The following is a 57,671-nucleotide window of genomic DNA, read 5'->3' as shown; positions in this document are numbered from 1 at the left end:
CAGAAGAAACCGACGATACGGTGCGCTTCTGGATGCTGGCCGAACTCTACACCGTGCGGTCTTCTTACTTGATGGAAGTCCAGCGTAAATGCCTAAAAGATCCGGTTGCCCAAGTTTCGCGGTTGGCTATGGTCCTCGGCCTTGAACAAAACCCCGGTGACCTGCGCCGGCTGCAAAACGAGCTTAGTAACAGGGGGCTGGCCTGGCCCGTGCTTCGCGCACTGCGCGTGGTGGCGGTTCCCCAATTAGTGGAGCCGGTGTGTCAGCTGTTCGCCGAGACTTCCCCCGACCAAGCACTTGCCTACGACGCGATCTACGCGCTGGCCCACCCGAAAATGATTCCAGCGGCAGTGGCGCCCTTAATCCGGCTGCTGGGCCTCGAAAAACTGGTTGGGTACGTGCTGCGCGTAGCACGCAAGGCCACCCCCTCCGCCGTACGCGCCTTCACCCGCCTGCTGGCTGCTTTTGATGCCGCGGGCGTCGCGACGGCCCTCGCCGAGGCCGAGAACGACCCCCAAATTGGCAGGATTGCGCAGGAAATAAACCGCGTCCTGCCCGCCGGGCCTGAGCCGTTGCCAGACGCTTCCTTCCTGCCCGGCTACCGCCCCGATACGGCCACGCAGGGGCAGGACTTTCTCGGCATTCAAGAAGACGTCCGCACGTTGACGGCCGTGATGCTGGCGCGGGAGGTGACGCCTCCTTTGGCCATCGGGCTGTTCGGGGACTGGGGCACGGGCAAGAGCTACTTCATGAAGTCCATGCAGCGCGAGACGCAAGCCCTCACCCAAGCCGAGGACGCAGCAACTCGAACGGCCTACTGCGCCAACGTGCTGGAAATTGAATTCAATGCCTGGCACTACGTCGACACGAACCTGTGGGCCAGCCTGGCCAGTGTCATCTTCAGCAAGCTGGCCCACCATTCGCAGCAGCGCCTGCAGCCGGAAACGGAGCAGCAGCAACTGGACGCGCGCCTGAGCCGCGCTCAGCAGACCATTGCCGAACACCAGCAAGCCAAACAGCAGACCGAAGAAAAATTACTAACCCTGCAGAATCAGTTGGCCGTGCTGGAACGGGACCGCACGCAGAAAAAAACTTCGCTCTGGGAGCTGTCGCCCGCCGCGCTCGCCAGCCTGTTTACCGATGACCCAGAGCTGAAAGCCCGGCTCGACCAGACGGCCGCGCGGCTGGGCCTGCCGGCGGCCTACAACAGCGTGGCGGACTTGTCACAGGCCGCGGCCGACGTGCGCACCAGCTGGGGTCGCTTTTCGGCCCTGGTGTACGCCATTGGGCATTCGCGCAACCGTTACTTGTTGCTGGCAATCATTGCGTTTATCCTAGTCGGCATCCCGGTTATCAGCGGCGTGCTGGAGCAACACTTCCCGGACCAAATGTTCGTCAAGCTCGCCGCCTGGATTGGCCAGTTCGGCGCGGCCGCCGCGGCCCTGGCCACCGTGATTGGCCAGGCCCTCACCAAGGTGAACGCCGGGATTGCCACCGTGACGGAAGCGAAGCAGAAAGCGGAAAAAATTCTCGCCCAGTCCCAGCGGGAGCAATCTCCGGAAGAAATTGCCATCGCGACCGAGATAGAAAAGCTTGAGCTAGAGCGCGGGCAGGAAGAGAGGCGGCTGGAGGCGGCGCAGCAGGAGGCGGCCGCCGCCGCCAACGAACTGCTGCTGCTGAAGGAGAAACTGAGCTTGGCTTACTTTCTAAAAGAGCGCAACCGCTCGGAAGACTTCACCAAGCATTTGGGCCTGATCACGGTCATCCGGCGGGATTTTGAGGAGTTGGCCAAACGCCTCCAGCAGGCCCGTGACGACGAGGCTCAAAAGGCGGGGGCGGTCGACCGCATCGTGCTCTACATTGACGACCTGGACCGTTGCCCCACCAAAACGGTGATGGACGTGCTCGAGGCAATCCATCTACTCTTGGCGTACGAACTGTTTGTGGTGGTGGTCGGCGTAGACCCGGCGTGGCTGCAAAACTCGCTGCACGCCACGCATTCTATCTTTCAGGCTGGTCCCGATAGGCCAGAGTTGGAGGCCGGCTTGCAGCAGCCCACGCCGCAGAAATTCCTGGAGAAAATCTTCCAGATTCCGTTTTGCTTGCGCCCCATGACCGCCAGGGGCTACGGCCGGCTGATGGGCAATCTGCTGGCCCCTCATCTGGCTGCCGCTGCTTCGGCCAAGCCCCCGGTTGCCCCCGCGGAAGAGCCCGCGGTCCTGGCCGCTGCGGAGCCCGCTTCCGCCACGCCGACCGGGCTTACCGCGCCCTTGGCTGCGCCAGTTCGCGAACTCGCCCCGTCGCCTAGTCCTGAACCGGTGACGGAGCGCCCGGCCGTTCCCACTTTTGCCGTGGCGGTTGAAGCGCTTACCATGCAGCCCTGGGAAGCGCAGTTTGCCGAAAGCCTCTACGAATTCATTCCCAGCCCGCGCGCCGCCAAGCGTTTTGCCAACATTTACCGCTTGCTCAAAGCGGCCCTGCGGCGGGAAGACCTGCAGCAGTTCGAGGGCACCGCCGCCGCGCCCGGGACGTTTCGCGTGCCCATGGCCTTGCTGGCTTTTTTGGTGGGTTGTCCCGAGGAAGCCACCGCGCTCTTTCCGCGTCTGCAGGACCATGCCGCCGCCGGCCGCGACATGCGCAAAGCCTGGGTGGACGACCCGACCCCGGAGCCTTCTCTCGACGAATCAACCGTTGGCGATAAAGTAGCGCGGCTCGTCAACCGGATTGATTTTCCCTTGGTCCCCGAGCTCTACCAGGAATGGCTACCCCGGGTGGCCCGCTTTTCTTTTGCCCTTGGCCGTACCGTCAAGCCCGCCGGGGAAACAGTCCCGGGCTGACCAACTGCATCACAAAGGAATCAGGGCCGGAATCATGGTGGCGGTTCAAGTAACGACTGACGCATTTTTCCCTGCCACATGCACCTTACAACCTGCTTTCAACTCGGGGGAGGCTATCTCCAGAAACGGCCGTAAGCAGTTGGCCTATTGCTGGCGCAACTGTATCTCTTTCCGGCCAATACAAGGTTCGTAGCAAGCGTGAGCACTCATAAGCAAAAAAGCTTGCGCGGGCTGTTCGGTAACGGCATCACCCAAGTGCGCTACCATTTAAAGAGCGTAATTGGCGGAGAATTTTAAAATGCCTGTCTGGAATGAAAATAACTGCCCGGGAGATACTATGGCTGGTTGCTGCATTACTTGTCTCCATTCCCTTGGCGTGGGGACTGAACGAGTTTTTAGAGTCAGATTATACCATTCCCGATGTCACCAATATTCTACACAGCTCGTCGGAAGGTTCATCGGGTACTGCTGTCCTGACGGCAGACGAAGCAGGCAGCTCAGCACCGGCAATCAACTTTAACCAGCTAATCCTGCTCTACTGCCTTTCGGTTGTGGGGTGCTACGTGGCCCGATTCTCCTCCGCGGGAGCACGCCTGCTCGTGGACAAATTGCCAGAAGACCTTTGAAACGGCAGTCCCATGCCCCTCGGGTTAGGGCTGCGCGCGGGGAGGGCGTAAATTGCTGTAGACAAGCACGACGACGAGCATGCACACGAGGGGAAATCCCCGGGCCAAGAGCTTGTTTTTATCGGGTTCTACCAACAGCAGCACATAGGTGCTGAAAATCACTAGCCCGAGGGCAAGTAGCAGGCCAGTCCTCACGAGTCGGGTGCGAAAGGGAAGGATGTGGCGAAGGTTGCGCGCAATGCCGAACCCAAAGCCCAGAAGGGCGAATCCAAGCATTAAAGCCAGAATGAAAAGTATGATGTTGGCCTGCTCATGCCCTTCCAGGAGACCGTGCAATATGGAAGCTTTCTTTTCCACTTGAGGTGCGGGCTGAGCCCGCTTAGCGGCAACCCCAGCCCTCTGCGGAGCTAGAACCAAGCCCGCCCGAACAAGGGGCTCGGCCGTGGTCGAATCGGCCTCGTAGCCCAGGGCCCAGATGCCGACCCCGCCGAAGCCCTGCTGCCGCAGCCACTGGTACTTGGCCGCCAGGGCCAGGGCGTCGTCCACCCGGCCCTCCAGGTGAACTGGCGCCAGGCCAGCGGCGGCCGAATCCGGATTGGTCCTGAACCGCACGTACACGCTGCCGCTGGCCGCGTCAAGGGTTTTGCTTTGCACTGGCCATGTTTGCCACACGTGGTTGGCCACGTACCGGAAAGGGGCGGGCGGCAGCTTGCGAAGCGATGGCTTGCGGCTGGCTGGGGAGGCCGGGCTGGACGGCACTTCCCGCCAGACTTTGCCGACCTGGGCAAACGTCACTAACAACTGGGCTGGCGGTATTCCGCCCCTTTGGTAGTAGCGCAGGGAGGTTTCTATCGAGGACTGGCCCCACACGTTTTGGGTGCGCAGGGGGGCAATGGGCCCCGGGGCCACCGGCCGCGGGGAGGTGTAGTCATACGCTTCCAGCACGAAGAGCTGCACCAGCGGAGCCAAATCGGCGAGGCGGGTGTAGGCGGCCGCGCTGTCCACGGCCGGCACGGTGAGGGTGAGGACGTAGGCGGGGTTCTGCTGACGCAGCACCTGCACCAGGTCTTCCACGAAGTCTTGCAGCACAGCCCGCGGGGGCGCCATGCGCTGCTCGAAGGCCGCCAGCTCGCCGTGGTAGCGGGCGAGGTTTTTTTGGTGGGCCTTAGCTCGTTTTCCCAGGGCGGCTTCCTGCGGTTTCAGGTTTTTGTCGGGGGCCTTGTTTTTTGGGTCCGCGCTGGGCGGCGCGAGCTGGGCAAGCTCCTGCTGCTGCTGCACATTGAAAAAACGAATGCTATCGGCCCGAATCTGCTCGCGGGCCTGCACCAGGGCCACGAGCTTCTTTTGCAGGCTCGCTTGCAGACGAGCTGCTTCGGCCGGGCCATAGCGCTTGGGCGCGGCGGCGCGGCGCGTAAACGAAAAATCCAGGTTGACCCCGTCGGCTTTGGCCTTGCCCACCTGCGCCACGATGCCCTGGACCAGGGCCTGCCGCTGGGCCGTGTGGGTGGTGTCGAAGAGGCTGGCGCCCGCCGCCGGCTCTTGGTAGCTGATGCTGAGCAGCACCTTGCAGCTTGCCTTGCTCTGGTGGGCCGCCTGCACCAGGGCGGCGGGGTTGCCGGTGGGCAGCAGCAGCTCGCCCTTGGAGTTGGCTTGGTAGCCATGGTAGGCCACGTGCGAGAGCAGCGAGTAATTGTAGTGCCCGTAGGTGCTGTCGGGCAGCCAGTAGGGCAGCCAGCCGAACACCGACACCCCAGGGCTGAGCTTGTAGGCCACTGGCCGCGCCTCCTTGGCCGCTGGCCAAGCCGGTTGCGGGGCGGCGGTATACAAGGCTGGGTCTTGCAGGGAGGGCCTCTGGCCAGTAACTGGGCCCACGAAAAGCAGGCTGACAAAAACGAGCAGAAACCAGGCCTTGAGCATCAGACGGTAGAATAGAGCTTGGCCCACGCGGCCAAAGTCGCCGTGTAGGCAGCAAGCCAGGCAAGAACAGAAAACCAGGATTTGCCCGGAGGAAATAGCACTCCGAACCGCCGCAGTGGCAGCAAACCTAAACCACAATTAGGCAACTTGTTGCAAGTTTGCCAGGTTGAGAACGATTTGGAGAGCAATACGGGCCGCGCAATGTACCTTGCCCGCCCCTAACCAGCCGCTTGGGCGGCCCCGCGCTCATGAAATCTGCCGCCCCCCGTGCTACCGTTGACAAAGTAGATGCACCTGCTACCAGCAAAGGCGCGGCCATGGTGGACAACCGCGCCGTGGCCGTGGCCCAGCGGCAGGCGCAGGAAGCTATTGACGCCAGCCCCCGGCAAGTGGCCCAGCGCCAGCAAGCCGAAGCGCTAGCGCCGCGCAAGAACATGACCGGCTTGCCCGACAACCTGAAAGCGGGGGTGGAAAACCTGTCCGGCTACTCGCTCGATGACGTGCAGGTGCACTACAACTCGGCCAAGCCGGCGCAGCTACAAGCCCATGCCTACGCGCAGGGCACGGACATTCACGTGGCCCCGGGGCAGGAGAAGCACTTGCCGCACGAGGCGTGGCATGTGGTGCAGCAGAAGCAGGGACGGGTAAAGACTACGATACAGATGAAGGGCGGGGTAAACGTGAATGATGATGCAGGGTTGGAAAAGGAGGCAGATGGGATAGGAGGGGATGCCCTTGCTTTTGTTAGTAACGCGGACGGAAACATTTCAGAAGAAACTCTGAAGAAAAAAGGACCTACACAGAAACTTATCCAAAAAATGAGCAAACCAATTTTTGGTGGTTTTAATGGTATGGACGCGATTAATGATGAGTCTGAATCAGATGATGAATCTGATGCAGAAATTGATTGGGCTGGCTTTTCAGCTGATGAGCTTTTGGATGACCTGTTTGTTCAAAATCATTTTGCTGCTGATTTAGATGAGGCGAATCAGATAAATTTAAGAAGGGCAGTACCGGTCTGTACAGTAATAAATGCCGCTAATAAAGATGCTTTTGCCGAGGAGATCAGGCAAAGAAATGAATTAAATTATTTCCTTGATAATAATCAAGGAAATATTCACGATAGTGAAATAGAACTATCTGGGTGGGAATTTACTGACGGTAATGCACAGCCTGTAATATTCTTTGGCCGTATAACATACGCTGTACGCTCTGTGAGGATGATGGATTCAAACTATACTGCTGTATCAGTTTATTCAGTTTCCCATCTTGAAGGCCGTGTTTAGTAACTAACCCAGTAATGAGTAACAGCAAATTATTTATTATTACTATACAAAGTTTTGCCATCCTTTGCTAATTCTCGCTCGCTGCCTCGCCTTATGTCAGCAAGACTCATAGCACGCCCTTCTTGTAAGCTGGCTAGTACGCAGTAGCGCAATACGTTGATAATAGCCCCGCCAGCCAGCTTGTACTGCTCGGCTAAGTCGGAAAACTTCACGTCTTGAGCTACTCTGACTGCCCCGCCAAAGGCTTGCTGCCACAGCCGCTCGCGCTCCTCAGGGCCGGGCAGCGGGAAGTGCACCATGGCCTGGAAGCGGCGGCTGAAGGCGGCGTCCAGGTTGCCTTTTAGGTTGGAGGCCAGCAGGACCACGCCGGGAAAATCCTCGATGCGCTGGAGCAGGTAGGCTGTTTCTTGGTTGGCATGGCGGTCGTTGGAGGAGCTGGCTTCCGTGCGTTTGCCAAACAGGGCATCGGCCTCGTCGAAGAACAGAATCCAGCGGCGGCGAGCGGCAGTGTCGAATACGCGGGCCAGGTTCTTTTCCGTCTCGCCGATGTACTTGGACACTATCATGGAGAGGTCGACGCGGTAGACGCGGTGGCCGGTGGCCTGGCCCAGCAGGCAGGCGGTGAGGGTTTTGCCGGTGCCGGGCGGGCCGTAGAACAGGGCCCGGAAGCCGGGCTTGAGGTGGCGGCGCAGGTGCGGGTCCTGCATGATGTCCTTCTGGTGCACGAGCCAGGTTTTGATTTCCTCCAGCTGGTCAAGCACCGTGTCGTCGAGCACGAGGTCGGCCCAGGTGAGGGGCGTAGTCACGCGCTGGGCGGGGAAGTCGGGGCCGTACTGCGGGCTGGTGCGCCGGCCGGTGGTGAGGCGGGCCAGGGCATCGGGCGGCACGGTGAGGGCCCCGCCCAGGGCGGGCTCGCCGGGCTCAGTGGGGGCGAGGTGCACGAGGCCGGCCGTGGCCAGGGGCGAGGTGCTCCAGAGGCGGGCCTGGTGGGGCAGGCGGGCGGTCAGGTCGTCGCCGGCCAGCAGGAAGAGTGCGGTTTCGCCGGTGGGCAGGAAGCCGGGGTGGTGCTTGCCCCGCAGGCCGCCAAACTCGGTGAAGGCGCGGTCGTAAGTGGCGTTGCGGGCGAAGAGCGGGTCGAGCAGCTGCGGGCGCAGGTGCGGGGCCAGCGCCAGGGCCAGCACTAGGCGCTCGGCCCAGCCCAGCTTTTTGCGGGCCACCACCTGGCCGTAGACATCGGTCGGGGCAGGTGGCAGCTCGGGGGCGGGCAGGTCTTCCACGGCGGCCACCGGGGAGCCGTGCTCGAAGTAGAGCTTGAGGCGGGCATCAAGCACGGCCGCCAGCCAGTCGAGCTCGCGGGCCAGGGTCGCGCCGAGGGCGGCGGGGGAAGCAGGTTTTAGCGCCATGTTACGTAGAGGGGCAGGGGCATCCAGGGCAATTTGATGAGGGCAATGGACCAGGGGCGCTGGTCGAGCAGGATGTCCACGGTTTTGGTTTCGAGGATGAGCGTGACCCGGTCATCGGCCCACACCAGCTTGCCGCCGCGCTGCAAGAAAGTTTCGCGCAGGCCCGCGAGGCTGGTGTTTTTGAAGGCGCTGCCCCACTGGGCCATCAAGGCTCCGAGCAGGCTTTCGCCGGTGGCTTTTTCGTCGTCGGTCAGGGGCAGCTCGCGCACCAGCGGCAGGGTGCGGCCCACGCCGCACAGCAGCTTGTTGAGGGTGAGCAGGTGTTCGGGCGGCTGGTCTTCGCCGGTGGCCAGAAATTGCAGCAGGTAGGCGGCGCGGGTGGTTTGCTCGATGCTTATGAATTGCTTTTCTGCCACGTAGCCCAGCCGCTCAAACAGCGTGGTGAGGAAGGGCCACACCAGCACCAACCCGGCATTGGCGATGTATGTGGCGGCTTCGGGCTGCAATTCGGGTGGCAGGGGCTTGGGGCGCATAAGGGGGCGTGGGCGCGCCAATGGTGGGGTAGCGGCAGCCGGTGCCGCCGGCGTAATCGGTGCCGCTTTTTCGGTCGGCTTCAGCAGGGCGGCCAGCAGAGCGGCAAGGTAGCTGAATAGCCGCAGGTGGCTGCGCTGAATCAGGCGCAACAGGCGCAGGGCCTCGGGCACCGACTGGCCATTGGGGGCGAAGGCCAGCCCGGCGGCCGTCCGGAGATGGCCTGCTGCCCCCAAGCCGGGCTTGCCAGCGGGCGGGCGGCCCGTCAGGGCGCTTTCGCCGCGCACCAGCGCTTCTACCAACGCGGCGGCTCGGGCGTGGGCTGGCAAGGACGCTTTGGCCGATGTCAGGGCCAGGACGGCCACCCACAAATCGGCCGGCGATTTGCCAAACTGAACCAGGCCGACGGTTTGCAGCCGCAGCCAATCGCGCACGATGCCGGCCAGGGCCTGGTACGCCGCCGGTGCTAGCCACCGCAGCAAGGACAAAAACTCCGTGGTCGACGGCACCACGGCGGCCAGCCGGTGCCGGGCCGTAGTGCCGTCCAGATAGGGCCGCAGGCGCGCTCGCAGGCCGGCATCAGGGGCCCGCAGCAAGGCCCTTATCAACTCCCCGGACTGAGCACCGGAGTGGGCGGCGGGTAGCTGGCCCGTGCGCAAGTAGTGCTCCAGAATGTCGGCCGCAAGCACTGCCGCTGAACTCACCTGCCAGCTGGCGGGCAAGTGTATTGGCCGTGCGGACCACAAAGTTGCTTTGTCTGAGCTAGTCGGGTCGGTGGCAACAGCCGGAGCAAGCCGGGGCGTAGGCCGGGGACCAGGGGCGTTCAGGTAGTGCCGGAGCAACAACGCAAAGAAAGGGTCAGCGGCCAGGGAAGGTATCTGACGCAGCAAGTGGCCCACGCGGTGTAGACTACTTCGCCACGACAGCCCCGCGGCCGTGGCCGCTTTGCGAATGAGGCCCAGCTGGGTGCCCGCTGCTGGGCTGGCTAGGGTAGCGGCTAGGTAAGCTTCGCGCAGAAACACGTGAAACCGCGACTGGCTGCCGCCCGGCAGGGCCCGCAGCAACTGGTCGAGGCGAGCGAAGGCGGGGCGTAGCAGCTGGCGCTGCTGGCGGCCCGGCCCGGTAGCTGCCGTCAGGGTGTGAAGCAAGCTAAAATCAGCCAGTTGGGCTAGCCGGCGCCGCACGGAGCTTTGGAGCGCGTGGCGCTTCAAGAAGGCTTGCGTGAGCGGCTGACGAGCCGTGTGGGCCAACGTGCGGCGCAGTGCCGCCGGGGCCGGGGCCGCGCCCTCCCACCACGGAGATTGGCCGTGCAACAGGTAATAAAACAGCCCTTCCTGCGCCGCTTCCACAGGTGGCCCCGCGGCGGAAGCCTGAGTCGTTCGTAGTGGGCTGGCTGGCCCGGCGGCCTGAACAGGTGCTCCTGGAGCCTCTGTAAAAACGCCACCCGTCGCAAGCTGTTCGCCCGGAAAAGTGCCCGAAAACGCAGCCGTACCAAAGTGCCCGGCTAGCGGCTGGCCAGGGGTAAAGGCCCACAGCCGGGCGAAAAAAGACGTGGCGGCCAAGGCCGGTACCCGCCGCCGAAGCCGGGCGATTTGCTCCAACAGCGCCCGCCAGGGCAAGCGCTGCCTGGCCGCCTGGCCCTGGGCATCGCGCCGGGAAAAGGACCCGCCAGAAGCGGGCGTATGAAACGAGAGAAAAGCCACCTTCAGAAACAGTAGTCCCGCGGGTACCTGGGTGGTGTCGGCGCCCGCCAGCGCGTCGAGCGCCGCGAGGGCCCGCCGCCCCACCGGCAGCTGGCCAGATGCTCCGGCCGGCGTCGGAACGAGCTGCGCCAGTTCCACAAACGTGGCCAGGCGGGCCAGCCGCCCGCCCATGGCTCCCGCGGCCGGGCCGTGGCGGCGCAGCACGGCTCGCAGCGCTCCCGGCTGCTCGGCGAGTACCAGCTTGAACATGGTCCGCCTCCTGGCGCTGCTGCCAATGGCGGCTCCGCTCAGCAAATGGGCCAGCAGCAATTCAAAGGCTTCTGCCGGCCGGGTGCCGGCCGGGCGCCACGATGCAGATGCCTGAAAGGAAGCGAGCGACACTGCTGTAATCGGCAACAGGCAGAAAGCAGGAATTGTGGACCGGCTTTGCAGGCCGCTTGAATGGGGCTTTGAATGACTAGCGGACTCGTATCCGGTCGCAGCGGAAAATGGGGTTGTGCTTTCCGTTTGGCGGGGGCCAAAGCCGAGGGTTGAGGGCGTCAGCCCACGCACGTGGTTGCGCTGCCCAAGGTCTTGCCCGCTGCTGAACTCGCCCCCAGAGGCAGCAATTTGTTGCAAGGCCGGTCGCTCGGTCCGGGAAGCCAGGTCTTCGCTGTTTTTCCCGGTTGCGAGGCCCAACGGCTGCCCCGTAGACGCCAGCCGCCGGCTGGCAGCATTGAGCAACCAGGCAAAAAAGGGGACTTGTGCCACCCCGGGGTGCCGCGCCAGCCGCCGCAAAAGCCACACCCGCACGGCGCGGGCCGGCAGCTTATGGCTCTGTAGCATTGGCCAGGCCTCAACCGCAGCCAGGGCAAGGGGCTGCCCGTTGCCCTGCAAGTGAAAATACAAGAAGGCCGCGCGCAACCACCCTTGCGGCGGATGGGCCGTCGTGGAGGTGTCGTTGGCCAGCAGGCCCGCCAGCGCCTGGGCTGTCGGGCCTGCCAGGTACCACGGCCGAGCGGTTCGTGCTTTCGTCACGAGTGCCACCAAGCTATCGAAGTCCAGGAGCATTCCGATATGGCGCAGCACGGGAGCACTGGCCCGATGCTGCCGCAGAAAGGCTAGTAAGGGCTGCGCGTCTTGCTGGAGCAGCCGATGCAGGGTTTGGCGCATCGCCTGCAGTTGCCCGGCTTGCAACGCTTCGCGGCTGGAAGCTCCGTGTAACAAGTAGGTGAAAAAAGCAGCGCCGCTGCTGACTGGGTCAGCTTCGCCCGCGCCGTTTAGCGGACCCACCGCCCAGTCACTTGCCGCTGCTGAAGTTGCGTTGTCAGTGGATGAGGCGGTCAAGGCCAATAATTCCGGGTGCTGAGGCAGCCACCGCTGCACGGGTCCGGGGGGGCGGGCCATCCGCTCGGTGTTTAGCAAATGCCGTAACCCTTCCTGCCACAACTTCTTCTCGTACACGGATTGGCTGTTGGGGGGCCAGCGGGCCTGCGTCGTCAGTTGGGACAGCAGCGTCAGAAAGGCGCGGGTTTGGCCCGGCGCCAGCAGGTGCACGAACTGCTGGCTAATGGCCAATGGAAACCGGTGAGCCAAGGAATATGCCGCAGCGTCATATCCAACTGGTTGCATCAGCCGGTGCAGAGCGCCGCGCCCCTGCCGCAACACGCCGGTTAGCTCGGTGCTCAGCTCGTCCAGCGAGAAGTGCGGGTCCCACGTGTGCGGCAAGTAGCCCAAGCGCAAATAGTGCGTGAGGGCCGAATGGGCCGTGGTCCCCTGTTGTTCGAGTTTTCCCTTGGAAGCCGCCGGGGTTGACTCTACCCTGGCCGCTGCATTGGCTGGATGGGCCTCTCGCTGCAGCGCTTGCAAAGTGGTGGTCAGCGTGGTGGGCGCTAATTGACCCACCAGCGTTGCGGCGAGCCGCTGCAAAAGCTCGTCGTAGACCAGGTTATAATGTGCGGCCATTCCGCGGAGTTGCTTTTCCAAAAAAGTTTGGCGAGCAAATGAAGTGTGCCACCGCAAGAGCAGGTCGGCCAGCACCAACTCGTACACGACTACCCGCAAATCGGCTTCCGGAATGGGAAGCAAGGCATGGCGTTGGTGCGTGGCCAGGGTCTGCGCAATGTAGTCCTTGATAAAAGGCGCGTGAACGGGTTCCAGTAGCCCAATGAGCAGCCCCAGCGTAGCATCGCTGAGCTGGCGGGCCAGGCGCTGGCGCACGGCCTCGGCGGCGCCCACGCGGCGCAGCAGCTCCCGCAATGCGCCCGGCCGGTACCGCAGGGCCTCGCGCAGGGCCTCGTTGGCGTCAAAGTGCGGGGCCGAGGCGCTCCAGGGTAGGGCGCCGTGCAGCAGAAAATAGGCCAGCGGGTCCAGCGGTTCCCCGGGCGGCACAGGTGACTGAGCCGAACCAGCCGGCAGGGCGGCCAGGGCCGAGCGCAGGGCTCCGCGCAGCGCCTCGGGCAAGTCTTTCTCCAGCCGGTCGGGGGCCAGGGGCGGCACCACCACTACCAATTGGGCGAGTCGCACCGCCGGGCCGCCGGGGGGGTAGTGCCCAAGTTCTTCAGCCAGCACGGCGGCTAGCTGGTCGTGGTGAAGGCGGCTCAGGCGCTCGGGCAGCTGGCGGGCCGGCGGCGTATTGGGCGCGTGCAGCTCGAAGCGCACTTGCTGGATGGTGGCGGTGGGTCGCATCAAGGCGCTAGAAAGTAGCCTTGGCCAGGTGCAGCTCCACAAAGGCGCGCACTTCGTCCTGAATGACCCGCAACGTGGGGTCGGATTTGCCCGTGGCGTTGAGCAAGCCACTGGCGGGCACGAGCAAAGTGTACAAGGCTTCCCACTCGCGCATCTCCGGGTAAGTTAGCCACACCAGGTTCAGCAGGACGTGCGCCGGAGTGTACTGCTGGATGAGGTATTCCAAGTAAGCCCGGGCCTCGGCGTAGTCACCGGTAGTGCCGGTGGCGCGCTGGTCGTAGGCGGGAGCGTAAGCCGGCAGAAACGCCGTGATCTGGCAGTGGAAGAAGTCGAAATCTCCCGCTTGCGCTTCGCCCACGGCATCAGACTTGGGCCAGGGTTTGAGCACCAAGTGGTCCAGCAGACTCACGCGCACCAATTGGGCACCCAGTTCCTGCACATAGTGGCTCAACTGAGAAAACAGGTCGGCCGAAGCCTGGGGCTGAGGGCCACTGGGGGCTTTGGGTTCGCACAGCCATTCGGCTTCGGTAACCGCGGAATGGGCCGGCAGGGAGGTGGTGGCTTCAGCAGCGGCTGGCGGCCCGGGACGAAGCAGCCCGCTGGGGGAAGCGTGCCAGCCGGGCAACTGTAATTGGGTCCGGAAGGCGGCCAACACTTCCGGAAACGGCACGGAGGGAGGCCGGTCCAACTGCAGTCGCAGCCGGGGACGGTCGGCGGAAAGAGCTTCTTCGGATTCTTGCCACTGCACCTGACTTTCGAGTTGGGCCAGTGCTTGCTGGCGAGCCCAGCGGCGGGGGATGGATTCGAGGCCGGTGAGCAGGAACAGGAAAAACTCCACCCCGGATTCGGCCTCGGCCGTGGGGGTGGGAGCGGCCAGCAGGGGCAGCCGGGCCCGGGTGCGGTTGTAGGTAGCGGGGTGCAGGTGGGTCAGCAGCCGTTCGTAGGCGGTGATCAGGTATTCCTGGACGTGTTCGTCTGCAATTTCGGGAGGCGCCTGTAGCTGCACAGTATAGCCAAACCGGGCCAGCAGATGCGTAAGCAGTACATAACGCCGGTGCAGACGGCCGGGTCGTTGCTCCGCCGTCGGCCGCAGGGCCCGCGCGTAGGCATTGAAGCCATCGGCCTGGTAGGCCTGCCACCGAGCGACCGCCGCGGAGTCCTGGCCCCAGGCCTCCTCAGGCGACACCGTTGTGCCGCTCAGCAGCGGCGCCACAAACGGGACGTCGTAAAGTAGGGTGTGGTCGGTGGCTTTGGCCGGGGAGATGGAGAAAAACTGCCCTGCATTTTCCAGCCGGGAGCAGAAGTCGGCCATGACCTGCTCAAAGTGCAGCAGATACCCTTTCAGCTGCATGATCGAAGCGCGCTGCTCGGCGTCCGCTGTTACCGGTGGCCCCTCCGGCCCCACCCCGTAAAGGGCCGGGAACAGGTGCTGCACAGAATCGTAGCGGCCGAAGTGCTGGTAGGTGCCCTTGGGGTTGACGAACTGGCGCTGCTCGAGCAGCTGGCTGGTGGCGCCCCCCACGTACCGGGCGCCTTGCAGCAGGCGCTCAAATTCGTTGAGCACCAAGCTCCGGTTGAGCCGCAGCGGCACCCCCAGCTGGCTGGGCACGAGTCGGTCGTAGCTCGCCGCTGCTTGCAGTTGGGGGATCATCCCGTCGGGTACTTGTACTTGATCGGCCTCCACCGTGCTGCCGTGGTCACCCGCGCAATGCAGCCGGAGCTGACCCAAATGCCGGACGCCATCCACCAGGGCAATGCGCCGAAGTAGAGCGCTGATTTCCACGATGGGCCGCCGCCGAGGCAACGCATCCTCCATCAGCAGACGATTCGCGGCCACGGGACCGGCGAAGATGTCTTCCGCGGCACGCCCCTGCGCGCTCAGCAAGTGCAGGCTGGCGGAAGTGGGCTGTGGGGCCAGGGCTTCCGCCAGGGCGGCCAGCACCTGGGCCAGCACCCGTTCGGCGTGGTAGCCCGGCAATAGGTCCAGGCTGCCGCTCACCGTGATGGCCAGGGGCCGCAAAATCATGGGCCGGGCAAATACTTCGCCTAGATTGCGTAACGTGTGGAGGACCTCCCCAAACTGAATGCTGAGGCGTTCTAACTCTGCTTCCTGCGCTGATTCGTAGAAGGACGGGTGAAGCTCCAACTGTACTTGATGGTGCCCTGGGGCCCCGGGCTGGCCGTCAACCCCGGGGAGTGGGCTCACCCACGCATTTTTTATGGTGTGAGGGAACAAGTCCAGTAGCAGACGCTCGTAATCGCGACACGTCATTGGGTGGGTGGCAAAGGCCTCGTGGGCCGGCACGAAAGTGCCCGGCGGGTCCCCGCCCGCGCCAGTGGCTAGTAGGTCCGGGATGGGTTGACTGGCCCGGGAGCTTAAGTCGGTTAACACGTAGCAAAGAGCCTCCAGGATGGTCACGCCGGGGTCGTGCAGGTTGTAATCGGTCCACAGTTGGCCGCTCAATCGCTGCAGCAAGGCCAGTCCCTCGGCGCGGAGTTGCCCAAAGTCTTGCCCCGGCGGCAAGCCTTGGTCGTGCTGGATGGTATCAAACGAAGGCGCCACGACTACGATGCTTGCGCCCTGGGAGCCAATTGGTCTTCCTGCCCCGGCAGCGGTTCGCCGTGCCCTGGACACGAGTCGCCGAACAAGTGCGTGATGTGGTACACAATGCAGCTGCCGGCGCCAAATGAGCTGGCCGTGCGCATCTCAAGGCCATATTTATGCAGCTCGCCGGTCCAGCGAAATTGAATTTTCTGAAACCAGCCCCAAAACCACGCATTCTTGCGAAATATGCGACTATTCGACTTTCCAAAGGCGCTGAGGGCCGTCGCGTGCGTGAGGGCGTAGCGACCACGGCCCTTGGCGCCACTGGCGGCCGCCACTATTTCGAAGGCATGCAGGCCATCGAGGTTGGTCAAAATGGGATGCCACTGCCCGTCGGCGGGGACCTCCGTGCGCGGGTTCTGCGGGTCATCGGCGTACGTACCGACCCGGCCGTGGCTGGCCACGTAGCCGCGCACATCGAGTTGCTGCTGCGGATCGGTGGTGCCAATGCCCACGTGGCCGCCCGCGGCCAGATGCAGGCGGCTTGTGCCCGTGCGGGCGGCATCCGGCGCGTCGGCCAAGGCTTGGGCTTCCGAAAAGCTAAGGCTGGAGGCTTCTGCGCTGGCCGGGGCCAGCTCGACAAACCACGCCGGGTTGTTGGCGTCAACGTCGCCAAGGGTGGGATAAAAGGAGGCCAGTCGATTTTGCTCCTTGTCGGCCGCCAGTTGCAAGCCGTATTCGGGGGCCAGGCTGAACCCGTCGTCCATCGGGTTTACGGCGGAGTCGATGAGGCTGGCAAAATGCTGCTCGGTGGGCATGTTGCCACTGAGGAAGTACCCTTTCAGGACTTTGCGGCTGTGCACGTTGGTGGGTTTGGAAGAGGTAGAGGCCATGAATTTAGGAGGGCTAGAAACGTCAAAAAGCAACTCGGCAGCGGCGGGTTACGGAAGTGAATAAAGGATGGGTGCCCCTCAAAAGGGATCGGCAACAATGAATCCGCCCCCCACGCGCAAATCGCCAATTCCCGTCGTGACCGCGACTTGGGTCAGGTCAGCCGGCGCGAAACTGCCTTGGCGTTCGCTCAGCAGGTGGAAGGGCGCGGGCGCAAGCACCGCCCACGGCACCGAAGGGCGCACCTCGGCTTGCGCGTATGCCGCGGTCGCGGAGTCGTAAAATCGATGAGTTCCTTCAATAAGGGCGGTTTTCACCAAGGAAAGACCGGTGACGGCCGCCACGTAAGGCTGGCGGTTCAGGTGGGCAAGGACGTTGGACATGGTCACGTGGTGGTGAAAACCGCCGCGTTGCGGGTCCTCCTGCCGCCAGGGGGAGAGCACCTGCGCCAGCTGCAGCTGCAGCTGCTGGGGATAATCGAGGCGGTTTTCACCCGGTGTTGGCGGCTGGAAGATTACCAGGCAGCGCACCTGGATGAGTTCGTACGTGGCATTGCGCACCTCCAGCTGCACCGCAGGGGAAACCAGCGGTTGGAGGGCCTGGCTCATTTCGATCAATTTTCCCGCCCCAAACAATGGCAAGGTCATGCCCGGTACGGCGTCGGCTTGGGGCAGCACCACGAGCACGAGGTGGCCCGGCACCCGCTTCCCCGGCAACTGCCCCGCTCGCAGGCATTTGGCGCTGTGCACTTCCGGAAATAGCTCCAGGATCAAATGTTCATAGTCGGTGGGCGTAGCCGGCCGGTTGCGATGGCGCAGGCGCTCGCTCACCCGACGGTAGTAAGCCGCCTCGTCCTCGGCGGGGCGCCCACCAAACGACGGGAGAGGCTGTTTGACCGTTCCAATCTGGGGGACGGAGCCGCTCAGGCGCGTGAGGATGCCGGCTGGCAGCGAATCCCGCTGCAGAGGGGAGGCAAGGCCTGGGGTTACCCGCACCGCCCGGACCAGCTGCGTATGGATGGCCCTGACGGGGCCAAAGCTATCGGCCCCGGCCGCGACCGTGGCTCGCAGCCAGCACAAGCTCCCCGGTAATTGCCGCGATTCGGGGAGCAGGTCGGCGGGCAGCTTTACTTCCACGGCGCAGCTGCTGGCAACGCCCGCCAGCCCGTTGGCCAAGTGCGGGGCCGGCGCGATGGGCACCCACGAATCCTGGTGCAAATACGCCCAGTGGACCGGGGCCAGTGGGCGTTTGGCGGAGCCGTCCTCGCCCGCCTGGGGCAGAGTGAGTTCAAGCACTACGCTGACGATTTGACCTTTGGCTTCCTCGGTTAGGCCCACAAAGAGAGTGCCCTCGTGGGGAAGTTCAGGTAAGAGCCCGACGGGGCCTGCGGCAGGCTCACCGGCGCCAAAAGGGTGCAGGTGGAAGAATTGGGTTCCGACCACGGCAGGACCGCGGGAGGGAAAAGTAACTTCTTCCAAACCGTAACTTATTTGCAGCTTACGGGCGAGCAACACAAACGGCGGCCCCGGCAGGGGCTGCGGCTGCTTGGGGTTGCGGGCGTTGTGATGCGCCGCTTCCACCAGCGCCGTGGGATAAGCATCGGCGCCGAAGCCCGCCGCGGGTGCGACCAGCTTCACGCGCAATTGCCCGGCCTCGGCGCCGTCGAGGTATCCCAGCTGCGGGAGGCGTACCGTTGTGGTAGCGGCCAGGGGCGAATGAGCGTACGCCGGTGCAAATAAGGGCTGATCGGCGGCCGTACCAGCGCCGGTGCACCAGCGTCCTCCGTCCCGGTAGGCGGTGCTGATGCGGAAGCTGTCGTTGGTGAACGGTAACCCGTAACCCGAATAATAGGCGGCAAACCCTTGCGGGGGTAGATGTTGCCAGGCAAATTCCAGCTTCACGTGCTGGAGGTTTTTGCCCCGCAGTTCCGGCGCTTCGATCAGCAGGTAGTCGCCCGCACGGGCCTGCGACCCAAAAGGAGCGAAAGGCGTGGCCTCGTCAACCTCGCCCAACGGGTTGCGCAAGGCAACTGCCGCCACCCGATCAACTTCGATGCCCAAGGTGATGGACGCAGGAAGCAGTACGGCAAAAAAACTATACGCATAAGCCGGGCTGTAGCCGTTGAGCACAAACCGCAGCACGGGCCAAGTGGTGGCAAAATTACCTTCGTGGCAAGCGGCATCGTAGCCGCTGGTGGCGGGTTGATTAGGCCCCAGCGCCAGACGCCAACACACGGACTGAGTGTCCTCTTCCAACACCACGTGCTGAACCGTGAGCGGGCACCAGCCCTCAGGCCCCGTCACTTCTACTCGAAAAGTGGCCGCCAACAGCATCTCACCCGCCCGCCCTAAATCCTGCTGGGCGTTTTCCAATAACTGCCGGAATGAGGCAAAGCTTGCTGCTGCCGCCTGCACCCGCACGGTGATGGCCCGGTGGCCACTCGGCAGCTCCAGCGCCGGTCCGGCCAAAGCCCACCCCACCCGGGCGTCGGGCAGGGTACGGTCGGCCGGCTTGCGACTGCCCTGGTCTTCGCCGAAAAGGGGCCACCCGGCTCCCGCCGCCGCTCCCGGCCCCCGGCCGGCGTCAGGGTCAACCCAACCCGACGCGTAAATGCCCGTTACTGGACCCTCCGCATCCGGCCCCGGTTGGAGCTGCCGAGCCACGTACTGCGTGGCCAGGGCCGCCACGCGCCAAGAGGCTAAGCCGGCGTCTTCGGCCGTAGCGAACTGGACCTGCTGGGCTGTGTCTTCCCCCTCCACCAGCGTACCCGCCGGCAGCCAATGAGTGGCCACCCCCGCTACCAAGCCAAAAGCCAAGTACGTCTGGTCCGGCACGCTGGCGCGCGCCCTGGTGCGCAACACCTCCCCATAGTAATGGTTGAGGTGTCGACGCGGAATGTCGTTCAGTTCCCGCTGCGCGTGCCGGTACAGTTCTAAAAAGGCGACCAGCAGGGCGAGCTCAGGGCGGTGGTTGGAAAGCTGCAAGTCTGCGGCCAGAGCCTGCTTGGCCACGCCCGCCAGCAATGTCTGTTCGCGGTGCAACTGCCAAAGCACTCCCATCAAGTACGACGTATCGTCGCCTTCCAAGTTGTTGGGAGCGGGAAAAGACTGCGCTGGAGCCCCCGTGCTCGGCGGTTCCCCAATCCGTGCCAGGCCATCCAACTGCGCGAGGAGGGCGCTGGTGAGTTGTACGGCAGGGTTAATGAGCGTTTCGGCTGCGCGAAGCCGCTGCTCACGCTCAGCGGCTTCGCGCAGCTCCGGCGCCGCGCGCCGCAGCATAGCCGCCAAAGCTTCAGCAAAATGGTGGTGCTGGTCACTGTGCTGGTGGGCCGTGGCCCACCCAATGAGCGTGAGCGCTTGGCGGCGCAGCAATTGCAGCAGCCGCTGGTGCGCCCCGCGTTTGGCGCCTGCCGGGGCGGCGGCGTCAAGCAGGGGGCGCAATTCGGCCGCATAGGCTTGGGCCAAGCCCACGTTGTTTTGATCGGCCACCACCGCCAGCAGCAGCAAGCTGCGTTGCCGCGACAAAGACCAGGAACCACGCGGGGTGGGCCACGCGGAAGTTTCGTAGAACAGGAAATGTTCCGAAAGGCGGGCCACGTACGCCAGCAGCTCCGGCAGGCTGCGGCCGTCGAGCTGCACCAGCTCGGGCCGGAGTGCCGCCGGCAATCGCTCCGTTTGCGAAGTGCCGCCGCTTCGAAAGCGGCGCTGCCCCGCTATCGCGTCATTCGGTTCTGCCATGATGGGCGCTCGCTAGGACGAGGGGAGCAGCGTGGCCTCCTGCAGGTAAAAGGGGAACACCACGTTGTTGCGGCTGTTAAGGCCCCGAATCACGTAGCTCACGTCCAGGCGCAATATGCCGCTGGCCAAGTCGCTGATGTCCGTCCGTACCTGGTCCACGTTGATGCGGGGCTCAAAGTGGAGAATGGCGTCTCGCACCTCTTCCTCCAGTCGGGCCAGGGTGGAGCTAACGGGCAGTTCAAACAAAAACTGTCGCAGGGCACAGCCATACGTGGGCTGCATCACCCGCTCGCCGGGTTCGGTGTGCAGCAGCACGTACAGACTTTGGTGGATGTCCTCCGCTTCCCGCACCAGGGCCAAGCCCTTGGTTGCGGGATCAAAACGGGGAGGGAAGCTCCAGCCTTGCCCCAGAAACGAAGAGTTTAGCGCGTCCATCATCACTCAGCCGCCAATGATTACCGTCGGGAACCCCAGGGCTACCACGCCCCCGTGGGCCGTGGTGTCGCCGATGCGCACGGCCGGCTTGCCTCCAATTTTCACCGTGGCCGAACCTTTGGTTAACGTGTCGGGCGGACCCACGCAGCTGGCCACGTCACCCAGCACGGCCGCCATCAACCCGCCGATGAGCACCGTGGGGCAACCCGGGCCCAAAATGGGACCGCCCACGTGCGGCACCGGCGGCAGCCCGGGCGTGAGCAGGGGACAGGTGTGTAAATCGGTAATACGAGCAGCGGGGGGCATAGAATAGATGGATGTAGCCAGCGATGGAATAAGTGGTAGTGGGGCAGCAAGGATCTTTCCCGTATGCCAGCCAGCGGGACCAGCGGACCGGGTGCAGTTCGAGTTCAGTTGATGAGCACGGCGAGACCTTTGACTGTCAGGGGGCCGGTGGCTTGCAATTTGGCTGTGGCTTTGCTGCCGAGTTCCAGATTGGTTTTAGCACTTATACTTACCTGTGGGCCGCTGGCTTCCAGCTTGGTAGCCGCTGCGAGGATAACCTTGCCGCCGGTGGATTTGAGAATCAGGTCCTTGGCCGCCTTGACGGTGAGCGTCGACTTGCTCTCGAGTGTAATCCCGGCTTTGGCCATCGTGATGGTGTTCTGTTGCTCGTCCGTCAGGGTCAGGCCCTTGGCCGCATCGCTGATGACCAGTTTGTTGCCGCCCGGCGTCTTTAGCGTCAGGATTTTTTGTTTGTCATCGAACTCCAAGCTGAGCTTGGCGGCCGTTACGATTCCCTTCTTGGTATTGGCCGCATCCGGCGTGTAGGCGGGGGCACGGGTACTGCTGTGCAAGGCGCCGAGAATTACCGGGTCGCGCGCATCTCCTCCAAAAAAAGCCAGGATCACTTCGTCGTCCACCTCCGGATAAAAAAAATGGCCGGCATTTTTCGAGGCATAAGGCAAGGCGAGGCGCGCCCACAGCGCGTCATCAAACAGCGGCACGGTGACCTGTACCCTGAATTCTTTCCCCGGGTCTGCCTGTATTTGCTTAACTACGGCCGCGTACAGACCATTGACCGGGGGAGAGGTGCTGCCCGCAGCCGTGGACGGGGCCACTTCTTGCTTGGTCTGGGCAAACCATTTCTCGTCCATGCCCAAGGTGAGATCCGTTTTCCAGTCCACGCCCAGGGTGTGCTTCACTTCCGAAACGAAACTTCGCCCGCTGAACTCCTGGCCCAAACGGCTCAAATTAACGGTGCAGGCCGGCACGGCTAACGCCGTCCCTGGAATTTGAACGCTGCCCTTGATTTTGGCAAGCGTCTGCTTCATAAGCACTGCATCCACATATGCTTTTAAATTTTCTACATCAGCGTTAGCCTGGGTGGTGACGCTGTAGACGCCTTGGCCGCCGGCCGCCGCAAGCGCTGCGCCGCTCGTGCTCCCCGGGGTGATAAGCGTCGACGGGGCGGCCGTTACTTCCACCATTTTTAATTTTTTTGAATTCCAGCCTGTGGCCTTTACACTGGTGTACTGGGTGCGGGCGTCCATGTCGAGCGAGATGCTGTACACGTTTATGCCATATTCCAACGTCAACACGTCCGGGCTGGCCGTTGAAGGCTTCACGGTGGAAATCTTACCGTTCGCATTCAACACGACCTGTCCGTTCGCTTCCGCCTGCATCACAATAAAGTCCCAGTCGGAACAATCCTTTTGAATGAGCTTCTCGTGAACTTTATCAGTGGCTGCAAATGAACCGGTAAGTAGAGATCCGTAGTCACCAATGATTTCGGTTAAAACGGTGCTGGTGGTCTTGTTTTCGAAGCCGTTGCTTTTTCTCACGTTACTGGTCAGAAACGCAGCATCGCGGCATTCCACGTTCACTTTCATCCCTTGGGCGCCTTGTGAAGCAAGGCTGATCTTGACGATGATGCCCTCAAAAAGCGGCTTGTTGACGTTGTCGTACCCCGCTGCGATGCTGATAAAGGTGCCCGTGCGCAAGATTTTGGCGTCGAGGACCGGAAATTTTCCGGTGGCTGGATCGCCGTCGATGACCTCAAAGCTGGCCGTGCTGATCTTGTTGATGCCAGTGGTCACACTGGCCCCGAGCACCCGGTAAATGCCGTCGAGTATTTTGCCGTTCGCCCTTATCTCAAACGAAGCCAGGCCCGCTACCACGAGCGGGGAAGGAGGAAGTGCCATGTTTAAATAAGGGGCGGAAAGGCCAGTAGGGTGCCCGGCACGAGCCGGCTGAAATGAATAAGCTGGTTATGACGAGCCACCTGCAGGTAGTAGCGGGCGTCTCCGTAAATCCGGTAACAGAGCAGCGGAAGCGTGTCGCCGGCCTTTACCAAGTGCCTGTGCGAGAGGTCCGCGGATTGCCGGTCGGCCGTCAGCGCAGCCGCATTGGCATCCATGAAGTGCACAAACGCGAGGTCCACTTTGGCCCTCAGGGGCCGCCCGTCGGGCCGGAACATCGTGTAGGTGATGTTAAACGAGGTGCCCCGGCCATTGAAAATAAACTGCCCCCACGTGAGCTTCACGTAATTGGGACTATGAATTTTGCCGGAATAATTGAATACCACCGCTCGCAGTTTCGTGATGGAGTCGCTCACGTTGAGCGCGGTGCCATCAATGGGTCGGGTACCATCGAGCACCAGGCTGAAATCTACACTACCCAGGCTTGAATAGTTGAAACGAGGCGTGTCAGCCGGGCTGCCGGGTGGCCGAGGAGTGTCGTAAGAGTTTTCGCTTTTGTGCGAAAACGATTCCGGGTTCAGAAATACCGTGTAGTCTGCGACCTTGGTTTTGAATCCTGGGTCGGAGTAGGCTTGCAGCAGCAACTTAACGAGGGCCATTGGGGAGGCGTGGCTAAGGGCTAGGTCTTAGCGCTCGCGCTGGCGTTGCAGCTCGGTTAGTACCTGCCGCACGCATTCTTGAGTCAGGTCTTGCTGCAACTGCCGAATCGCTGCGCCATTTAGCGGCGCGGCGGCGGCGGGCCCACCACCAGGAGAGGTTTCGTGCAGGGTGACCTGGATGATTAATTCGCGGATTTCAATGGCCATGCGGTAAATGATAGAGAAGCACTGCGGAGAACGTCGGTGGAGAAAAAGAGGCTTCGCCGGGTGATGACCCGGCGAAGCCTGCTGGCAGGGTTTCGTTTAAGACAGAAGTGGAACAAATGCGCTTACTCGCGCTGAAACATGGAGTAAGCCAACTCCAGCGTTTCAATGGCGAGCGCATTTTCCTGGGCCCGGAAGTCCGACAAGCTCCACTTCACCGGGTAAGCATCCAAGAAAGCCCAGGTTGCCTGCGCTTCGCCGGACGCATCCAGCAAATGCAGCAACACGTCGAACGTTTCGATGGGACGCGAAAAATCGGTCGTGGTCGTGGCGGTACACCACACGGCCAGCTTGGAGCCCTGGCTGACAAAGCCGCGCTTCAACACCAAGTTGCCGTACTTGGCCCCCGTTGGGAAGCGGTGCTTGTACATGTTTTGCCCGCCCTCGCGCACTTCCTCTATTTCTAACTCTACGGAAAGCCCACTCGCCTCTTGAAAGGCGTTGTCGGAGGCGCCGAATTTGGGGTTTGAAAATTGGAGGCGGAAATAAAAGCTGACCGGAAGTGGGTAATCGGAAGGCACCGGGTTTAAGCGTTGGCGATGGTTAGGGTTTCGTAGGCCAGCTCAATGGTTTCAATGGCGGCTTCGTTGCCGTCGGCTTTCAGGTCGGTGCCCTGGATTTTGGTGGGCCAAGCGTTGGTCAGGGTCCACGTCATGGTGGGCGCCCCGGCCTCGTCAAGCAGTTTGATAACGACGGTTTCGCGTTTCATGGTATTCATCTTGATGGTGGAATACCAATCCCAAAACTTGTTGTCTTTTACAAAAATGCCCTTCTTCAACGTCACGTTGCCCACTTTTTTCAGGCCGGGCATTTTGATGGGGGAGAACTCTTTGCTGTTGCCGTGCCGATACTCAATGATCTGCGTTTCGGTGTCGAGGCCGCTTACCTCCTGAAAATAATTGCCAATGCCTCCGCCAAGGCCGTCTACTTCGAAATAAAACTTAGTAATGGGCCAAAGGGTCTGACTTTGTGCGCTGCCGTCGTCTGCCATGCGTGAAAATTGCTAAAAGGTAAGGATGAGTATGGGTGGCTGAACGAGTGGCGCTTACGCGGCGCCGCCGGGCATTTGCTGCTGGAAAGTAAGCACGATGAATTCGGCGGGGCGCACCAGGGCCACGAGGACCGTCACCTTCAGCATGCCGTCGAGGATGTCGTCCGCCGTCATGGTGCTGCCTAGTCCCACGTTCACGCTGTAAGCTTCCGCGGGGCTGGTGCCAAACAAAGCCCCCTGCTTCCACAGCGTGAAGAGGAAGCTATTAATCATGCTGCGCAAGGTGGTCCACGTGTTGGGCGTGTTGGGCTCGAACACGTAAGCCCGCGCGGCCAGCTTCACCGACTGCTCGATCATGATCATCGTCCGACGCACGTTCACGTAGCGCCAGTCTTGGCTGTTACCGTCCAGGGTACGGCCGCCCCAGACCAGCACCCCCAATCCTTTAAAGGAGCGGATGGCGTTGATAGACTTGCCACTCAGGGCGTCCACGTTCAGGTTGCTCTGCGTGCTGTCGCTCAGCGACACGGTGGGGGCTATCACGGCATTCAAGCTCACGTTGGCGGGGGCTTTCCACACCCCGCGGCCGTTGTCGGTGGCAGTATACACGCCGGCCATCGCCGGAGCCACGGGCAAAGTGCTTAGGTAACGGGCCACGGTGGTCAGCGTCTGCGTATAGTAGGGGAAGAGCGCGAGCATCTTGTTGTTGATGTCTTTGCGCTTGGCCTGCAGGGCCGCAGGATCGGGCAACTCGCTCACCGTGGCCGCTTGCAATTGGATGGCCTGCGTGAAAATATTTACCGTCTCGGTGGCATCCGGGCCCTTGCCGTCGGAAAGCACGGGCACCACCTTGGCGGGGGCCTCCACCACGACTACTGCCCCGGCTTCCTTGGGCGCAGTGCCTTCCGGGTTCAGGTCGGCCAAGAGCAGTTCAAGACTGGCAGTCGTTAAATTCCGGAACGATACCTCATTGAGCGAGACAATGCTGGTTTGCACCCACGGAAAATAGGCCACGCCGTAGCTCAGGTTGTTTTGGCCAATGTTGGCGCGAAAACGGGTGATGGGGCTGTCGTCCCCGTCCACTTGGCGCGGGTCCGTGATGGCACCCTGGTACACGTCAAAGATGGCTACCCGGCTTTGCATCTCCTCGCAGTGCTTCAGCATTTGCTGCGTCACTTCGTAATACTCGGCCTCCTTCAGCCGGAGCGCGTCGGGGCAGAGGAGCATGGTCGGGTCCTGCTCGTACTTTAAGGCGTCGATGGCACTGGTGAAATCGTCCTTGTTGCTGTCGGCGTTGTCGCAATCCCCAATCGAGACGATGTAGCAGGTGGACCCGCCGTTCAAGTAAAACAAATGAATGGCGTTGTACAAGTAGTAGAGCGCCGACTCGGCCGGTGCCAACAAGTATTTCTTTTGTTCGCCCTTGATGGTGAACGTCAGCGTGCTCGCTTCCACGGCCAGGGTGGAGCCCTTCGCGTCGGAGCCCTTTGCGTCGGTCGCCTTGGCGGGCAGCCCGGTGAGGGCAAATTGCTGGACCGGCGCCTCGCCAAAATAGGCCACGAAGTCTTGCAACGATTCCACTTTGGTCGGGATGCCCTTCAGCTCCTTGCCCTTGTAAAATGCTTTTTCGGTGTAACCGATGAAAGCGGGGATGGCCGTGGCCACTTCCACCACGGAGTTGGGGAAGGCATTTTGTTCAATGACGTAAACGCCAGGGGTAGAATACTGCATGAAAAGAAGTTGAGGGGGTGTTAGGGTAAATTGATTTACAGTCGGATGCGCACAAAAATCTCCGCTACAGGCCCTTCCCCTTCAGTTCTTAACTGCTGAATGTCGGCGTGTGGCAGTGCTGAGCGTAGCTTTCGCCACTTCGGCTCAGTTCCACGTGTGGCCGAATGTAGGGTGAAAAGTTCGTACTGCCGACCTTGGTATCGCTCTTTGAGTGAAATAGTATTCTTTGAGCGAAAAATTACATTGAGGCTAGGGGCTGGGGAAGACACTGCTTCAAAATTTGCCGGTTCCTCGAGGTCTTTGCCCAGCTCGCGGACCTCAAGCGTTAGCGGACCAGGAGTTGCCTCAGCGCTGGTCAAAAACTGGATGTGGTACTGCCAATACACCCGCCGCGCTTGGAATTGCAGTACATATATCGGATTTGGTTTTAGGGCCAGGGCACCCTCGTTAACCTGAAGCAGTCCCCAGGCCCGTGCGGCTGACAAATCGTCATCGGCGTAGAAGTCCCAGGTGGTCTCTTCCAGGCGCAGCTGGTAACGTCCGCTGCCCCATTGCCGCAGGTTAAGCGTCACAGTGGTAGAAGAAAGAACGAGCGCTCGCTCCCGCGCTGGTTGCAGAGGGTCTTCCGGCGGCCACACGGCCAACCGCTTGTCCTGGGCCCACAGCTCGGCGTGATCGCTAGGTGCAACCGGTTTCAGTCGTTTTGCGACCAACGGCGGCCGGTAATAATCGAACACCAACGGTCGTAGCGGGAGCGCTTCGGGACCGGCCAGGCAGTGGCGACCTTTTTTGTCGTCAGCGGGCCGAGCCGTTTTGTTGGGCGAAGCGAGGGCAGTGCTCGTCCCCGACTCAAAACAGTAGGTTGAGCAGTTGTCGGCGGCCGGCGGGGGCAGGTCCGTATACAGATGAAAGGCTGAGGCGCGGGGCTGCAGAGCAAATACGAGCGGAAACACTCGTTTTTCTAGGTATTGACGAAAGGCTGGAGCCGGGGATTGCCCCTCACCCTGCCACAAGAGCACGAAGCCGCCACGTTGGGCGCGCAGCAACAATCCCGCCCGGCGCAGGCGCTCGGTGGTGGCGCGGGTGGGCGCCACGGCCAAATCAGGCAACTGGTCGTCAAGGAAGTAGGTGTGTTGCAGTTCAAAACGCAACAACTCCTGAAAACCAGGGGGTGGGGGTGTTGCCATGGCTTCAGCGGTTCAGGTCCGTGCCAACACTTCTCACCACGGGAGGGCGCTTTTGAACGGTGCCGTCCTGAATAATAATCATGCGGACTTTGTACACTGCGCTGGGAGTGTGCTTGGTGCCAAACATGCCCGCCAAGAAGCTCCACTCCTGATACGTGGTCGGTTCCAGCTCCACTACCAACCGGTCGAATGATTTCAGGCGCGGTGAATTCTGCGGGGTAAAGACGCCCCGCCCCTGGAAAAAGGAAAGGGTGGCGGTTAAAAATTTCAACGACTCCGCGTAATCGGTGAAATGAGTGGCAAAAAGAACCTTCAGGTTGAGCTTCAGCGCCGGGCTTTGCAACTGAAATTCTTCGCTATTCAATCGTTCGGGCGGCGCGTTCCGCAGGGCCGTTTCGGGTTCTATGTTGACGAGGGCGATGCTGATGACATTATCCGTCATGGGCGCACCGCCCTGTTGGGCCGGAGCGGCAAGAACGGCCTTGTCCGGAAGCCGATACAGTTCGTTAAGGTAGCTGCTTAACTCATCCCGCAGAAAGGCTAGGGCATGATCTATCATTTCTATGCAATAAAAAACAATAAATCATGAAGATGTGGGCAGCGAAGGTAGACCATTTAAGGACCGCCGCAAGCCGGCCAGCTCATCTATTTTGACACAGCATGAATTAGTTTAGGTATTTACTTAAAAACCCAACTGAATTCCTCGGCTCTTACTCACAAAAATGAAGCATCTGCTAGCTCGTAGCAAGCCCCTGTGGTGTGTCGCTTGCTCTAACAAGATGCTAGCGGACCGCCCGACATTTGCCGCCGGATGAGAAGGCGGAAGACCCGTTCCACCTGTCGGCGCTAGCAAAATTCGAAATTCGTTCGGCGAAGAAACGTTGGCTTTTGAGGTCTGGTTTAACGATTCAAATACGCGCGCACATCGGCCACGAGCGGCCCGACGGCGAGTACGGCGTTGCGCAGCCGAGTTTCGGTGCAGTTAAAGAGTTGGCACCAGTGATTTACCTCACGAGTTGATTTCATGTTGATACGGGTGGGATCAGTCGGAATGGGGGTGGGCACTGCGAGGATAATATGTAGGTAGAAGTGCTGGTGAAGTTACCGGAGCGCGTCGTTGGTAAAAAGCCTAGGGCAGAGAGCGCAACAATAATGGGGGCGGTTGGGGCCGGCTTTGCATCCGGTACGGTCTTAGTCTTTGGGAAGGCTCCAATGCAATGCCGAGACCACGTATCCGGGCTTTAGGTCCGTTGCCACTACGCCCGAAACGTGCCGATTCGCGGCGATGCGGGTGGGCAAAATAAACAGTGGCACCAACGGGGCCTGTGCTTGCAGCAGCACCTGAAACCGGCGCAGGAGCTGCCGCTGCCGAGTCGGGGTTGTCGCAGCGGCCACGGCGGCCAGGAATTGGTCACTGGCCGGGGTGCCGAACCCGGTTAGGTTGCTGACCCCCACATACTGGGAACCCAGGATGGGGGCAAAGTTGAACACGAAAGGGTTGCCTTTCAGTGTGCGTATATAGACGTCGAAATCGCCCGCCTGCAACAGCTGGTTGAGCGTGGCCGCTTCCCCGGGCAGCAACTCCACGGGAATGTCCAGCGCGGCCGCGCTGGCCCGAAATTGCAGCGCAACGAGGGCAAAAAGGGATTCGTCCCCTCGGTAACGCAACGTTAAGCGCAAGCGCTGAAAGCCCGCTCGGTCCCCCGCAGGTCGCTGCCACTCCCCGGCAGTGCGTCGCCACCCCGCTTGCTGCAACAAGGCGGATGCGCTGGCGGGGTCAAAAGGAATAAGATTTAGGCTGTCGTTGTAGCGCGCCTTGTCTCCGGGGCTGATCAAGCCCACCGTGCGCACGCCCGCTCCGCGCTGGGTGGCCCGCAATAAGCCGTCCGCGTCAAAGAGCCGACTCAGGGCCTGACGAGTCAGCGCGTCGGACAGGGTGGGTCGGCGCGTATTAAATCCGACTGTGACCACGTTGTAGGACGAGGCCGTGTGCAGGGACACTGTCCGCCGGGCTTGGGCCGAATTCAGCAGCTGCTCCGACTGGGCCGCCGTAACCTGGGGGTAGAGGTCGATTTCACCCCGGCGCAGGGCCAGCAGCGCCGTGGTTTCGTTGGGAATGATGGCAAAGCGCAGGGCCCGGGGCCGGGCCTGCAGCACGACGGGCACCGGTGCCGGCAATCGGTCGGCCCACCAGTCGGTTTTGCGGCGGAAAGTCACGTGGCGGTCCTTGTTCCACGCCGCTAACCGGTAAGGACCACAACCGGAAAACGACTGGCCCAGCCGTTGGTAGCGCCGGGCCAGGGCCACGAGGGCCGTGTCGGGCGCTTGGCTGGCGGGCCAGCGCCGCAATTGCGCGAGGGAAAAGCGCCGGAGTCGACCGGTCGGGTCGAGGCTGGCTTCGGATAAGATGGGAAAATTCCCGGAGACCTGGGCGTATTCCGGCGCTTGCCCGGCGCAGGTGATCGTGAAGCGGCGCGGGTCCTGCGCGTCGGGGGCCACGGCTTGGATGAAGGCGTACTCCGTCCGCGTGCCCTCATTCGGCAGGCCTGGGCAGGCCATCAGCTTCAAGGTAAAGACCACGTCCCGGGCCAGCACGGGCTGACCCGTGTCCCAGCGCGCCGCCGCCCGCAGGCGGTAAGTAAGGCGGGTCAACGAATCGCCTACCAGTTGCCTAAGGGGAAAGGCTTCCGCCAGCGCCGGGTCAAACGTGCGCCGCGCGTAGTTGAGCTGCAGCAGGCCGCAGTGCAAGAGGTTGGCGGCTTCCACGGCTTGCGGGGTGGAAATCCGCAAGGGGTCGAGGGCTTCGGGGTCCTGGGCCCACCGGATGCGAATGGGCGAGTCCGCGCCCGGGGGCGGCGAAGAACAACCCAGCACGCCCAACAGGAGGGCGCCCCGGGCCAGGAGGTGCCCCGGGGCAGCTCGCGAAAACTTGTGCATGGCTAAAAAAGAAGGGGGCATGGGTAAAAAAAGGACGAAACGCCCGTCCCAGCCGGGGTGCACGGGGAAAATGCGCCGGGCCGGGGCCAGGATGGGCGGCCAGAGCGGAGTCGGGCAGTTCGGGGCGCGGGGTGAAGTAGGCAAGCGGCCCCGGTCAGGTCGTGGGGGTGATTGCCCGGCTTTTGCCGCGGGGCCGCCCCCGTCGGGGGGCCGCGTTGGCGGCCAGGGGCGGGCCTTGCTGGAGCAGCTGCAGCGTAAGCTCCCACAGCTTTTCGTAGGGGACCACTTCGATTTCGGCGTACGCTTCGCCCGGCAGGGGCGCGGCCTGCAATTTGCCGAGCAGGCTCTGGCCCCGCTGCGCGCACACCCGGGGGTTGAAGTCCCAATCCAGTAGTAGCATCAGCAGGCGCAAAAACAAGCGGCTGCGCAGCGCGGGCTCCTCGTGCAGGTGCAACTGCTGGTACTTGCGCAGCCGTTCCAGTCGAACCATTACGGCGTCGAGGTCGCGCCGCTGCAGGAAGTACAGCAGCTGCACGATCAACACGGCGACGTGATAGCCGCGCTTGTCGCGATTGAAGTCGGGCAGCATCAGCGCCCATTGGGCTACCGTTTGGCGCGCGGACCGCCCCCCCGGGCCGGGCAACAGGAACTCCAGGTAGGTCCGGTACAGGTCCCAGCGCTGGCGGGCCGCGGCCTGTTGCTTGGGGTAGGAGGGGTTGGCGGTGACCGTGTCCAGCACCCGGCGGGCGTGGTCCCAGTCGCCCGCCTGCAAGGCCAGCAGGCAGTGGTTTTCCTGAAAGGCAAACCAGTTGGTGGAAGAAGCGTGAAACGCCGGCAGGTAGTGCTGCGCCAACTCCAACCCCCGGAGCGATTGGCGGGACATGAGGTGGCCGTAGACGGCCATGAAGTGGTTGTAGCGGTAATCAAACCGCCGTTCGTTGAGCTGGCCGGCGCGCAGGTCCTGCTCGGCCTGGGCGGTGATGCGCATGATTTCCAAAAAGTTGCCCCGCAGCTGCTCGTAGAACAGCCGCGCCCGGTAGAGCAACCAATAGGTATTGAACGTTTGGGCCTGGGCGTGCAGGGCCTCGAGTTGCCCGAGGTAGGCCGGCAGCTGCGGCAGCAGCCGGTGCTGGGTGGCGACGGTGCTGCCCGCGGCCACGCGAAACTCCGCGTTGAGGTGCTCAGCCTCGTCTTCCCAAGCTTGGAGTTGCTGCAAGCGGGCCAGTTCGGTCACCATCTCCCGGTAGCGCCCCGGCTTGCGCCGCGTCACGTACAGCGTGCGCAGCTGGCGGGCAGCTTGCACGGCGTAGGCGATGAAACCGTCCCGGTTGGCCAGCAGCAGGCAGCGGCGCAGCCGTTGCTCGGCCAGCCCGTACTCGCCCTCCATGGTCAGCGCCGTGGCCTGGTGCAGCAGGTGCAACACGGCCATTTCGTAGCGGCGCGTCACCAGGTGACGCGGATCCGTGTGGTCGAGAAAGAAGAGGTGGTTGAGCAGCTTGGCTTGCAGGCGCGCCTTGAGCTGTTGAAAAGCCGCCAGGGCCGCCGGCGTAAACGCGCCGTAGATGTCCTTAGTGAGCTGACGCTCAGTGAGTTCCTTTTCGTTAGAGAGGATGCGCAGGAGTTGCAACTCCTTGGTGTCCTGCGAGCTGCTCAAGTCGAGCAACGGCAGATTAGCCAGCCCGCGGGATGTTACGATTTGAGCTAAGTTGATAATTTCTTTCAAAATGATTGATTGATTATCAAGTATTTACTATGCAGCTAGGGTCGTTGGCGTGAAAAAAACCGTGTCAGCAAATAGCGGATTTTTCCTTTTCTCAGCCGCCGCAAATATCAACCTTTGAAATTGGGGGAGTACACCCAAAAGCCAGGGCTGATGTCATGAATTGAGATTTAATGCCAAAACAGCCAACGCCACAGGTGTCCTGCAGTCGGTCAGAAAGGCATTTTAACTTAAGTCTTTATTTATAAAATAATAAATCAACAAAAAAAAGTATTAGTTAAGGATAGTGGGTGGTTATCCTTCTAAAGCGGGCCGAGGAGCGGGAGTTTTGTGTCGTTAAATCCAAACGCACAATCACTTACCATCTCAAGATGCTTGAAATAATTACGCTGTTGTTGCTGCAGGCAACCACCCTATTCGGAACTCCTGCCACTTCCGACTCCACGGCGGCCGCCCGCACGGAAACCACGGCTACCGAAAGCAGTACGCCGGTCGACCCCCCGCTGCAAATCGGCGACAACGGCTGGGGCCACGACTAAGCGGAGATAAGGCCGGACAGGATGGGTTCTACTCCCGTCATTCAGCAACTACTGCCGCCAGGGCGCTCCGTGGACAAGGGCCCTGGTCAAACCTGGAAACCGCGTCTTGCTACCCCAAGCCGGTTTTCGCGTTGTTGAACGATCATCCTGTCCGGCAAATTCTCCCGTTGGCTATCCACGCGGCTCAGGGCGGGGGCTATTGCCGGATTTAGCGAGCTTTCACCGCAAGCCAGCAACCCAGCACACTGCCGCAATTCAGCCCTGCAACTCGGCCCTTAGGCTTTTGCCGGTTGTGGGTTGGAACGGGCGCACTGCTTCGTCTAAAGGCCCAGATTGCTCATCGCAAGCCCGGGGCATCGCAACCATTACGGCGCCCTAAATCCGTGGGCTGGCTTCCGGCCCCAATGCTCGGGAGGTACTCGTCAGGGCCAGTCCGCCGCCGAAAACACTCATCTTTTCATTTTCTGCACCTCATCCCACCCATGGGTCTTTTTGACAAAATGTTTGCCGGCAGTGCCGTGCAAAACAATCCCTTTACCGAGCCGCGCGAGGCTTTTTTCGCCATCCTCTACGCCTGCATGTCGGCCGATGGCAACGTCGACGACGACGAAATCAATGCGCTGGTCGTCCTGACCCAGCAGAAAGCGCTCTTTCGCGGGGTGAACGTGCTGGACCTGTACCGCCGCATCGCCCCCAAGGTCATTTCCCTGGGTGCTCGGAAAGAAACCGTAACCCTCGCCGCGCCTCACGTACCGCAGGACTTGCGGGCGACGCTGTTCGCCAACTGCGTGGACTTCGCCGCCGCCGACGGCATCGTGGGAGCGGCCGAACAGGTTATGCTGGAACAGCTGGCCCAAGCCTTGGCCCTGGACGAGCAGGAAAGCCGCACCATCATTGAGGTGATCCTCATTAAAAACAAAGGCTAACATGCGCAATCGAACCACTGCCGCGCTTCTAGCCTTCTTTTTGGGCGCTTTCGGCGGTCAGTACTTTTACTTGGGACGGGTCGGGGCCGGCGTCGCGAGCCTGCTGTTTTGCTGGACGCTGATCCCCTCGTTCATCGCGCTCTACCATTTCATCAAGTTCCTCACCATGTCGGATGAGGCCTTCAACCTGCAGTACAACCGCGAGTACCTGGCCGCCCTGAATAACAATCAGCTAGCGGCGGCCATGCAGCACGTCGCCTATCAACATTCGGCACCCGTCGTAGCCCCCGCGACCATGACGCGGACGACCCAGGCTCCGGTCGTTGCCCCGCCGACGAGTTTGACCGATGAGCTGGAACGCTTGTTTAGCCTGAAGGAAAAAGGGGCGTTGACGGAAGAAGAGTACCTGGTGCGCAAAGCAAAACTCCTAGCCTAGGCCCGCGTGACAACTACCTTCATACTGGCCCTGCTCTGCCTGGCGCTGGCCGCGGCGGGGTATTGGTGTTGGAAGAAAGCTCAGCGACACGCCGCCGAACGCGACGCCGCACGTCAGGAAGCGGAGGCTGCCCGTGCGCAGCAGAAGTCCTTGGAAGAGCGTTTCCGGCCGGTCGTAGACGCCGAAGCGGAGGGCCGCCGAATCGTTGAAGCGGCCGCTGCTGAGCGCACCCGAGTCACCCAAGAATTAACCGAAAGCCGCCAGCGCCTAACGCAGGTTATTGCCGGGTTGGCCGAGCAACATGAAGCGCAACAGGCCGAGCAACAATCTTTACAGCAGCGCATCGACGAGTTGCAGGTTGAATTCTCGGCCCTGGACGAGCAAGCCAACTTGCAATCCTTCGGCTTCTACAAGCCCCGGTTCGACTTTGTGACCTCCGTGGAATACCAGCAGAAACTGGAGTACACGCGCACGGCCCAGAAGAACCTCATCACCGCGGGTACGGCCGCCACCTGCTCCATCGAATGGCAAGTGAACGGCAGCGTGGCAGAAGGGCGCAAGCAAACGGCCCAGTACCTCAAGCTGATTCTGCGGGCCTTCAACGGGGAGTGCGACGCGGCTATGGCCCGGGTCAAGTTCAACAACGTGGGGGTGATGGAAACCCGGATCCGCAAATCCTACGAGGTCATCAACAAAATCAGCAAGTCCCAGCACAGCAGCATCGCCGCCACCTACCTGAACCTGCGCCTGCGCGAGCTCTACCTCATCCACGAAGTGCAGGAAAAGCTGCAGGAGGAAAAGGAAGTGCAGCGGCAGGTGCGCGAGCAGATGCGCGAGGAGGAACTGGCCCAGCGGGAATTGGAGAAGGCCAAGCTTGATGCGGAAAAGGAGGAGAAACATTACGCTGACGCCCTGCGCAAGGCCGAGCAGGAAGTGCAAAAGGCCACCGGCGAGGCTCAGCAGAAGCTGCTGGCGCAAATCGAGGCTTTGCAGGGGCAGCTGAGCCTGGCCCAGCAGAACAAGCAGCGGGCCATTTCGCAAGCGCAGCTCACGCGCTCGGGCCACGTGTACGTCATTTCCAACATCGGCTCGTTCGGCGAGGACGTGTACAAAATCGGCATGACCCGCCGCCTCGACCCACTAGATCGCGTGAAAGAATTGGGCGACGCGTCCGTGCCGTTCCATTTCGACGTGCACGCCATCATTTACTGCGACGACGCCCCAAAGCTGGAAAACACATTGCACCGGCTCTTTCATCAACGCCGGGTGAACCGCATCAACGAGCGCAAGGAATTCTTCCGCGTCACGCTGCCGGAAATCGCTGAGGCGGTGCTGGCCAACCACGGGGAGATTGCCTTTCTGCACGAGGCCCAAGCTCAGGAATACCGCAAGACGGTGGCTATGGTAGCCGATGCGGGGCAGGCAGTCTGTTCATCTTAAATTTTTGCTTTAGCTAAACTATGCGAAAACTGTTACCCTTTTTATTGCTTTTGCCCCTGATAGCCGCTTGCACCCACGCCGAGTCCTACGACCGCGTCGACTATCTAACGACCGCGGTAGAACGGCCGAAGACCGCCGAGGAATTGCGAGCCGAATTGCTCGAGCGGGAGCGAACGTCTCCCGAGGAGTACCTAACCGTGGAAGGCACGTACCGCCGCAATTTCATCAATCAATTGGTGCTGGAAGGCGATATAACCAACCAGGCTACGATGGCCAAATTTAAAGATCCGGTGCTGACCGTGACGTGGTATTCGGCCACGGACACCGAATTGGAGACCAAAAGCTATTCCGTATTCGAATACGTGCGGCCCCACGGCTCGGCGCACTTCAAGCTCAAAACGGAAGCTCCTTCTTATGTGGCGAAAGTGGGGATGAGCATTTTCTCAGCCACGCCATTAAAATAACACGCCCCGGTTACAATCAATGGCCGGTTAGGGAGTTGGCCATATTGTGTTTTGATAGTGTAATACGTGCATACAATACCACTACAAAACAAATAGAATAACGCCTTGAGGAAGTTTAGCCGATGCCTTAAGAAGTAGGTTACCTAAATAATTAATTATGTCACGTCATCCTATTGGTACGACTGTGCGCACTGGTTCCGATTGCCCCGAAAGTGGGGTTTGGAAAGCTAGCAGCAATGGCACGACGGCTCCGATTGCTAAAGGCAATCGGATGCCGCCTGCAGGCAATGTTGCTACGACTTGGACCCTAATCCAGTACGCATAGTATCTCAAAAGCTTGTGCTTTTGAAGACAAGCCCCGTCAAGTAATTGGCGGGGCTTGTCACTATCAAATACATTTATAGTGTTATAAATAAAAATATTAGACATACATGAAATATTTAAGCGGTTTTATTTCTAATACTGCTAGTTGATTGATAACCTCTTATCGCAGTTACACAATACCATGTTTCTTGGCTTTAAATCAACCTCTTATGTCAGTATTTTCGGACGCATATCAACATTTTTGGCTTAAAGAGCAGATCAAAGTAGGAGATACAATTCTGCAAAAGGGCTTACGAGAAAACCAATTAGGAGCGGTCGGAGCCATCTTAGCCCATTTTAGTGTTCGAGACGACGCCGCGCTTGTAAGCATGCCAACGGGGACGGGTAAAACGGCGGTTATGATAGCGGCCTGTTATGCGCTCCGTGCTAGCAAAGTGCTGGTTGTGACCCCCAGCCAGATGGTGCGGAAGCAAATCGTCAAGCACTTTAAGTTGCGCAAAGACTTGTTGGACAATGAAGTGTTAAGCCCCGATGCTCCAGAGCCGCGCGTCTACGAACTGAAAAGTGTCGTTCACAGCAAAGCAGAATGGGACGAGATTCTGGAAAACCATGACGTGGTGGTAGGCATCCCTAACACCTTTAACCAAATAGAAGAACTGCCGCAGGTGCTGGAATCTAATGCCTTTGGGGTGGTTCTGGTTGATGAGGCACATCATAGCCGGGCTAAATCGTGGGCCTACTTGCTGAACCATTTCTCGCCAGCCAAGCGAATACTGGTCACCGCAACGGCCTTCCGAAATGACAAAAAAGACCTGAAGGCCCGTTTGGTGTACAATTATCCATTGAAATTAGCTTACGAGCGCGGCCAATTCAGTAAAATCGAATATGTGCCGGTGGAAACGGCCGGGATTCAGGAGCCTGCTGCGAGGGACTTGGCCATAGCTCAAAAAACCGAAAAGGTATTCGAAGACCATAAACAGTACGGTCATAAAATCATCATCCGCACCGATTCGCGTCCCCGTGCGGAACAGCTAAAGCAACTCTACGACTCCCAAACCAACCTCAAGTTGGTGCTCATCTATAGCAAGCTCGCCCAAGCCACCATAGATAAGCGCATGGAAAAACTAGAACAAGGCGAAGCTGATGGGGTAATTTGCGTGGACATGATGGGAGAAGGCTACGATTTCCCGCTCTTGAAAATAGCAGCGATTCATGCCCCGCACAAATCGTTAGCCATCACGCTTCAGTTTGTTGGCCGAATCAGCCGGACCAATGTAGAAGCAGCAAAAATCGCACGGGTCATCGCGAGCACCCACGATTTTGAGATTGATAAAATTCAGTTATTCAAAGACACCCGGGACTGGGCCGCTATTTTGCCTGAATTGCATCGTGCGAGAACCGACCGCACGGAAGAAGAGCAGCGCTTCTTCGACACCCTGGAGGAAGTCACCCCACCGGATGACTCTTACGTAGTCGACACAGAAGAAGCGCTGTTGCTTGAAAACTCAGAACTGCGTCCCTTTTTCCACACCAAGATTTACCGGCTAATTCCCAAAAGCGTTGCGGAAGTAGACGAGGACGAAGAAGCACCCGATTTGGTTGATTTGAACGTCGTGCCAAATTTTAACGGGCTCGCGAATATGAGCCGCGTGATTCTACGGCACCATCACGTGAGCACTGAATACCGACTCGCAATTTTTGTGCTGGGCGAACTGATTACGCCCGCGTGGTACGGCGTGGACGACAACCTCAAAGACGTCAAGAATAGCCTGCTGCTAGTTTACTACGACAAACCAACCAACCTGCTGTACGTCTGCTCGTCCCTAAAGGACAACGAGCTGTACAAAGAGTTGGCCGCCAGTTATGTGGTTGACCAGTTAGCGTTTGCTGAAATTCTTTCCCTGCCAATGCTCAAGCGAATTTTGGCAGGCTGGGAGGGCTGCAAATTTTATAACATCGGCATGCGTAGCCGCAAGGCCAAAGGAAGCAACGAGTCTTACCGCCAACTTTTGGGCGGCAGCACCCAGGAATTGCTCACCCAGGCGGATGCTTTCAATTACACCCGGGGTCATTCTTTTGGGGCTGGTTTTGATTCGGTGCTGAGTCAAGAGATGTTGCTCGGCATCAGCACGAGTTCGAAGGTGTGGTCCATTATAGATGGCAAGGTCCCGGAACTGCTCGATTGGCTCAATAAACTGAGCCGCAAAATTTCGGATGCGGAGATGGACAACCTGAAATCACCCCTCACCGAGCTTGATTGTGGCCGGGACATCCGCGAGTTTCCCATCAATGCCGATAACGCGCTGGTGGCGGCGGATTGGGACGGGTCCATTTACAACCGGGAAACGCGGGTTGCCTTTTTAGATGCAGAAGATGAAGTAGTTGAAGAGGCCTTGCTCGTGGCCTGCGAAATCAGCATTTGCCGCGAGGAGTGCACCACCAGCCAACTCGTTTTTTGTGTGCAGCGAGGCCACGCTTCTGCCAAAATAGGCTACCGCATTAAGCCCGACATCGCTTTTTACTACCTCGACTCCTCCTTGTGCAAACTACACGAGACCAGAGGCAACAACGTGCTTCGTCAAAAAAGCCTGTTCAGTTTGCTTACCGATGCACCCATCAATTTCTACTTTGAAGATTGGTCCAAGCTCGTGGGACGCACGCTGATGGATTTTAACCCAAGTCTTGACCTCATTCCCGAAAGCGCAATACAGACCCTAGGTTGGGCAGGTTTGCATGTGAACGTTAATAGGGAGTTCTATACGGCGGATGAGGTGGTCGCAAATGCTTTGGCTGGCGACACCAGGCTTTCGATTCATGAGTACATCGAACAAATGGTAATGCCAGACTACGATGTAGTTTACTACGACCACGCTTCACTGGAGGTGGCCGATATACTAGCCTTTCGCCACGACAGCATAAAGTTTTTTCACTGCAAAAAGCAAAGCGGAGATGAGCCCCGATGCTCGGTTGATGACCTCTACGAGGTCTGCGGCCAAGCAGTAAAATCAGCGGTATGGACGAACAAAAAGCTTTTGCTTAACCGCTTGATTTACCGGAATAAAGAGGGTGACACAGGTGATAGAGTGAGAAAAGGATCACTCGATAAGCTGCGTGACATCCTGACCGGAATCAATAATCCCAACCTTACGGTGGACATTGTGATTGTGCAGCCGGGCTTAAAGACAACTAACCACTCAGGAACTCAAATAGAAGCGTATCAACGCATCAAAAAGCTGTTATCAGGTGCACATGCCTATCTGCAAACAGTGGGGTCTTGCACACTTTCAGTCCTAGCTACTTGAGGTAAATATTCAGCAGCACTGTCCGCGCGAAAGAGATACTGACGGGCGGTTACAGTTTTAATGGCTGTTCGCCAATATCCAACAGAGGCGCTTCGATGTGGGGCTTCAATGAGGTCTGGGCCGCTTCTGTTGGGAAGGGGTGGGGGAGACCCTCAACCACCTTCAGTGCCTGCATGTGACCAGTGTCAAGTCTCAATCTTTCAGTGAACCGTTTCTCTACCACATGGTCTGTGTAAGGGTGCCAAATTGCTGTGCTGGCAGCCCTTGCCTGACAGGATCGAGTGCGGTTCTCCGGGTGCACCAAGGCGACGCAAGCTCGAATTGTTGAGGGTGGCGCTGCTGAACGTGGTGGCAGCGTCACCTTCACCGTCAACTCCGGACCAAACCCCTAGGATGCAGCGTGACATGCCCTCGTTGCAGCAGGTAGGCCTGCTAGAGGCGGAGGCCCGGCAAGGCAGCCTTCAGCCCCAGCAGTAGGGAAGTGGCCCAGTTAGCTACCTAAGGCGGGCTTGGCCACTTCTCTACTGCTCCTTGAGGCCCCTTGAACATATAACTAATCCTGCTTCCGTTAGGACTTTACTACATGATGAGCAACGTGCTAAGCTACATTGCTTCAGCATTAACTTCCGCTTGCGTAGCTTGGGACTCATTTTTATTACTTAGTATAGCTATCCCTACTCTGATGTCATCAGAAGCTATTGTCGTATTCTGGTTTTGTACAATTATGGTCTGCCTTGTGCGTGCGCGCAATCGGGGGCGTTCCATGTTGGGCTGGGGGCTATTCGCCTTCTTTTTATGGCCGCTGGCCCTCCTGACCACGTGGGTTGTAGGACCGAAAAAACGGCTTCTCGCGGTCGGTCTTCCCCAACCGTCGTCACCAATGGCCCCTCGACCAATTATTGCACCGCCCACCGCACCGATGGAGGTGACAACCCCCAGCCAAACGCCCCCGGTTTTCCCGACTTCCCCGCTCGTTTCCGTGTCAGCCCCCGCACTCGTTGCTCCAAAACCGGATGCCGCCGTTATTGACGTGACCGGACAAGACGTGCCCTTGCGCGGGCAGACACTGGTTTCGGCAACCGAGCCAGTTCGCCCGACGCCATCCGCCGGGAGCCCCGACTACCCGGCGCCCGACTACGGCTACTACCTGCCCAGGCTGGGCACGAAATATCGCAAAAAACTGGGGTTGACCGCGCAACAGGTGGAGTGGCTGGACAAGTTTTGGCCGCCGCACAACGTGTTTGTGGCCATCGAAGGCTGCTGCGCCGCGACGATGGAGCTCTACCTGCGGGCCTTGCCCCTACTGCAAGCAGAGCTGCTGCGCACGGGCGCGTCGTTGGCGCAAGTGGTGGCGCAGAGCCAACAGGAGAGCCTGCGGCTGCGCAAAGCGCTGCCGAACCCCTACGGGTACGGGTGGGGCGAGTACGACGAGCGGTACCTGCGGGAGCAAATCGAAGACTCCATTTACTTGACGTTTTTTCGACGCTGCGAGAACGTGGTGCGCGAGGCCTACGGCAACAAACGGAAGTTGGCGGCGGAGTTCTCGGGGCTGGATGGGGCCCTGGCAGAGGTGGTAGAACAGCAGTTGGGGGAACCCTTAGACGCGCTGTTGCCGAATTTGGTGGCGACCATCGGGGCCCCCGACGAAGCCACGGAAGTGGCATTGAACCTGCAGAACGTCGCCCGTTGGAAGCAGCAGCTCGACCACCTGGCCGCCCAACTCAGCGCCGCCACCACCCGGGAATTCGTCGAGGGGGTAAACCAACTGGGGCGGCGCAACGCCCGCAACCCCGCCCTCGAGCACATCTTCTTCGACGCGTCCAAGCTCGTGGCCAAGTACGACCGGGAGGAAGCGTTGCGCTTTTACGTGCAATACGTGCATCACGACCTGAACTCGGTCACCGTCAACAGCAAGCCCCTGGCCAAGACGATTCAGAAAAGCCTGTTTCCGCAGCCCGAGCACTTGCAGCGGTTCGAAGCCCTAATTAGCCAGTTAACCCGCGACAAAGATTTATCCCGGGCCCTGAGTCAGGTGCCGACGGTGTATGCGCGTCAACGGCGGAAAATAGAGCTGAACCTAGGCGCCATCCGCGAAGTGCAGCACCAGCACGCGGGAACGGTGGAATTGCTCAACGAATACCTGCAGGACGAGCCAGAAGCCGCCGGGCCTTTGACTGATGCCCTACCGGATCAGGCAGCGATCGAAGCAATTTCAGATGATGAAATTCAATTAGCCGTGCCGGCTCCGTTGCCTAACGAGTCAACCGCTGCCGCCGGGGGCGCTTTCGCCGCGGCGTGGGGCCTGAACGCCACGCAATCGGCTCTGCTGGCCTGTTTCGGCGGGCAAGGGCTGGTGCTGCCACAAGCAACCGTGGAGACGTTCGCCAAGCAGCACGGGGCCCTGCGCAACCAACTTATAGACGGCATCAACGAGCGGTGCTATGAGCGCCTGGATGACGTGCTGATCGAAGAAGACGGCGACACTTACACCATTTACGAACCCTACTACCAGCAACTGGCTGCCCCATGTTAGAAAACGTCAAGCCCAAAGAAGCCACGGCCATCATCAATTCCCTGCTCGGGGGCGTCGTGCCCAAAGTGGGCGTGCAGCACATCACGGTGGGGCGCTCGCCCGAGATTGAAGCCTTCGTCAAGGCCCTGGACGACGTGAAGAACGGCCACAGCATGGTCAAGTTCTGGATTGGCGACTTCGGCTCGGGCAAGTCCTTCATGCTGCACCTACTCAACACCGTGGCCCTGAAGCAGAAGTTCGTGGTGGCCAACGCCGACTTCACGCCCGACAACCGCCTCTACGCCAACGACGGCAAGGGCGTGGCGCTCTATTCGTCCATCATGGACAACATCGCCATCCAAACCAAACCCGAGGGCGGGGCGCTGGCCACGCTGCTGGAGAAGTGGATCGAGCAGGTTATTACCAAGACGGCCCAGGAGCACGGGATTTCGCTGGGCGACATCCGCGACCCGCAGCACCTGCCTCGGATTCAAGCCAGCATCATGCAGACCATCCAGGAGCTGACCGACGTGGGCGGCTTCGACTTCGGCATGGTGGTGCTCAAGTATTACGAGGGCTACGTAACCGACAACGACCTGCTGCGGCGCAACGCCCTGAAGTGGCTGAAAGGGGAGTACCGCACCAAGACCGAAGCCCGGCAAGACCTGGGGGTGCGGGAAATCATCCACGACCTGAACTACTACGACATGCTCAAGAACTTCTGCCGGCTGTTCGTGAGCATGGGCTACAGCGGGTTCATGATCAACCTGGACGAGGCCATCAACCTCTACAAAATCTCCACCGCCGTGATGCGGGAGAAGAACTACGAGAAGATTCTGACCATCTACAACGACTGCTTCCAGGGCAAGGTCAGCAACTTCTTCCTCAACTTCGCCGGCACCCGCGAGGTGCTCGAAAACGACCGCCGGGGCTTGTTCAGCTACCAGGCCCTGAAGTCCCGGCTCGAAACCAACAAGTTTGAAACGGCCGGCGTGCGCGACTTTGCCCAGCCCGTCATCCGCCTGCTGCCGCTGACCCACAACGAGGTCTTCGTGCTGCTGCAGAAGCTCAAGGAAATCTTTGATTTCAACTACAAGACCCAGCTCGACGTGACGGCCGCCGACATCCAAGCTTTCATGGAAGAGATGTTCAACAAGCCCGGCGCGAGCGAGTTTCTGACGCCGCGCGAAGTCATCCGGGATTTTCTCAACATCCTGAGTTTGCTCCGCCAAAACCCGGGCCTAGACAAGCAGCAGCTGTTCGGCGACATCGAAATCCGCGACGAGCGCCCCAATGAGTCGGCCGTGGACCACCTGGTCGACAGCATCGAGGTGCTCTAAATGTCTTTCGATCTGCTTGCCGAGCCCATCCGCCGCTACGTGCGCGACCAGCGCTGGGAATCATTGCGCCCCATCCAGGCAGCGGCCATTCAGCACATCTTGGCCACCGACGACAACTTCATCCTGGCCTCGCGCACGGCGTCCGGCAAAACCGAGGCGGCTTTCCTGCCCATTCTCTCCAAGGTGGACTTCCGACAGCCCGGCGTGCGGGTGCTCTACATTTCCCCGCTGATTGCCCTCATCAACGACCAATTTCACCGCATTGAGCAGCTGTGTAAATACCTTGATGTAAAGGTGACCAAGTGGCACGGGGAAGCGAGCCGCGCCGAGAAAAAGAAGCTAGTGCAGCAGCCCGAGGGCATCGTGCTCATTACGCCCGAGTCGCTGGAAGCCATGTTTGTCAACGCGCCCTACAGCGTGCACGCGCTGTTCGAGCACTTGCAGTACGTGGTGATTGACGAAATCCACTCCTTTATGGGCACCGACCGGGGCATTCATTTAAAGTCGCTGCTCGCCCGGTTGGAAGGCGCGACCTCGGCCCGTTCGTTTTCCGTGGTGGGGCTCTCGGCCACCATCGGCGATTACGCGGAAGCCAAGCGCTTTACCGGCCACGAAGACCGCACGAAGGTGCTGCTCGACCGGGCGAGCAAGGACATGCTGACCTCATTCCGATACTTCAGTGAAAAGGACGATGGTAGCGACGTGCCCTTGAGTCTGCTAAAAGACTTGTATAAGCAGACGAGCACGAGCAAAGTGCTCATCTTTCCCAACAGCCGGGGCTTGGCGGAAGTCATCGCCGTGAAGCTGCGCCAGATTGCCGAACGGGTTGGCGGGCACGACAAGTATTTTTCGCACCACTCGTCGGTGGACAAGGAAGTGCGCGAGTACGTGGAGCATTTCGCCAAGAACAACCAGCGTCAACCCTTCTGCATTGCCTGCACGTCCACGCTGGAGCTGGGCATCGACATCGGGTCGGTGGAAAAGGTCGTCCAGGTCGACGCAGCGCACTCCATCGCCTCGCTTATCCAGCGCGTGGGCCGCAGCGGGCGCCGCGCCGGGGAGCAGAGCGAGCTGCTGCTCTACGCCACCAAACCCTGGAGCTTGTTGCAGTCCCTGGCCTGTTGGCTGCTCTACCAGGAAGGATTTGTGGAGCCGCTGGGCACGGCCACCAAGCCGTACGATTTGCTTCTACACCAGGCCCTGTCCATCACGAAACAGCTCTCGGGGTGCGCCGAAGCCGAGCTGGTGGCCCGGCTGCGGGGCAATGCCGCCTTTACGGCCATCACCGCCGAGGAGATCACGGAAATCCTGGCCGAGTTAGTCCGCATCGATTGGCTGGAGCGCCTGCCACGCGAGTTAATCATCGGGGTCGAGGGCGAGTTCACGGTCAATTCCCGCGACTTCTACAGCGTGTTCCAAACCGAGCCCGCCTTCAAAGTGCAGCACGCGGGCAAAACCATCGGGGAGATTCCGCTCACCCCGCAGGTGCGAGAAAACGAAAACGTGCTGCTGGCCGCCAAGATTTGGAAGATCAAGTACGTGGACGAGGCGGCCAAGAAAATCGAGGTCGTGCCCGCCCACGACGGCAAGCGGCCCATTTTTCTGGGCGGGGGCGGGATAGTCGATGCCAAGGTGCGGGAGAAAATGCTCGACTTGCTGATTGCCGCGAGTGCTCACCCCGAGTTGGATGCGGCCAGCCAGCAGGGGTTGCGAGAGCTGCGGCAGGAATTCGCCGGCTTTGGCCTCACGGACGCCGATACCCAACGCCCCGTGTTGGTCAAGGAGGAAAAGCTGGTGCTTTACACGTTCACCAGCACCAAGATCAACCGCAGCCTGGTCTTTCTGCTGAACGCCTTGGACGTGTCCGTGCCCTACGAGTACGACGAGCCCACGAGTAGCTTCACCTTAACGCTGCCACCGGCTCGCTTGGTGGAGGTGCTGGAACAATTGTGCCTGTATGCGCGGGACGTGGAGGTGCACCTGCTGGCGGCTGTTCAAGCAAATCCCGGATTGCTGGACTTTGCCAAGTGGGCTGCTTGGCTGCCAAGCTGCTACCAGAGCGAAGTGTTGAAAGAGCGCTACTTTGATTTTGAGGAAACGGCGGCTTTTGTCCAGAACCTGCGGCCCGTCTTCTCCAGCGAATTAATCGCGACTACTTGAGCCTAAAAGCGGAGAGTTAAATGATTCTAACCCCTGTTGGTAGTCCTACTTCCTCCTGTTAATCGAATCTCCCCCAACGTCTTTTCACCTGCCTTCTGCATGCTAAAGCTTACCCGTCCCCTGGCCATTTATGACCTGGAAACCACCGGTACTAACCCGGTGACTGACAGGATTGTCGAAATATCCATTCTAAAGGTTTTCCCGGATGGAACTCGGGAAGTGAAAACCCGCAAACTGAACCCCGAGCGGCTTATTCCCAAGGAGGCCACGGCCATTCATGGCATTGCCGACGCCGACGTCGCCGAACAACCCGTTTTCAAGCAAATTGCCAAGGGTCTGTATGCTTACTTGTCCGAATGCGATCTGTGCACCTTTAACGGGAGGCGCTTTGATGTGCCGCTGCTGGCCGAGGAGTTTGCACGGGTCCAACTGGACTTTCCGGGTCGGGACGTGGCCATCGTCGACGTGTTTGACATCTACCGCGTCTTGAACCCCCGAAGCTTGTCGGCCGCCGTGATGCAATACTTGAACCGGGAGCACGCGCTGGCTCATTCGGCCGAAGCCGATACGACCGTGACCTTTGAGCTACTAGAAGCGATGATTAGCGGGCCCCTGACTGCTTTCGTGGGGGAAGCTCAGAAAATCACGGCGGAAGAGTTGTTTTGCCCCAGCGGGCTCTGCGACTTCGGGGACGGAATCCATCACGGGCGCCCGCGCGTGGTGCGCGTTGACCCGTCCGGCAAGCTCGTACGCAACGCGGAGGGGACCATCGTGTGGAACTTTGGCAAGCACGCCGGCCGACCGGTCACCAATACCGAGACGGGCTTTATCGAGTGGCTGCTGAAAAATGATTTCCCCGAAACCACGAAGACCACGGTGCGCAAAGTGGTCGAAGGCGCGGTAATCTAAAGACGGAAGGTTAAGAGGCAGAGTGTATTCCAATCATTGATTTTTATTTCAACCACTTACAAGCGTATGACAAATAATTTTACCCCCAGCGATGCCCACGGCCAGCCCCTGCGGCTCTTCAATCGCGCCAACAACGGCGCCAAAGCCGTTGACCAGCTGGTCGGCATTTGCACTGGCATCCTCGCCGACGGCGAAGTCAACGAAAACGAAGCCATTTTCTTTGCCGAGTGGGTGCGCAAGAACGCGCCATCCGAGCCGGTCTGGCCCTTTACGGACGTTCTTCAGCGCATCGAGCGCATTTTTGCGGATGGCGTCTGCGATGCGGAGGAAAGGGAAGAACTCAAGGCGGTGATGGAAGCCCTTTGTGGCTTTACGGAGCAGCCGGTGCCGATGGCGCAGACACTCTCTACTACATTGCCGCTGTGCGTGCCGGCCCCACACCCCTTGGAGTTTCAGGACAAGCAGTTTGTTGTGACGGGCAAGTTCGCGTATGGAGCGCGCACGGCCGTGTTTGACACCATTTCGGCGTTGGGGGGACAGCCCACGGACTCGGCGCCCACGCGGACCACTAACTACGTGGTCATCGGCGTATTTGCCAGCCGAGACTGGGTCAATACCAGCCACGGCCGCAAAATTGAGAAAGCCGTTCAATTGCGAGAAAAAGGGTGCGGAATTAATATCATTTCCGAAGAGCATTGGAAGCAGTTTATCCGTTAGCTCCTCGGAGCGGCCAAATATTCTGACCAAGCTAATGGTGTTTGAAAAGCGTTCCTGCGAAAGGGCTCGACAATATTAATTGTAAGTCCTTTCTTCAAGCTTTATCAATTGGTTTGAGAAAGGGTCGCTATTCAATGGGCTCGCAAACCTCTCATTCAAAAAAATAAGGGGGTTTACCAAAATCCACTCGCTCAGTTGGGTCTTTTAAAACTGTCTTTGGGTAAAGACGTCATGTACAATCACCGCGCGGAAGGCAAGCGCCCCAGCGAGGCAAACGCTTGGCGCAAGGGAGAAACCGTAGCGAGCACGGTTCGACTTCGTTTAGAAGCAGAGGGGAGTAGATAGCCGTATTCCGCCTACCTTGCCAAGCTTTATTCTAGTTCACTTAATTACTTCTATGCCACGCTTTCTACTTCTTTTTCTTGCAGCTTTTGTTTTTTCTGGGGCCCACGCACAAAGTCAGCAATCGCCTTTGTCCGTGGCCGATCTAAACTTTTCGGTTCCGGGCTTGCTCACCGTAAGCGCGTGGCAAAACCAGCACCCTAATCAACCATACGCCTATCCAACGGTTCATTATGGGTTTGCTGCGGGCGATGAAGTTGTCCTTGCTTTCAACACGCAAAATTCGAAGGGATTACAAAACCTGGCCGTCGTCGACGTCGCCACGAACGCCGTGGTGTTTTCCAAACAGGCATTTCAGAATTTGGATAATGTTCGCTTCAACATTCCCCGAAAGGCCGTGTATGCGTTTCAGTTCAACACCAACCACATAATGGACCGTTCGTGTCGATTGTTGTTGCAGCGCATTCCCGCCAGCCCGGAGCTGCGCAATTTCAATTGCAATGTCGAGTGGCGGACCGAGCCGGACACCTTGTTCCGCACGGAAATGCGTCCGGTTGTTGTGAGCCGTACGTTCCGGGCCGAAACCCTTCAGGAGGCAAGCAGCTACTACCTCAATAGCGGCAGCAACGCCACCCTCAAAGGAGGCAAATCTCGTGTTCCCATCGCCGTCCACTTGCCCGCCAACACCGTCCGCTGGTACTATAAGGTGTCCACGACGCGTAGCGAAGCCGACCTTGCCCAAGCAAAAGCCGGTGTCAACCTGCTGGTGGAACTCAGCCGCATCGCGGCGCTGATGACCTTAAAAAGTGACTTCGCGGCCCAGGTGGTGGCCAAAGGGGTTGAGCAGTTGGCCCAGCCCGCCGGCACGGGCTACTGCGATGTGTACGTGCTGGACGAACAAAACCTAGCGCCTTTCCTAGCCAAAACCGGCTTTCGGCACTTCCCGGAGGCGTCGCGCGAAAACATTCAAGCCGGCGCCGTCAAGGTGCGGTCCTTCACGCCCGGCAAGCTGTACTATTTGGGGTTGAGAAACCCTGACGCGACGGCTGGCGAGAGCGCCATCGTGGAAGTCGGGGCCATCGTGGCGGACGAAACCACGGCCATGCGAGCGGTCAAAATACCCGTGAGCGTAGGCCAAAAAAGGGTAGCCTATTTCGGCATTTAGTCCTCGTAGGACATCTACTTTAAATTTTCACCACCTGCCGCTTCAGCCCGAAACGACCGTTATTAAAAGAGCCCAGATTAATGGACCCATTCGTGCTGAAGCGGAACAGGGAGGCCCACGTCGGGACGAGTGAAGGTAAGCCGTATCGTAAGCAAATCCAACCGCGTGCGCCGGAATGGACCGTAGCTAGGCGTACCACGGACTTTTATTGCGAACACACCGTAATACAGGCAAAACAGTTGGTTCACACATACAATGTATGCCGCGGTTGCTATAGCTAGAGCTTCAGCGTCGGCGTTCTTTTCGGAACCCATCTTCCGCATTCTGTCGGTAAGGGGGCCCTTATTGGACTACTTTCGAGGCCCGACCACCATTCATTATGCGCCTGCGGCTCACAGGAAATCCAGGGCCCAACCGTTGACCCTGTGGCCGGTGTATTGGAAGGTCATGAGCGGCGCACCAAACTTCTCACTACACGCGTTGAGGGAGAACAAAGGCTCAATGCCTTTCGGTTGTATGTTCGCACCGGCCAGGAGACTCGCGGCGAACAAGCTTTTCGCCCCGACCATTCACCCCGTAAATCACCTGCCGCAATGATGTTAACCGACAGCCGTCGCCTGATTGCCGAGGCGTTTGAGACATTCAAGGCCTTCGACGACTTGACTGTGGCGAGCAGCGGCGGAGAGCTCCCAACAGCTCCCGCCAGCTTGTGGCAAATTTTGCAGCACTTGCTCGCATAACAAGCGCACCAGTTGGCCCACTCAGCAGGGGCGGGGCCGACGGAGGCATTTGACGAATCGCAGAGCTGGGCGGCGGAGCGCGTGCCCCCGACGAAGCAGCGCTGCAGGCCGCCGTGGCTGAGTTCCAGCACCAACTGGTGAATGTTCGTCAGAATTAACGTCACGGCAGCGAGCAAAAACGCTTTACTGTTGCCAAGGCTCCACGCATATTGCCCATCGGACAGCAGCGGTTGTGAGATATGAGTCACAATACGTTGCAGGTCGTTTTGGAGTAGTAGTGCCCTTTTACAAGCGAATTATCGAAATGGAGAGAGCTTTCGGAAAACCTTATTAAAACAAGTTGTATGCGGGTAAGGTCACCCGCTGGCATTCGGCAGCACTCAGGACGTTAGCCATGAACCACGGATTAGGCTATAAATTGCTTACCAGCATCAAATCCCATTAATCACTTGCAAATAGGCAGCGGACGTACAACAGCTTGGCTGTAAAAACAGTCTTTAAGCGCTAGCAAGTGAAGCATCCTGTTTATTGAATGACTGATTTTGAATCTATGGATTTCAGATACCTTTGAGCAGTGTTGTTAGCCTAACAAGCGTCGTTGGCCTAATAGCTTTCCAATTTTGTCTACTAAAGGGACAGCGAAATGTCTAAAATGAATGCTGATGTTGTGGGCAAAGTTCACAACACTCGATTGCCACTAAAAGATGGAATAATGGCTTTGTTCGAAGCCATATCAAACTCAATACAAAGTATTGAAGACGCGAAAATTAAAGATGGTAAAATACTAATTGAGTTAATTAGAAGAAAAAGCTTATTCGACGGACAAGAAGACTCTGTACTCCCAATAGATAGCATTAAGGTAACTGACAACGGAGTTGGTTTTATTGAAGAAAACCTTTCATCCTTCTTGAGTTCTGACTCAACATATAAGCTAACTCGAGGAGGAAAAGGAATTGGTCGCTTTACATGGCTAAAGGTTTTTGACCATGTAGCTATCGAGAGTGTATTTATGCAAGGAAATTTATCTCTGAAAAAGTACTTCGAGTTTGTCAACCACAAGGATGCGATCGTAAACGAAAAAGATGGCAGCGCCGGAGCTGCCCCGAGGGGTACAATAGTATCTCTTATGCACCTTAAAGAAGGCTACTTAGAAAAATTCCCTAGAGAGTTAGACGACATTGCAGACCAGATTATTGAGCACTTAATAATCAGATTAATATCTCAAAATTGTCCATCCATATTACTGCGCGATACCAGTATAGAGCCATCAATTGAAATTGATTTGAACAACAGGTTTAACCATGAGTTTCTAATCGATAAGGACGCGGATTCTTTCGAATTGAATAAATTCGTATTTAATGTAGGTTTATTAAAAGTTCGAGCTAATAGTAAGTCCCTTAATTCAATTTATTTGAGCGGAAATGATAGAATAGTGACTAATACTCCCCTTAGCAAATACATACCTACACTTACACAAGCTCTGACTGACATAGAGATTGGAGAAGCATTCTGTATCAAGGCATTAGTTACAAGTTCATATTTGGACATGAATGTGAACAATGAAAGAACTGAATTCTCTCTTAAAACAGGGAACGATGATGATGATAATTTGAATGGAAGCATATTTAATGAAATAACCCTCAAACAGATTGAGAACAGAACCTCAAAAATAGTAAAGCACCACTTCAGCTATTATATAAATAATTTGAGAGCAGCAAAAAAAGCAACCATTGAAAAGATTATTTACGATTTTTTCCCCCAATTTATCCCTATACTCAACTATGATAGTGTCATAGATTCAATACCACAAAATCATTTAGTGGACAAGAATAAGTTAAATATTGCTCTTCAAAAAGCTAAGTATGATATATTAATTCAGACAAAAAAGGAAGTAATTGATGTTCAAATTCAAATGGATAATATATCTGATGTAAATGCTACGCCAGAAACACTCCAGGAGTACAAGAGAGGTTTTGATGCTTTGGTTAAGAAACTAACCAATATTACTAAAACCGAGTTATCAGAATACGTATTGCATCGGCGTGTATTGCTTGATATTTTCGAAAAGGTCTTATCAAAAAGAGATGATGGCAAATACCCTTGGGAAGAAGAAATACACAATCTTATTTTTCCTAAAGGGAAGTCATCTGACGATATGCTCGGATTGTCGCAAAACCTGTGGTTAATCGATGAACGTTTGTCTTATCACAGATTTGTTGCTTCAGACCAGTCTCTGGACAAAAAGAAGAGAAGTAGCACAAAGCCAGATTTATTAGTGGGAAAGCAGATCACATCTGAGCCAGCGCAAGTTGATGGCTTTGACGTTCCTTTCGCATATTCAGAGGAATCTCGATTTGCGGCCTATGACTCCATGGTAATACTTGAGTTCAAAAGAGCTATGAGAACCGATTACTCTGGTGATAAAGATCCTATAAATCAGCTAATAGGGTACATTAGAGAGATACGGAATGGTAAAGCAAAGCACCCAAATGGAAGGCCAATAATTGTATCCAATTCATGCAGATTCTATGCATACTTGATTTGCGACTTAACGCCAGAATTAAGAGTGGATATAGAGGAAATGCATGAGTTCACCCCAATGGTAGAAGGGAATGGCCTATTCGCATTAAAAGATAAAATCAACTCATATATTGAAGTGGTATCATATGACAAAATATTATCTGATTCGGCGCAGCGCAATCAAGTTCTTTTCGAAAAATTGCAGATTGATTTTGCATCTTTAGTGGAGGCTTCGTAAAAGCATATCTAAGCTTTACATTGATTACCAGATGATAATCAATTTCATCTATTGACAGCATGGCACAAAAAAAACCGTCTCCTCCTCCGGCATATTTCCTTTCCTTAAGTTTAGAAAACGTCCGGAGTTTTCGTGAAAATCAAAAGATTTCATTTGCAAACAGTGATGGCAAACCTGCGCAGTGGACAATCATTCTAGGTGACAACGGAGTAGGAAAGACCACTGTATTGAAGAGCTTGGCCATGCTGATGCCTTCACTTGATACAACCACAGAACAAGCTGATTATTTTGACTCTTCTTTCCGGAAATGGTCTAGCAGATGGTGGCCAATCCGGAATAAAGGGGAAAATTCATTATCGATAAATTATGAAGCTCACGTTGGCACATTTTCAGAAGAAAACTCTATCAATAAATTTCCAGATTTAGGGAGTCGTGATTTTCCAGCCGTTCATGTACCTGGACATTCAGAACGAGATAAGTTTCGTTATTTATCTGCAACACAAGCTGTTCCAGCACACTTAGAACGTTTAGCAGGATTTGGCTATGGTGCTGGTCGTGCCACCGGTAAATCAACCTTGGGTGAAGTTTCCGAACTGAAGGATAATTGCTTTAGCCTTTTTGATGACCGTGCAGACTTGCTTAACCCAGAAGAATGGTTTTTGCAAGCTGATTACAGGCTTAAATCGAATGATGCTGGAATAACTAAACAAAACTTTGATTTGCTACGTGACGCCCTCATTAAGGTATTGGATGACATAACCGACTTAAAGGTCTCTCCTGTATCCAGTGGGGGCAATCCAGAGCAAGGACTTCAACTTCTTTCTCCCTACGGTTGGGTTCGTTTGCGTGACATGAGCCTAGGGTACCAAACCCTAGCCGTTTGGCTTACAGATTTTGCAAGCAAACTTTTTATACGCTACGATAAAAGCAAGAATCCGCTTGAAGAGCCAGCCATCGTATTGATTGACGAGATTGACTTGCACTTACACCCTAGCTGGCAGCGTAAGCTTATAAGGTTTCTCAGCGAAATCTTTAAAAACACACAATTCATTGCGACTGCACACAGTCCTTTAGTTGTACAAGCGGCTGGCGATATTCAAGCAAACGTTGTACTGTTAAAACGCGAGGGTAATCACACAGTTGTTGTAAGTGATTTACCTGATATTAGGCTTTGGCGAATTGATCAAATACTTAATAGCGAATTGTTTGATGAAGTGCCAGCTCACTCACTTGATACTGAAAAGGCCCTGGATAGGCGTGACTATTTATTAGCAAAAAAGAATCCCACAGCAAAGGACAGAGAAGAATTGGATGTGCTAAATCGTTTCACACATGGGAAGCCAGTAGGCGAATCCTCTAGCGAACGCCGGGCTGCTGATGTCTTGCGAGAATTAGCTCGCAAAATTGGTAAACAGGATATGCTTGATTAAGTGAATCATGATACGCATTAGAAAACGCTCTACCGTACCAAGTACACTCACTAAAGTTGGTAACGCTGACCTAATATTGCTTAAAGCTACCTATATAAATAATTCTACAGCTTGTCAGTTACCTAGAAATAAATTACTTAAAATTAAACAGGCAATTTATGGTGACACACTAGTGAAGCAAGCTTTGATAGATGATCAGCACGAAAAGTGCTGTTACTGCGAGTCAAAATTTGCCGCAACTGGCTACGGGGATGTTGAACATTTTCGTCCTAAGGGTGGAGTAAGGCAGGACAGACGTGGCCCCCTTGAGAAGCCTGGTTATTACTGGTTAGCTTACGATTGGAATAATTTGTTTTTCTCTTGTGAAATTTGTAATCGCCGCTATAAGCGCAATTGGTTTCCGTTACTGAATCCTACTCTGCGTGCTAAGCACCATGGTCAGTCACTTTCCCGCGAAAGACCTTTACTATCAGACCCTGGTCATACAAATCCAAGCAGGTACTTAAAATTTAACAAACATGTTGTTACTGCTAAATCGGTAAGCAACAGTGTAGTACGAGGCAAAGCGTGCATACGGGCATATGGATTAGACCGCAAACCGCTTAACCGACGCCGTGAAGAGTTTCTAGATACACTGAAACTTGTTCGCTTCGCTGCTTCTCTCGATTTAAATAATATGACGCCTGCTGATTTACAGACTGTCTTAACTGACTTAGCAATGACTCTGGCACAAGCTCATAATTACATTGCTCTTGCTCGTAGCGTGTGGAGCGAAGCTGCCTTTGATAAAAGCGAATATGCAGGTATGATACGAGACAACTTTCCACAACTACCACGCCGATGAGTAGCTCGAACTAACAACGCCTTAAATCCAAGAAGACCTTACGTCTCCGAACAAACCTTTTGGGGCCTATATCGAAATGGGAGAATAATTACAGCTCTTCCTTGGGCAAGATTGCCAGCGTTTGTCGTATATAATGTCCTATGGGTAAAAAAAGGCTGTTTCCATATTGGAAACGGCCTTATAGATAGCATAGCATAGCCTAGCTTTTACCTATTGTGTTTATTAAGCATAGTCAACCAGTAAGGTAAGGAGACATATCAACGCTGCTAATATTACTCCAACGCAATTTTACATTTTGTAAATGAGCGTTCACAGGACGATGAACTCATCAGCATTTAAGCAGCGATCCGTTCCGGACAGATTCGTTGCAAGACAGCTCAATCTTCGCTGTGTTCGATCGAATAAATTTTGGGTTACAGCGTGTCAGAGTAAGCAAGTAAACATGAGTTATTTAAATAATGGTAAAATCGAATGACCCCAGGTTTTATTCTTTAGTTGGCAACCGTTTCTAATCAAAGGTGTGGCGGCAAGCATTCTTTTAAAATATACGAGCTACTTTTCTCCCCAATTCGTAATCTTGATGACCGCATTGTTTTACGCTCCCTTATCATGGCCATTAACTTCAACGAACTGCAGAAATTACTAAACCGCGCCACCGCGGCCGCCGAAAACGAAAAAGACATTCGCAAAGGATTGTCGCGCATCGAAACATTGCTCGGCAATATCCACAAAGAGGTGGCGAACGTCTACGCCCTGTTGGACGGCGCCACGCCCGCGAAGAGAGAGCGCTCGACGCGGGCCCCCCGACCAGCTGTGGAGCCGGATGCAGACGCACCTTACGGACGGAAGAAGGACGGCACGCCGCGCGCGAAAGCCGGCCGTAGCAAAACAGCAAGCGCTGCTTAATATGTTTGCCCCCGAAAGCAACAACGCCGGTCCGTCGATAAACCGGCGTTGTTGCTTTTGGACCGATGTGGCAAGGGACACTCTTGGGGTGGTTTCGGCAGAGTTGCAGCGCTTCTATGCTGCTGCCGTTGACGATCCAATAATTGTTGGACGGGCATCGGAAAGAATAACTTGACCCTTCGGGTGCGGTAACCACCCTGGTTCAACTCCTAGCAATCTGCTGCCGCGTGTGCTCCCGCTCATGAAGCAGCACCCAAGTGCGCCACCTGGAGGTTATGCAGATTGGTGCGCGCAAATTCTTGCCGGACGAGCTGACTCTTCGCAATGGCCTTTGGTGCTGGATTGGCAGGGGTGCCCAGCACGGCGCCGCGTGCCTTCTTGGCCGGTGGGGCATCTTTGGTGCGTTTGGAAATGGTCTCACGCTCCTGCAGCCCAATCACCGCAAACAACCCGACGGTAAGCGTATTTGCATCCGGTATGTCTCAGCAGACGAGGGCCACGCCCGAGTCGCGCAAGGCAAACCCTCACTTCCACAAGCCCGGACTTCTGTGTGCTTTTGGCTTTGTCTTCCAATTAAGAATTCTTAATCGGAGCGCGGCACACCTGCTTTGTTCGGGCAATAAATGGGATTTTTCAGATGCATGTTAGAACTTTGCATATTATTTAGCATAAAATTGATGTTGATTGTTTTTTCTTAGGATTACCCTCGATAATGCTTACTTATCGAGGGTAATTTAGGCGTACTTTTGGGGCTGTAGGACTCTTCTCGTTTTCCGCCGACCCGCCGTCGGCCATCCCGCCCGCCATGGAAACCCTGCCTCAATTTCCCGAGTCCACCGCCGTCGGCGCGGCCCGCCACATCGACGAGTACGCCGCCGCCGGCGCGCGCTACGTCACCACCGGCCAGCAGGGCGCGGCCAACACGCAGCGCGCCTACGCCGGCGACTGGAAGCGGTTCTCCGCCTGGTGCCGCGAGCACGGCCGCGCCGCCTTGCCGGCCGACGTGCTCACCGTGGCCGCCTTCGTCACGGCGCTGGCCGAAGCGGGCAAAAAGGTGGCGACCATCCAGCGGCACTGCGCGGCGCTGAGCAAAGCCCACCAGCTGGCCGGGCTGCCCACGCCCACCGACGACCGCCAGCTCAAGACCTTGCTCGAGGGCATCAGCCGCGAGAAAGGCGTGCGCCAAAAGCAGGCGCCGGCCTTCACGCTCGCCTACTTTAAGCGCGTGCTCCAGGGCATCGACGCCGAGCGGCTCGACGGGGTGCGCGACCGGGCCCTGCTGCTGCTCGGCCTGGCCGGGGCGTTTCGGCGCGACGAGCTGGCCAGCCTCGACCTCGCGCACCTGCGCTTCGACGAGGACGGGCTGGTGGTCGAGCTGCCCCGCAGCAAAACCAATCAGAAAGGCGAGGCCGAAGAGAAGGCCATCTTTTATGCGCCCGACCGGCGCAGCTGCCCGGTGCGGGCCGTCAAGGACTGGCTGGCGGTGCTGGACCGGCACGGGCGCACGAGCGGGCCGCTGTTTCTCTCCTTCCACAAGGGGCAGCGCCTGAGCCGCCGCCGGCTGAGCACGTTTAGTTTAAACGAGATCGTGCAGCTGCGCTTGGGGGCGCCCTACACGGCCCACTCCCTGCGCGCTTCCTTCGTGACCATCGCCAAGCTCAACGGGGCCGACGACGCGGAGGTGATGAACCAAACCAAGCACAAGACCACCGACATGATCCGCCGCTACACCCGCCTCGACAACGTCCGCCAGCACAACGCCGCCCAAAAGCTCGGCCTGTAGCCCCGGGTGAGTGCACTCCTATATTATAAGGAGTGCACTCACCCGGAGTTCGGCGAAGCGGCTAGGATAATAAGGCCGGCATCAGGCCGAATGAATCCAGAGTGAGCAGGGCTCTTACTTATCGCTACCTATCCGGTTAGACAAGATGACCTGCAATCACGGGCTGATCAGGTACGCTAAGTAAACCTTAGCGTACCTAAAGCGTGCGTTTTTGAGAAGCCGCTATTTGAGGTGGTTTAGCTAAAACGGACAGTGTGAAGTCTTATCTTCCACTGCCCATGCATGAAAAACTAAATCCTGGCGGCCTGCCCGCCACCCGCAAGAAATATACGCCAGCCTTCAAAGCCGAGTGCGTACGCCAAGTGG

40 protein-coding genes (1 of these 40 running past the window's edge) are annotated in these 57,671 nt (G+C 58.2%); 21 read left to right on the top strand and 19 right to left on the bottom strand.

Annotated features, from left to right (window positions below; translation table 11 throughout):
• Positions 1–2,837, top strand: partial view of a P-loop NTPase fold protein gene (locus VF629_RS07180; RefSeq protein ID WP_331057782.1) — the 3' portion only. It extends 856 nt beyond the left edge of the window; the window shows 2,837 of its 3,693 coding nt (coding positions 857–3,693); the start codon falls outside the window, past its left edge; the stop codon is at positions 2,835–2,837.
• A gap of 311 nt (positions 2,838–3,148) precedes the next feature.
• Positions 3,149–3,463: a hypothetical protein gene (locus VF629_RS07175; protein WP_331057781.1), complete on the top strand. Its 315-nt coding sequence runs from the start codon at positions 3,149–3,151 to the stop codon at positions 3,461–3,463.
• Positions 3,464–3,487: 24 nt separating this feature from the next.
• Here the strand turns inward: VF629_RS07175 and VF629_RS07170 are convergent, their stop codons facing one another.
• Entirely contained in the window at positions 3,488–5,407 is a 1,920-nt protein-coding gene (locus tag VF629_RS07170) for a glycosyl hydrolase family 18 protein (protein ID WP_331057780.1), read from the bottom strand.
• Between the two features lie 221 nt (positions 5,408–5,628).
• On the opposite strand from VF629_RS07170, the gene VF629_RS07165 reads away from it, so the two are divergent.
• Entirely contained in the window at positions 5,629–6,666 is a 1,038-nt protein-coding gene (locus VF629_RS07165) for a DUF4157 domain-containing protein (RefSeq protein WP_331057779.1), read from the top strand.
• A 29-nt stretch (positions 6,667–6,695) separates the two neighbouring features.
• Here the strand turns inward: VF629_RS07165 and VF629_RS07160 are convergent, their stop codons facing one another.
• The 18 genes from VF629_RS07160 to VF629_RS07080 form a co-directional block, all read right to left on the bottom strand.
• The gene (locus VF629_RS07160; protein WP_331057778.1) at positions 6,696–8,069 is read right to left on the bottom strand and encodes an ATP-binding protein; all 1,374 of its coding nucleotides are present in this window, start codon (positions 8,067–8,069) and stop codon (positions 6,696–6,698) included.
• Positions 8,060–12,970 carry a contractile injection system tape measure protein gene (locus VF629_RS07155; RefSeq protein ID WP_331057789.1) on the bottom strand — a complete coding sequence of 1,637 codons (4,911 nt, stop codon included), beginning with the start codon at positions 12,968–12,970 and terminating at the stop codon, positions 8,060–8,062. Before VF629_RS07155 ends, VF629_RS07160 begins: the two co-directional genes overlap by 10 nt.
• 7 nt (positions 12,971–12,977) lie before the next feature.
• A complete protein-coding gene (locus VF629_RS07150; protein WP_331057777.1) occupies positions 12,978–15,533 on the bottom strand; it encodes a hypothetical protein in 2,556 nt (851 codons plus the stop codon).
• A 2-nt stretch (positions 15,534–15,535) separates the two neighbouring features.
• The gene (locus VF629_RS07145) at positions 15,536–16,408 is read right to left on the bottom strand and encodes a hypothetical protein (protein WP_331057776.1); all 873 of its coding nucleotides are present in this window, start codon (positions 16,406–16,408) and stop codon (positions 15,536–15,538) included.
• 78 nt (positions 16,409–16,486) lie between these two features.
• Positions 16,487–20,143, bottom strand: a complete 3,657-nt coding sequence (locus VF629_RS07140) for a baseplate J/gp47 family protein (protein WP_331057775.1) — start codon at positions 20,141–20,143, stop codon at positions 16,487–16,489.
• Between the two features lie 12 nt (positions 20,144–20,155).
• Complete coding sequence (locus VF629_RS07135; RefSeq protein ID WP_331057774.1) at positions 20,156–20,581, bottom strand: GPW/gp25 family protein; 426 nt, start codon at positions 20,579–20,581, stop codon at positions 20,156–20,158.
• A 3-nt stretch (positions 20,582–20,584) separates the two neighbouring features.
• Positions 20,585–20,884 carry a PAAR domain-containing protein gene (locus VF629_RS07130; protein ID WP_331057773.1) on the bottom strand — a complete coding sequence of 100 codons (300 nt, stop codon included), beginning with the start codon at positions 20,882–20,884 and terminating at the stop codon, positions 20,585–20,587.
• Between the two features lie 104 nt (positions 20,885–20,988).
• Positions 20,989–22,782, bottom strand: coding sequence for a type VI secretion system tip protein VgrG (gene vgrG, locus VF629_RS07125; RefSeq protein ID WP_331057772.1), 1,794 nt, complete (start codon positions 22,780–22,782; stop codon positions 20,989–20,991).
• A 2-nt stretch (positions 22,783–22,784) separates the two neighbouring features.
• A complete protein-coding gene (locus VF629_RS07120) occupies positions 22,785–23,438 on the bottom strand; it encodes a LysM peptidoglycan-binding domain-containing protein (RefSeq protein ID WP_331057771.1) in 654 nt (217 codons plus the stop codon).
• Positions 23,439–23,465: 27 nt separating this feature from the next.
• A complete protein-coding gene (locus tag VF629_RS07115; RefSeq protein ID WP_331057770.1) occupies positions 23,466–23,645 on the bottom strand; it encodes a DUF5908 family protein in 180 nt (59 codons plus the stop codon).
• Positions 23,646–23,767: 122 nt separating this feature from the next.
• Positions 23,768–24,223 (bottom strand): phage tail protein, encoded by a 456-nt coding sequence (locus VF629_RS07110; protein ID WP_331057769.1) that lies wholly within the window; start codon positions 24,221–24,223, stop codon positions 23,768–23,770.
• Between the two features lie 5 nt (positions 24,224–24,228).
• On the bottom strand, positions 24,229–24,693 hold the full coding sequence (locus tag VF629_RS07105; RefSeq protein WP_331057768.1) for a phage tail protein: 465 nt from the start codon (positions 24,691–24,693) through the stop codon (positions 24,229–24,231).
• A gap of 54 nt (positions 24,694–24,747) precedes the next feature.
• On the bottom strand, positions 24,748–26,424 hold the full coding sequence (locus VF629_RS07100) for a phage tail sheath family protein (protein WP_331057767.1): 1,677 nt from the start codon (positions 26,422–26,424) through the stop codon (positions 24,748–24,750).
• A 35-nt stretch (positions 26,425–26,459) separates the two neighbouring features.
• The gene (locus tag VF629_RS07095; RefSeq protein WP_331057766.1) at positions 26,460–27,611 is read right to left on the bottom strand and encodes a hypothetical protein; all 1,152 of its coding nucleotides are present in this window, start codon (positions 27,609–27,611) and stop codon (positions 26,460–26,462) included.
• Positions 27,612–27,615: 4 nt separating this feature from the next.
• On the bottom strand, positions 27,616–28,170 hold the full coding sequence (locus VF629_RS07090; RefSeq protein WP_331057765.1) for a DUF4255 domain-containing protein: 555 nt from the start codon (positions 28,168–28,170) through the stop codon (positions 27,616–27,618).
• A 341-nt stretch (positions 28,171–28,511) separates the two neighbouring features.
• Positions 28,512–28,676, bottom strand: coding sequence for a DUF3606 domain-containing protein (locus VF629_RS25785; RefSeq protein WP_414653860.1), 165 nt, complete (start codon positions 28,674–28,676; stop codon positions 28,512–28,514).
• A 126-nt stretch (positions 28,677–28,802) separates the two neighbouring features.
• On the bottom strand, positions 28,803–30,569 hold the full coding sequence (locus VF629_RS07085) for an ABC transporter substrate-binding protein (protein WP_331057764.1): 1,767 nt from the start codon (positions 30,567–30,569) through the stop codon (positions 28,803–28,805).
• Between the two features lie 133 nt (positions 30,570–30,702).
• On the bottom strand, positions 30,703–32,271 hold the full coding sequence (locus VF629_RS07080; RefSeq protein ID WP_331057763.1) for a hypothetical protein: 1,569 nt from the start codon (positions 32,269–32,271) through the stop codon (positions 30,703–30,705).
• Positions 32,272–32,639: 368 nt separating this feature from the next.
• Between VF629_RS07080 and VF629_RS07075 the strand changes: the two genes are divergently transcribed.
• The 18 genes from VF629_RS07075 to VF629_RS06990 all read left to right on the top strand — a co-directional run bounded on the left by VF629_RS07075 (position 32,640) and on the right by VF629_RS06990 (position 57,305).
• The gene (locus VF629_RS07075) at positions 32,640–32,807 is read left to right on the top strand and encodes a hypothetical protein (RefSeq protein ID WP_331057762.1); all 168 of its coding nucleotides are present in this window, start codon (positions 32,640–32,642) and stop codon (positions 32,805–32,807) included.
• A gap of 482 nt (positions 32,808–33,289) precedes the next feature.
• Positions 33,290–33,733 (top strand): tellurite resistance TerB family protein, encoded by a 444-nt coding sequence (locus VF629_RS07070; RefSeq protein WP_331057761.1) that lies wholly within the window; start codon positions 33,290–33,292, stop codon positions 33,731–33,733.
• A gap of 1 nt (position 33,734) precedes the next feature.
• A complete protein-coding gene (locus tag VF629_RS07065; RefSeq protein ID WP_331057760.1) occupies positions 33,735–34,169 on the top strand; it encodes an NINE protein in 435 nt (144 codons plus the stop codon).
• Between the two features lie 6 nt (positions 34,170–34,175).
• Positions 34,176–35,609, top strand: coding sequence for a DUF4041 domain-containing protein (locus VF629_RS07060; protein ID WP_331057759.1), 1,434 nt, complete (start codon positions 34,176–34,178; stop codon positions 35,607–35,609).
• Positions 35,610–35,659: 50 nt separating this feature from the next.
• Positions 35,660–36,073 (top strand): hypothetical protein, encoded by a 414-nt coding sequence (locus VF629_RS07055; RefSeq protein ID WP_331057758.1) that lies wholly within the window; start codon positions 35,660–35,662, stop codon positions 36,071–36,073.
• Positions 36,074–36,606: 533 nt separating this feature from the next.
• On the top strand, positions 36,607–39,699 hold the full coding sequence (locus tag VF629_RS07050; protein ID WP_331057757.1) for a DEAD/DEAH box helicase: 3,093 nt from the start codon (positions 36,607–36,609) through the stop codon (positions 39,697–39,699).
• Positions 39,700–40,678: 979 nt separating this feature from the next.
• A complete protein-coding gene (locus VF629_RS07045; RefSeq protein WP_331057756.1) occupies positions 40,679–42,232 on the top strand; it encodes a tellurite resistance TerB C-terminal domain-containing protein in 1,554 nt (517 codons plus the stop codon).
• Positions 42,226–43,551, top strand: a complete 1,326-nt coding sequence (locus VF629_RS07040) for an ATP-binding protein (RefSeq protein WP_331057755.1) — start codon at positions 42,226–42,228, stop codon at positions 43,549–43,551. Before VF629_RS07045 ends, VF629_RS07040 begins: the two co-directional genes overlap by 7 nt.
• Positions 43,552–45,711, top strand: coding sequence for a DEAD/DEAH box helicase (locus VF629_RS07035; RefSeq protein WP_331057754.1), 2,160 nt, complete (start codon positions 43,552–43,554; stop codon positions 45,709–45,711).
• A 99-nt stretch (positions 45,712–45,810) separates the two neighbouring features.
• Positions 45,811–46,620, top strand: a complete 810-nt coding sequence (locus tag VF629_RS07030) for a 3'-5' exonuclease (RefSeq protein ID WP_331057753.1) — start codon at positions 45,811–45,813, stop codon at positions 46,618–46,620.
• 36 nt (positions 46,621–46,656) lie between these two features.
• Complete coding sequence (locus VF629_RS07025) at positions 46,657–47,337, top strand: BRCT domain-containing protein (RefSeq protein WP_331057752.1); 681 nt, start codon at positions 46,657–46,659, stop codon at positions 47,335–47,337.
• Between the two features lie 397 nt (positions 47,338–47,734).
• Positions 47,735–48,844 (top strand): hypothetical protein, encoded by a 1,110-nt coding sequence (locus VF629_RS07020; RefSeq protein ID WP_331057751.1) that lies wholly within the window; start codon positions 47,735–47,737, stop codon positions 48,842–48,844.
• A 425-nt stretch (positions 48,845–49,269) separates the two neighbouring features.
• A complete protein-coding gene (locus tag VF629_RS07015; RefSeq protein ID WP_331057750.1) occupies positions 49,270–49,584 on the top strand; it encodes a hypothetical protein in 315 nt (104 codons plus the stop codon).
• 643 nt (positions 49,585–50,227) lie between these two features.
• Positions 50,228–52,342, top strand: coding sequence for a hypothetical protein (locus tag VF629_RS07010; protein WP_331057749.1), 2,115 nt, complete (start codon positions 50,228–50,230; stop codon positions 52,340–52,342).
• Positions 52,343–52,401: 59 nt separating this feature from the next.
• Positions 52,402–53,772 (top strand): AAA family ATPase, encoded by a 1,371-nt coding sequence (locus VF629_RS07005; RefSeq protein ID WP_331057748.1) that lies wholly within the window; start codon positions 52,402–52,404, stop codon positions 53,770–53,772.
• Between the two features lie 7 nt (positions 53,773–53,779).
• Positions 53,780–54,616, top strand: a complete 837-nt coding sequence (locus VF629_RS07000; RefSeq protein ID WP_331057747.1) for a hypothetical protein — start codon at positions 53,780–53,782, stop codon at positions 54,614–54,616.
• 609 nt (positions 54,617–55,225) lie between these two features.
• Complete coding sequence (locus VF629_RS06995; RefSeq protein WP_331057746.1) at positions 55,226–55,522, top strand: hypothetical protein; 297 nt, start codon at positions 55,226–55,228, stop codon at positions 55,520–55,522.
• An 805-nt stretch (positions 55,523–56,327) separates the two neighbouring features.
• Complete coding sequence (locus tag VF629_RS06990; protein WP_331057745.1) at positions 56,328–57,305, top strand: site-specific integrase; 978 nt, start codon at positions 56,328–56,330, stop codon at positions 57,303–57,305.
• Positions 57,306–57,671: the final 366 nt, after the last annotated feature.

The sequence above is a fragment of the Hymenobacter sp. genome (assembly GCF_036388155.1).
Lineage (GTDB): Bacteria > Bacteroidota > Bacteroidia > Cytophagales > Hymenobacteraceae > Hymenobacter.
Note: the sequence above shows the minus strand (reverse complement) of the source record. Positions and strands in the feature narration are given on the sequence as shown.

Bases quoted from the DNA above. Each gene is read 5' to 3' on its own strand.
- VF629_RS07175 (WP_331057781.1), top strand. From the start codon at position 3,149: ATGAAAATAACTGCCCGGGAGATACTATGGCTGGTTGCTGCATTACTT.
- VF629_RS07165 (WP_331057779.1), top strand. From the start codon at position 5,629: ATGAAATCTGCCGCCCCCCGTGCTACCGTTGACAAAGTAGATGCACCT.
- VF629_RS07160 (WP_331057778.1), bottom strand. From the start codon at position 8,069: ATGGCGCTAAAACCTGCTTCCCCCGCCGCCCTCGGCGCGACCCTGGCC.
- VF629_RS07155 (WP_331057789.1), bottom strand. From the start codon at position 12,970: ATGCGACCCACCGCCACCATCCAGCAAGTGCGCTTCGAGCTGCACGCG.
- VF629_RS07145 (WP_331057776.1), bottom strand. From the start codon at position 16,408: ATGGCCTCTACCTCTTCCAAACCCACCAACGTGCACAGCCGCAAAGTC.
- VF629_RS07140 (WP_331057775.1), bottom strand. From the start codon at position 20,143: ATGGCAGAACCGAATGACGCGATAGCGGGGCAGCGCCGCTTTCGAAGC.
- VF629_RS07135 (WP_331057774.1), bottom strand. From the start codon at position 20,581: ATGATGGACGCGCTAAACTCTTCGTTTCTGGGGCAAGGCTGGAGCTTC.
- VF629_RS07130 (WP_331057773.1), bottom strand. From the start codon at position 20,884: ATGCCCCCCGCTGCTCGTATTACCGATTTACACACCTGTCCCCTGCTC.
- vgrG (WP_331057772.1), bottom strand. From the start codon at position 22,782: ATGGCACTTCCTCCTTCCCCGCTCGTGGTAGCGGGCCTGGCTTCGTTT.
- VF629_RS07120 (WP_331057771.1), bottom strand. From the start codon at position 23,438: ATGGCCCTCGTTAAGTTGCTGCTGCAAGCCTACTCCGACCCAGGATTC.
- VF629_RS07115 (WP_331057770.1), bottom strand. From the start codon at position 23,645: ATGGCCATTGAAATCCGCGAATTAATCATCCAGGTCACCCTGCACGAA.
- VF629_RS07105 (WP_331057768.1), bottom strand. From the start codon at position 24,693: ATGGCAGACGACGGCAGCGCACAAAGTCAGACCCTTTGGCCCATTACT.
- VF629_RS07100 (WP_331057767.1), bottom strand. From the start codon at position 26,424: ATGCAGTATTCTACCCCTGGCGTTTACGTCATTGAACAAAATGCCTTC.
- VF629_RS07095 (WP_331057766.1), bottom strand. From the start codon at position 27,611: ATGGCAACACCCCCACCCCCTGGTTTTCAGGAGTTGTTGCGTTTTGAA.
- VF629_RS07090 (WP_331057765.1), bottom strand. From the start codon at position 28,170: ATGATAGATCATGCCCTAGCCTTTCTGCGGGATGAGTTAAGCAGCTAC.
- VF629_RS07085 (WP_331057764.1), bottom strand. From the start codon at position 30,569: ATGCCCCCTTCTTTTTTAGCCATGCACAAGTTTTCGCGAGCTGCCCCG.
- VF629_RS07075 (WP_331057762.1), top strand. From the start codon at position 32,640: ATGCTTGAAATAATTACGCTGTTGTTGCTGCAGGCAACCACCCTATTC.
- VF629_RS07070 (WP_331057761.1), top strand. From the start codon at position 33,290: ATGGGTCTTTTTGACAAAATGTTTGCCGGCAGTGCCGTGCAAAACAAT.
- VF629_RS07065 (WP_331057760.1), top strand. From the start codon at position 33,735: ATGCGCAATCGAACCACTGCCGCGCTTCTAGCCTTCTTTTTGGGCGCT.
- VF629_RS07050 (WP_331057757.1), top strand. From the start codon at position 36,607: ATGTCAGTATTTTCGGACGCATATCAACATTTTTGGCTTAAAGAGCAG.
- VF629_RS07040 (WP_331057755.1), top strand. From the start codon at position 42,226: ATGTTAGAAAACGTCAAGCCCAAAGAAGCCACGGCCATCATCAATTCC.
- VF629_RS07035 (WP_331057754.1), top strand. From the start codon at position 43,552: ATGTCTTTCGATCTGCTTGCCGAGCCCATCCGCCGCTACGTGCGCGAC.
- VF629_RS07030 (WP_331057753.1), top strand. From the start codon at position 45,811: ATGCTAAAGCTTACCCGTCCCCTGGCCATTTATGACCTGGAAACCACC.
- VF629_RS07020 (WP_331057751.1), top strand. From the start codon at position 47,735: ATGCCACGCTTTCTACTTCTTTTTCTTGCAGCTTTTGTTTTTTCTGGG.
- VF629_RS07010 (WP_331057749.1), top strand. From the start codon at position 50,228: ATGTCTAAAATGAATGCTGATGTTGTGGGCAAAGTTCACAACACTCGA.
- VF629_RS07005 (WP_331057748.1), top strand. From the start codon at position 52,402: ATGGCACAAAAAAAACCGTCTCCTCCTCCGGCATATTTCCTTTCCTTA.
- VF629_RS07000 (WP_331057747.1), top strand. From the start codon at position 53,780: ATGATACGCATTAGAAAACGCTCTACCGTACCAAGTACACTCACTAAA.
- VF629_RS06995 (WP_331057746.1), top strand. From the start codon at position 55,226: ATGGCCATTAACTTCAACGAACTGCAGAAATTACTAAACCGCGCCACC.
- VF629_RS06990 (WP_331057745.1), top strand. From the start codon at position 56,328: ATGGAAACCCTGCCTCAATTTCCCGAGTCCACCGCCGTCGGCGCGGCC.